The organism is Streptomyces sp. NPDC019224, assembly GCF_040632605.1.
In the GTDB taxonomy this organism is placed as follows: Bacteria; Actinomycetota; Actinomycetes; order Streptomycetales; family Streptomycetaceae; genus Streptomyces.
The window spans coordinates 1-57,671 of record NZ_JBEYCF010000002.1 but is presented as its reverse complement, the minus strand read 5'-3'; the positions used below and the strand labels follow the sequence as shown (position 1 = coordinate 57,671).

The window sequence follows — 57,671 nt, the reverse complement described above, 5'->3', positions numbered from 1 at the left end:
CTGCCACCCTTCCTACGCTCCGTGCGACGTGTGCTGCCCGCCTACCCGCAGACGCCCGAGATCACCCCGGCCGATACCGATTGGCAAAGCACCCCCCTGCTTGCGCTAATGTATGTGTCGCAGCGAACGCGCGCCGCCCGGCATCCGCCAGGCAGGTGCGTTCGACGCAACGCAGCAATCCCCTGTAGCTCAATTGGCAGAGCAGCCGGCTGTTAACCGGCAGGTTACTGGTTCGAGTCCAGTCGGGGGAGCGCGATCCCCTGTAGCTCAATTGGCAGAGCATTCGGCTGTTAACCGGAGGGTTACTGGTTCGAGTCCAGTCGGGGGAGCGATCGGAAGAGGGCCCCGTTGGGGTCCTTTTTCGTATGCCCGGAACCGGTCGGCGACCAGCGCCGTCTTCATGGTCATCAACAGCCGGGCATCCGCAGCGGGAGATCGTATGACCGGCTATGCTGCGGCAGACGGTGCGCACACATGTACGCGCCACGCCGAGACGGGGCGGTAGCTCAGCCGGTTAGAGCAGCGGACTCATAATCCGTCGGCCGTGGGTTCGAGTCCCACCCGCCCCACCCAGCATCCCCAGGCAGAATCGTTCTGACCTGGGGAAACGCGTATTGCGGGGGCGTTTTGTGTGTGGCGTTCGCCTCATGAGGGTGTGGCGAACGCGAGTCGCCGCACATCAAAGATGAGCTCTGAACGGCCTTGACTCGGGGCTTTGCGGCGGCGCCTTCGTGGGAGCGTCGTGAGCGGACCCATGGCCGGTGCCCTCCATCCAACTCGCTACGTCGACGCGGCATCTTCCCCTCCCTTGCTGCGCCGTGGTCCGACGCCCCCGAATGTTGCCGATGTATCATGGCTATGTACATCGTGGACTTGTGGCAGTGAGGGGTGGTCGGCGTGTCTGTGACCCAGGTCGATCTTGATGACGAGGCGCTGGCCGAGGCGATGCGGCTCATGGGCGCGTCGACGAAGAAGGAGACGGTCAACGGGGCTCTGCGGGACTACGTGGCGCGCATCAAGCGACTGGAGGCTGCCGAGAAGCTTGCCGCGCGGGGCGAACGGGGCGAGTTCGAGGCTGCGGCTGCCGCCCATGCAGCGGCCAAGGATGCCCGGCGGGCGGCCTTCGAGTGATCACGTACCTCGTCGACACGTCCGCCCTGTGGCATCTCTTCCGTACGTCCGGGGCCTTGCGGTCCTGGGAAGGGCATATCGCCGCCGGTGTGCTCCATGTATGCGAACCCACGAGGGCGGAGTTCCTCTACTCGGCCACAAGCCCGGCCCACCGAGACGAGTTGGCTGAGGAATTGGATGATCTCTGTCATCTCTCGCCGGTCCCCAAGAGCGCATGGCGCTGGGTCGACACCGCGCAGTACAAGCTCACCCAGCGAGCGCAGCACCGCGCTGCTGGAGCCATCGACCTCCTGGTATGTGCGACAGCGGTTCATCACGGTCACACGGTGCTCCACGTGGACAACGACTTCGCCACGGTGGCGGCGGTCCTCAAGGAAGTGCAGCAGCGAGACGTACGTGCCTGATGTCGTCACATCCAGCCCGCCGGAACCGGCTACGTCGCGGCCGACCCAGCTCGTTCCTGCGATTGTCCCCCTCGACGGAGCCGACGCGGAACTGGTGGCGATCGGGGAGCGGTATTGGGCGCTCGCCGGTTTCGCGCCCGAGCTCGGCACTCCGGTCTGGTGCGAGAAGGCCAAGGGCATCGACACCGCAGGCTGGGGTCACCAGATCTATGCCGTTGCCGCAGCCGGTGTCCGAGCCGTGGTGGCCGGACGAGTGTGCCCGCAGTGCGGAGGTTCGCTGAGCCTGACCTCCCGAGCTGCCTTTCAGTAAGTCTGTGGCGGCTCCACGCACGCTGGAAGCGGCTCCAGCGGGACGTCATCGCTGAGGAGTACGCCGCCGTCTTCCCTTCGACCGGGGAAGTGCCGGTCTCGGGGGTACGGGAGATGTGGGGTTTGCCCAAGGCCGGGTAGTTAGCGTTTCTGCAGGTCACGCAAGGGGTTCTTCGTCGGCGTGATGGCCGCGTAGCGGCCTGTGCGAACTCTCTTGATCATTCCTCTCTCGGTCCAGCGGGCGAGTTGTCGGTAGGTGGCCACGAGGGTGACGTCGCCCAGGAGCTCGGCGATTTCCCTTGAGCGCCACAGCCGTTCCGGTTCGGTCTGCAAGATGCCCAGGACACGTGTCATGCGGTCGCTGCTCCGGCCGGGACCGACGTACTGGGGGACGGTGGCGGTGGGCAGTGCGGCGTGCGGAGCGGGGGGCTCGAGGATGGTGATGTCGAGGTCGGTGACGGTGCGGCTGGTATCGGGGCGGCCGTCCATCTGCCGTTCGCTGTAGCGGGACATCGGGGATTTGACCTTGCGGGTGCTCACGCGTGGCCGCCTGGGAGGGGGCAGGTCGGCCAGGACATCCCGTTCGTGCTGGTTCTCGATCGTCTTGCCTTGCCCGCCACCTCGGCCCACTTGTCGGCAGCGCCGGTGAGATTGGACAGGTCGCCACTCATCACTTCGCGATAGGCCGGCACGCATCCCCCGGGGCGGTCGGTCGGCTGGTCAGTAGTCGTCGCAGCAGGTCGAGGGCGCGGTGGGTTCGAGGAGGCGCGGCAGGATCCCCGCGGCACCGTACTCGGCGATGAGTCCTCTGCGGGCGAAGGCGCTGGTGAACTTGGCGTCGGGTGTGGAGAAGCCCATGTTGTCTCAACCGAACCCGAAACTGTTCGCCATGTCATTCCTTCGGGTGGAGTAATCCCCGAGGCTACCGGGGCATGCGCCGGTAGCTGGCACGATGACTTACGGCAAAGGATTTGATCATGCAGGTGCTCACCCCTGCTCGATTGCACGCGTTACTACTCCGCCACCAAGCGGTCTGCGGACGCTTTCTCTTCGCCGTGAGTATGTAAGAGATGGGTACTCAGCGGTCGTGATCAGGGGTTCCCGGCCCCCTTGCAGGAGGTTCCTCGTTGTCTCATCGTCAGTCAGCAGCTCGGCACGGTGGTGGCCATGTGCTGCACCTCGACGGAGCGGCGGATTCGCCGGTCGAGGTCCTGCCGGTCACCGCAGCGCAGCGTGAGATCTGGCTCGCAGAGCAGCGCTCCCCGGACACGCGTCAGGCGCTGCGTCTGGGGGAGTACCTGGAAATCTGCGGACCGGTCGATCCGGCGACTTTCGAGGCAGCACTGCGCCAAGTGGTGGCTGAAACCGATGCGTTGCGGGTGCGCCTGGTGCCCGGTGAGGACGGTCCTGTTCAGGTCCTGGAGCGTGAGCTGCCCTGGACCCTTTCGTTCGTCGACGTCAGCGACGAACCCGACCCGGAGGTCGCCGCACGCGCGTGGGTCTCAGCCGATATGGCCAGGCCCATGGACCTGGCCTCCGGTCCGTTGTTCAGCTACGCCCTTCTACAGCTGGCGCCGGACCAATTCTGGTGGTACCACACCTACCACCATGGGGCCGTGGACGCTTTCGGCTACGCCCTCGTGGCGCGGCGGGTAGCGGACGTCTACACGGCGCTGACGGAGGGGCGGCAGACCGGCCCCAGTCCCTTCGGCCCGTTGTCGGCACTGGTCCGGGCCGACCAGGACTACCGTGTGTCCGAGGATCATGCAGCCGACCGTGCGTACTGGATGCGGCAACTGTCCGGATGGACGGGGACCGCCGCGCCTTCGCCCGGCCCCAAGGGCACGGCAGCCGTTCCCGGCCCGGCGGGGCAGGAGCGGTCTTCAGGAAGCCGGGCCCTTGTGCCCATCCCGAGAACGGAGTTGCGTCCGCTCCTGCGTCCGCGGGCACTGAAGGCAGCGGCTTCGCGCGCCGAGGTCTCCCGTTTCCGTTTCGTGTTCGCCGCCATGGCGCTGTACACGCATCATCTGACGGGCGGGCGGGACGTGGTGGTCGGGCTGACCGTGGCCGGCCGGATGGACGAGGTTTCCCGCACGACGCCCGGCATGCTCGCCAACAGTGTTCCCGTACGCCTGACGATCCGGCCCGACATGCCGCTGAGAGACCTGCTGACCCAGGTCGACGACCGGATGCGCGAAGCGGTGGAACACCAGCGTTACCGAGGCGAGGACTTGTACCGCGACCTCGGACTGTCTCGAGACTCCGGCGCGACGATCTCGCCGACGGTCAACCTCATCGGGTTCGACTACAACATCGCCTTCGCCGGCCACCGATGCATCGCGCACAACCTCTCCTTCCCACTGGGCAGCGATCTGATGATCATGGTGTGGGACCGCCGGGACGGCACCGGCCCGCACATGAGACTGCATGCGGCGCCCGGAGCGTACGGCGAATCCGACCTCGTGGATTCCCAGCGGCGTCTCCTGCACTTCCTGGCGAACCTGGCGGACTTCGACCCCGGTCTCCCGGTCGGTCTGCTCGACGTGCTGTCGAGCGGCGAGCGAAAGAGCCTGCTGGACCAGGGGGACGCCTCCGCGGCAGGCGTTCCCGCCGTTCCCCTGCCGACGCTGTTCGAGGACCAAGTGCGCCGCACGCCGGGTGCCGATGCGGTGGTGGCCGGCGACACGACGCTGACGTACGGGGAGTTGAACGCACGCGCGAACCGGCTGGCGCATGCCCTGACCGCTCAGGGCATCGGGGCCGAGGACGTCGTCGCCCTCGCTCTGCCGCGTTCGGTCGACCTCGTGGTGGCCGTGCTCGCCGTGCTCAAGGCCGGGGCCGCCTACTTGCCGGTGGATCCGGCGTATCCGGAGGCGCGGAGGGAGTACATGCTCGCCGACGCCCGCCCGGCTCTGGTGATCGACGGTCCGCGGGCCGTGGCCGAGCTATCGGAGGGACAGCCGGTCACCGACCCGGGAATCGCCGTGGATCCGCGGCACCCGGCGTACGTGATCTATACCTCGGGTTCGACCGGGCGGCCCAAGGGGGTGGTGGTGACCCACACGGGCATCGCCTCCCTGGTGATGTGCCAGGCGAAGTGCCTGGAGATCACCTCCGACAGCAGGGTGCTGCAGTTCGCCTCGCCCAGCTTCGACGCCTCCACGTGGGATCTGTGCGCCGCCCTGATGAACGGGGCCGCGCTGGTTCTCGCCCCTGTGGTCGACCCCGTGTCGGCACTCACCGACCCCGGTACGCGCCTCACGCATGCGGTCGTGCCGCCGTCGGCACTGGCCGTGGTGTCCGAGATGGACGTGCGTGTTCCGACGTTGGTGGTGGCTGGAGAGTCATGCCCGCCGGGGTTGGTGGCGCGGTGGGCGCCGCATCGGCGCATGCTGAACGCCTACGGGCCGACGGAAACCACGATCATGGCCTCCCTGAGCAAGCCGCTGGTCCCGTCGGACTCGGCACCACCGATCGGACAGTCCGTCCCCGGCAGCCGCGTCTACGTGCTGAACGGCATGCTGCACCCGGTGCCTTCGGGGACTGCCGGGGAACTGTATGTCGCCGGCGCCTCTCTGGCGCGCGGCTATCTGCGCCGCCCGGCCCTGACGGCCGAGCGGTTCGTGGCCGACCCGTACGGTCCTCCGGGAACACGGATGTACCGGACGGGCGACGTGGTGCGATGGTCGGCGGACGGCGAGTTGGAGTACCTCGGGCGCACTGACCACCAGGTCAAGGTCCGCGGGTTCCGCATCGAGCTCGGAGAGGTGGAGGGCGCGCTGACCGCGTGCCCCGGTGTGGAGCAGGCCGCAGTGCTCGCCCGCCCGGACCGGCAACGGGATGAAGTCCGGCTCGTCGCCTACGTCGTGGCCGGTGAGGACGGGACACAGCCGAGGCTGCTGCGCGAGCAGCTGCGCGAGCGACTGCCCGGTCACATGGTCCCCTCGGCGTTCGTGCTGCTCGATGAGCTGCCGCTGACCCCGAACGGAAAACTGGACCGAGACGCCCTGCCGGAGCCCGGCGACGAGCCCGGCGCGTCCGTAGTAAGGCCGCCGCGCACCCCTCGTGAACAGCTGCTGTGCGAGCTGTTCGCCGAGGTGCTCGGTCTGCGGCAGGTCGGCATGGACTCGGACTTCTTCGAAGCGGGCGGGCACTCGCTGCTGGCGATCCGCCTGGCGTCCAGGATCCGTGCCGTGCTGGACGTGGACCTGAGCCTGAGCGTGTTGTTCGAAGCGCCCACGGTGGCCCGCTTGGCGGCTCGGCTGGACCGTGCGGACCGGCAGGAACGCCCGGCACTGACCGTCCGGGAACGACCGGTCCCCGCCCCGCTGTCGTTCGCCCAGCAGCGGCTGTGGTTCCTGGACCGTGCGCTGGGTCCGAGTGCCACCTACAACATCTCTCTGGTGCACCGTCTGACCGGCGAGCTCGACCGGGGGGCGCTGGAGCGGGCGATGAGCGATGTGGTGGGCCGGCACGAGAGCCTGCGCACGGTCTTCCCGAACGTCGGTGGTGAGCCCTTCCAACGGATCATCGACGCGTCCGCAGCGCGCCCGCTGCTGCCCGTCACCGAGGTGGACGACGAGGAGTCGCTGCAGTCGCGGCTGCGGGAAGCCGCCCGTTACCTGTTCGACCTGTCGGCCGAGTCACCGCTGCGCGCGGACCTGTTCGTACGGGGCCCCGCCGAACACGTACTGGCCATCGTGATCCACCACATCGCCGCCGACGGCTGGTCCATGGCTCCTCTGACTCAAGACCTGGCGACCGCCTACGCGGCCCGGTGCCAGGGCCGGGAGCCGGCCTGGGAGCCACTGCCTGTGCGGTACACCGACTACACCTTGTGGCAGCGCCGCCTGCAAGGTGACCCCGACGACCCGGACGGGCTTCTGAACCGCCAGCTCGCTCACTGGTCATCCGCGTTGGCGGGTCTGCCCGTCGAACTCGAACTTCCCTACGACAGGCAACGCCCCGCCGTCGCGTCATACAGCGGTGCCCGAGTCCACCTGCGCATCGACGCGGAACTGCACGCGGCGCTGACAGAGCTGGCGCGCCGGTCCGGAGCGAGCCTCTTCATGGTGCTCCACGCGGGTTTGGCAACCCTCCTGACCAAGCTGGGGGCGGGCACTGACATTCCTGTCGGCAGTGTGATCGCCGGCCGCACCGACCAGGCCCTGGACGAGCTGGTGGGATTCTTCGTCAATACCTTGGTGCTGCGTACCGACACCTCCGGCGACCCCGCCTTCACCGAGCTGCTGGCACGTGTCCGCAGCACCGCGCTGGCGGCCTACGCGCACCAGGAAGTGCCTTTCGAGCGGCTCGTGGAGACGCTGAATCCGCCGCGGTCACCGGCCCGCCACCCGCTGTTCCAGATCGCGCTCTCCCTCGACGCAGACGAAGCCACGTCGTTCGCTCTCCCGGGGCTGCGAACGACCAGGATCCCGGTGTCGACCGCGACCGCCAAGTTCGATCTGGACATCGGCGTCCACGAACAACGCTCCGAGAAGGGTGAGTGCCTCGGTCTGCACGGAACCATCGACTACGCCACCGACCTGTTCGACCACAGCACGGTCCAGGACCTGGCCGCGCGTTGGGTACGGCTGCTGGAAGCGGTCGTCCAGCATCCGGACCGTCGGGTCAGCCGCATCGACGTACTGTCCGACAGCGAGCGCCGTCTCCTCCTCGGGGACACCGCCCGGAGCACGACGGCACGCCCGCCTGCGGGCACGATTCACGAGGTGTTCCGCACGCAGGTGCGCGCCGCCCCGGACACGGTCGCCGTTGTGGCGGACGATGCGACCCTGACCTACGCCCAGCTGAACGCCCGGGCGAACCGACTTGCGCACGCGCTGACCGCTCGCGGCGTGGGTGTAGAGGACGTCGTCGCCCTCGCGCTGCCGCGTTCGGGGGACCTCGTCGTGGCTGTGCTCGCCGTACTCAAAGCGGGGGCTGCCTACCTGCCGCTGGACCCGGAGTACCCGGTCCGGCGCATCGCGGCCATGTTCGCGGACGCACGGCCCGCGCTGCTGCTCACGGACACGACCACCGCCGCGGCCGGCGATCTAGGTACGGGCACTCCGCGTCTGCTGCTGGACACACCGGAGACCAAGGCCCTGTTGCAGGGGCTGCCGGACGACGACCCGATGACGGAGGTGGCGCCCGACAATGCGGCGTACGTGATCTACACGTCGGGATCGACCGGCACACCCAAGGGAGTCGTCGCCCGCCACTCGAGCGTGGTCAACGTGGCCGCCCAGTACCGGAACCAGGTGTTCGGACCCGCAGCCGAGCGCGTCGGAGGCCGAAGCCTGCGGGTCGCCCTGACCGCTTCGGTCTCCTTCGACGCCTCCTGGGGTCAGTTGGCGGCACTGCTGGACGGCCACGAGCTCCACGTCCCCGACTCCGCCACCTGGGCCGACGCGGACCGGTGTGAGGCATGGCTGACCCAACACCGGATCGACACGGTCGACGCCACGCCCTCGTACATGCGCATCCTGTCCGACCGCGGCCTGTTCACCAACGAGCGGTGGCGGCCGAGCGTGGCCGTGCTCGGCGGGGAGGACCTGCCGGACCAGCTGTGGGCAGAACTGCGGGCGGTGGACGGGCTGGCGGCCTACAACATGTACGGGCCGACCGAATGCACCGTTGACGCGGTACAGGCGAGGCTGGAGACCACCGTGACCCCGGTGCTCGGACACTCGGTCCCCGGCACCCGCGCCTATGTACTGGACACCGCGTTGCGGCCGGTGCCGATCGGCGTGACCGGCGAGCTGTATGTGGCCGGTGCCGGCCTGGCGCGCGGTTATCTGCGCCGTCCGGGCTTGACGGCGCAGCGATTCGTGGCCGACCCGTACGGCCCGCCGGGAACAAGGATGTACCGCACCGGCGACCTGGCCCGCCGGCGCACCGACGGACAACTCGTCTTCGCCGGTCGGGTGGACGACCAGGTCAAGGTCCGTGGCCACCGCATCGAACCCGGTGAGGTCGAAGCCGTTCTCTCTTCCCACCCCCGCGTCGCCCACGCCGTGGTGACCGCCCGCAGCGACCGCCTCGGAGAGACCCGCCTGGTCGCCTACGCGGTGCCCGTCACCGGGTCCGAGATCCTCCCGGCCGACATGCGCTCCTTCCTCCTGGAACGCTTCCCCGCCTACATGGTGCCGTCCGCGTTCGTGGCCTTGGACGCCCTGCCTCTGACTCCCAACGGCAAGCTCGACCGTGATGCTCTGCCCGCGCCGGAGTACGCCACGACCGCCGGAAGTACCCGTTCCGCGGGCACCCCCGAGGAGCGGGCCCTGTGTGAACTGTTCGCCGAGGTACTGGACGTGCCCGCAGTCGGCGTCGACGATGACTTCTTCGCTCTGGGCGGTCACTCCCTGCTCGCCACCCGACTGGCAAGCCGGATCGGCGAGACCCTGGCCGTCCCCTTCAGACTGTCGGCTCTCCTTGAGGCACCCACCCCGGCGGGACTGGCCAGGCGCCTGACTGCGGACGACCCTCACACCGTCTCCTCATGGGTGCCGGATTCGGAAGCGGAACTGAGCCCTGCCCTGCGTTTCACCTCCGTTGCGCAGCTGGCCGGTGACCCGCGCGAGATTCTGCTGACCGGGGCCACCGGTTTCGTCGGCGCCTTCGTCCTGTCCGAGTTGCTGCACAGGACAGCGGCCCGGGTCCACTGTCTCGTCCGTGCGCGGACCGACGCCCAGGCGCGTGAGCGTCTGGGCGAGACCATGCGGACCTACGGCATTGAGGCAACGCCGGACGATCCGCGGCTGAACATCGTCCGAGGAGACCTGAGTGCCCCCGGTCTCGGCGTCGAACCGACACGCTGGGCACAGCTGCGCGAAACGATCGACACGATCGTTCACAGCGGCGCGCACGTACACCACCTCTTGCCATACGCACGGCTGAAACCTGCCAACGTGGAGGGCACCCGGACCTTGCTGCGCCTGGCGGGCGAAGGGCGGCCGAAGACGTTCCACCACCTCTCGACCCTCGGAGTGTTCCGGCCTGGCCAGGATTCCTCCCGACTGGTCACGGAGGATTGTCCGATCGACGGTGAACTGCATCCGTTCGGGAGAGGGTACGCAGCGAGCAAGTGGGTCGCCGACCGACTGGTGGAGCGTGCGTTCGAGCGGGGAGCGAGCGGTGGCATCTACCGGCTCGGTCGCATCTGGGCCCACACCTCGACCGGCGCCGTCAGTCCGGACGATATGTTCTCCCGGCTGCTCACCAGCTGCGCGGCTCTCGGCTGCTATCCGGCGGAACCTCAGTTCCAGGAAGCCGTTCTTCCCGTCGATGTCCTCGCCGGCGCCCTCGTCGAGCTACTGCGCGAGGGCGACCGAGCCGACCTCGTACACCACCTTCACCACCCATGCAGCGTGGGGCCGGGCGCCTTCATGGCCGGTTACGACCGGATGAACAGGACGTGCTCCGAAGAGGTCCCGCTGACCGTATGGCTGAAGCGCCTGCGCCGGGCGAGCGAGCGAGGGCAGGACTTGCCGATCCTGCCCTACCAGGCGTATTTCGAGGAGCAAGTCAACGCAGCACGAGCCGGTCAGCAGCCGACTCTGAAGTTCGAGAACACCAAGACCGTCCACCGGCTGCGGAGGCTGGGGATCGCGATCCCTGAGATCGACGACGCCGCGGTCTCGAACTTCTGGGGCTTCGTTGAACGGTGAGGCGAGCCGCCGGGAGCCGGTCACGGCATCGCCTCGGCTGCCACCGCGAAATCCATCAGTGCACGACGTCCACGGGCGGCGGCAGAGGCCCGAGTCACTGCCGTGCCGCCGCGCACCCACCGGCGCGTCCGTTGAAGCAACAGCACAGTACTCCGAGGGCGGCATGCCCGCCCAGAACCAATGATTGTGGCGATGGCCTTGCGTGGAAGTCCACCCGCTGACCCCCCGATGACACATCGTGCTGGTACGAGAGTGAGAATGCGGCCGCGCTCGATCGTTCCCGGCCGCCAGCGATGGGAAGTCGAGCACGTCCGCGGCAGACCCGCCGCGGCGCGCCTGGCCCAGACCGCACTCCTCCAGGCCCCGGGCATCGAGGAGGTGCACGTCAACCCCGTCACCGGCCGGGTGCTGGTGCGGCACGACCGCACCCTCGGTGCGCGGGAAGTCGCCCAGTTGCTGCGCCGGGCAGTCGAATGGACACTGGCAGCCCTGCGCAGCACCCCAGCAGACGTGTGGGGCCGCGACTCCGCCCGACAGCCGAAGGGGACCGACGGGGCGGGAACGCGTCACAGGCGCACCGGCCCCCACAGCAGCTCCGAAGCAGGACACCGCGGCGACGGAGGCGGTGCCGGACGCTGGCTTCCGAGGGTGATCGGGGCCGGAGGTGTGGCAGCAGCGGCCGTTGCCGGTGGGCCTCTCCTCCTGGCGCTGCTCAGTCGCCCGCTGATCACTCTCGGACTGGCAGCCGCTGCGACGGCAGCCGTCGTCCGGCGTGCGTGGCGCAGATCGGACAGCGCACACCAGGAGTCGGACGAATCCGCTCCGGACCGTCACGCCTTACGGCGCATCATCGGCCCGCACAAGCGGAAGTTTCGCTGGGCAGCGTTGCTGTCCGGGATCGCGCAGCTGGGGGAGATGGCGCTGTTCGCCCTGAGCCCTTCGATCGTGCTGTTGCTCGCCAAGGGCGGGAGCGCCACCCTGGCCGGGCTGGGCGTAGCCGGCGTCACCGCCCAGTTGTCCGTTCTCGTCGGCGTCGCCGGGGCGGCCTGCCTCGTGATGGCGGCTTCCGGCTACGGCGCAAGCGTCGTCTGGCGCCAGTTGGCGCAGGACATCGAGGACGACTGGCGCATCCGCACGTACGAGCACGTCCAGCGGGTGGCGCCGGCCGACCTGGAGAACGAGCGCGTCAGCCGGGTCAACGCCGTCCTGTCCGAGGACATCGGTCAGATCGGTGCCTTTGTCGGTTCGAGCATGCACGACGTCGTCCAGATGGGTACGAGCATCGCGTTGCTGGTTCCGACCTTCCTGCTGCTCGCTCCGCAGATCGCCTGGATCGCCTTCATGCCCATCCCGCTCATCGCGTGGCTGTCCTTCCGCTTTCACGAGCGTGCGGTCGCCAACCAGGCCACCTCCGACAAGCAGCGAGCACGGTTGAACAGCCGGGTGAGCGAGAACCTCCATGCTCATACCACCATCAAATCCGCGGTCACCGAAGACCACGAGATCGCACGTATCGCCGACCTGAATCGAAAGTGCAGTGAGGCCAATCGCTCGACCGGACGTAGCGCGGCGATTCCGCCTCAGATCCTGCGACTGGCCGGTGGTTCGGCTCTGGTCGGCACGGTGTTCCTGGGCGGCCGGTCCGTTCTCCGGGGCACGCTGTCGACCGCGGCCTTCGGTCCGCTGATCGAAATGCCGGGCATCACCATGCTGCGGCTGTCCCGACTGGGCAGCACGACCGACCAGTATCAGCGCACCGTCACCGCCCTGCGCCGGGTGGAGCGTCTGCACGACCTGCCTGTCGAACCCACCGAGGAGGGCCGTCGGATGCCGGCCCAACAGGTGAAAGGGGAGATCGAAGTCCGGAAGGTGTCCTTCGCCTACCCCGGTCGGCCACCGGCACTCCGCGGCACCTCCTTGGTCATCCCTCCCGGCCGTACCACCGGCATCGTCGGCACCAGCGGCGCAGGCAAGACCACCATCGCCAAGTTGCTTATGCGCTTCCACCATCCCGACCATGGACAGGTACTGCTCGACGGTGCCGACGTACGCACCCTCGCCCTCCCCGATCTGCGTCGCGCGATCGGATATGTCACCCAGGAACCGTTCCTGTTCGACGCGACGATCGCGGAGAACATCCGCTACGGCGCTTTCCACACCACCGACGATCAACTGGTCGCTGCCGCCCGCACCGCTGGGGCCGACGCCTTCATCGACACCCTGCCCGACGGCTACGCCACGCGGGTCGGTGAACGCGGCGCCGCACTGTCCGGTGGGCAGAAACAGCGCATCGCGCTGGCCCGTACCATCCTGAGCGATCCACCGGTCATCATCCTCGACGAGGCCACCTCCGCCGTCGACAACGAGACCGAGGCCGTCATTCAGCAGGCCCTACAGGCATTCGGGGCGGACCGCACGATGATCGTCATCGCCCACCGGCTGTCCACCGTCCAAAGCGCCGACCAGATCTACGTCATGGGGCCTGGCGGAGTCGTGGCCGAAGAAGGTCCGCACGAGGAGCTTGTGACGCGCGGCGGCACCTACACCACCCTGTGGAAGCTGCAGGCCGGCAAACCGGCCCTTGCCTGACGCCGGGGAACGCAGAAGGGACATACCGCAACCGGGTAACTGGCCAAGCATGGACCGCTGTGACAAGCGATCCGGGATGGACACCACGGCGTGAAAGGGGCACCACGGCCACTCGGCACCGGTGATGCGCGGGTGACCGAAGGTCGGGTGGTCAAGTGCCGGCGCTGCTCGACGAGGCGCGGAACCCCCTGAACCGCGAGCCGGGCACGCTCACGCCCGCCCGTCCGATCACGCCGCTGACGCCTGCCAACGCCACGCTCACCGGGGGCCGGTGAGGAGAACCAGGAGAGCTGTTATGACGCACGTAACGAATCCGTTCGAGGACGATGAGGCCCGTTTTCTGGTGCTCGTCAATGGCGCGGGCCAGCACTCGCTGTGGCCGGCCTTCGCCGATGTACCCGACGGCTGGATCGTTGCTCGTCCGGAGGAGACCCGGCAGGTGTGTCTTGAGTACATCGACAAGGTGTGGACCGACATGCGACCGCGCGGCCTTGTCGAGGCCATGGACGGTGGACGGTGATGTGGCCGGCAACAACGGCCGGCAAGTAGCGGTCGACGCACCCCTCGCCGTTCGTCGGCGCGAGGGCGACGAGCTCCCCGGCAGCCCGATACCTGGGCCTGCCCTGCGTGCCAACTACCCACTGCCCGGCTCTCCGGGCCTGCTGAGAACCACGACAAGCTGAAGATCACGGGCGCTTGGCTGCCGGCCACCAACTGTGTGCGTTTCCGTGCCGTGATTGATTGGCGAGCCCTGTGGGGTCTTCGCCTCGGTTGTATCCGCTCATCCTCAAGTTGCCTAGGACACCGCCGTGTTTTTCTCACAATCCTCTGTCGCTCTTTCCCGCCACCCTGGCCTGGAGGACTTCACTTCCCGAGTCACCGACTTTCTCGACACGAACCTGCCTGGCCCCGTCACGGAGGAGACAGCTCGGCCACCGTGGCTCGATCTTCGTCGGCGCGCCGCTCATGCCGGCTTGACGGGGTTCGATCTCGCGCGGCCACCGGCCGAGCCGGACAACGGCCTTGGCCTGGCGGGTGGCCAGGACGCGCATGCGGACGTTCCCCCGGGCCTCGGGCGAGTGGCCCAAGGGCTGGCGATGTTTCTGGCCGGGCGACGGGACTGCGACGCGCGGGAGATCTTCAGCTCGGGACACGGAGCCATGGCCCTGCGGTACGGCACACCCGTCGTCGTCCAGGAGGTCCGCGACCGTGTGGTGCACCGCGGCGAGCTGGCGGGCGTGGCGTCGAGCGAACCACACTCCGGGTCGGACCTGCGCGGCCTACGGACGGTAGCGGTCGACCATGGCGACCATCTGTTGCTCTCCGGTACGAAGGGCCTGGTCAGCCGAGTGGAAGAGGCCAGCGGATTTGTTGTCTTCTGCAAGGTGGTCGGGCCGGGGCAGGCTGCCGCGCATGACACTGACAGTGGGTGGCTGCGCGAGGTGCCCCTGTCGGCGCTCTGGGTGCCGACAGCGTCTGCCGGCATCTTCACCGACACCACCACCCCCTTGGGCCTGCGAGGTTGGAGCATGGGCCATCTGCACTTCAACCACGTACGCATTGGCAAGGATCTCCTGCTCGGATCCCCCGGCGACGGCCGCTGGATCTTCGATGCGCACTTCTCCAACTGGCGTCTGATGATGGCACTGGTTTGCCTGGGCGCGGCGACCGCCGCGATCGAGGAGACGATGGCCCGTGCCTGCCGACGCAGTGTGGGCCGGACGTCCCTGGCGAACGTTCCCTCTGTCGCGTCCCGGCTCGGCACTGCGGCAGCCGAGGTCCAAGCGGCCATCGCCTGGTGCTTCTCCCTGCTGGAGCGGATGGGACAGAACGGAGACGACGTCGACGTGGCGGCCTGCTCCGCCGCCAAGGCTCTCGCCACGGACACCGCCTATCGCGCCGTCGACCTCGCACTCCAGCTGCACGGCAGCGAGGGATACACCAGCTGCACCCCCATGGAGAAGCGCCTTCGGGACATCCGGGGGCTCCGCATCGCCGACGGGCCCAACGACACTCTGTACAGCGTCCTGGCCCAGTCCCTGCTTGCCGACTCCCGACCTGCCGTGTCCCTGGTGGCTCAGCGCCAAGCATGAGCTGCGGCCCGCTGCATCGATCAGAGTTCGCCGATTTGCGCGTTGTGGTGATCTGCGGAATGAGCCGTGCAGGGGCTCGTATCCTGGGGCCTGCTGAGCCCAGACGACGGTCCTTGCTGGGGGCCCAAGCCGGTTGTGCCCGTGCACCCAGCTAAGGGCTGTCCCGTCATCCCTGGTGGGTCAGCGCGCGGCGTCGGATGCGGTGCATCGCAAGGCGGAGGGGCGCCCGCATGCTGGGTGTATGCGGGCGTTCCGACAACGCGGCGAGGCGCCGTAGCTGTCGTCGTGCGCCCGCCAGGGATGACGGGACAGCCCTTAGAAGCCATCTCATTTGGGTGTCTCGGTATTCTGTGCGTCATGGTGGGGATCGTTGAACGGCTGGTGCCGGACGAGTTGTGGGAGTTGTTCCAGCGGGTGGTGCCGGAGGCGCCGTCGCGACCTCAGGGCGGTGGTCGGCGTCGGCACGGGGACCGGGAGGTGCTGGCCGCGATCGTCTTCGTGGCTACGTCGGGTTGTACCTGGCAGCAGCTGCCTCGGCGTCGTTCGGCCCGTCCGGAGCGACTGCCCACCGCCGGTTCTCGGAGTGGTCGAAGGCCCGGGTATGGGCCAAGCTCCACCGCCTGGTCCTGGACGAACTCGGTGCCCGCGGCGAGCTGGACTGGTCGCGGTGCGCGATCGACTCGGTGAACATGCGGGCCTTGAAAAGGGGGACCTGACAGGTCCGAATCCTGTCGACCAGGGCAAGTACGGGTCGAAGATCCACCTGATCACCGAGCGGACCGGTCTGCCTATATCCGTCGCGATCTCGGGCGCCAACGTCCACGACAGCCAAGCCCTGATCCCGCTCGTGACAGGCATACCGCCCATCCGCTCCCGCCGAGGCCCCCGTCGACGCCGGCCCGGAAAGCTCCGCGGCGACAAGGGCTACGACTACCGTCACCTGCGGCAATGGCTACGCCGACGCGGGATCCGGCACCGCATCGCCCGCAAAGGCATCGAGACCTCGCAGCGACTCGGCCGACACCGCTGGACCATCGAACGCAAGGGCGACCACTTCCTGGCCTTCACCAGCATCGCCTGCACCCTCATTTGCTACCGCCGACTCGCCAAATGAGATGACGTCTTAGGACCGGCCGGCTCGCAAACTTCCAGATTTCGCCTCACCGCGCAGCTCCGGCGCCCATGGCGGTACGTCGAAACACTCGAGCAGAAATGCCTTCGCTGCGAACTGATGGTGATCCGCTACGACTTGCGGGCTCTGTCGTAGCGGGTGGTCAGGCCTCGTTACGACACCAGATGGTTGCGGCAACGCTTGATGACGTCGCGGATCCTGCTGATGAGCACGCAGGTATGGAGAGTCAGCTGGGAGCCCGCACCGCTCGGGCACGCCCCGTCAAGCCGGTCCACCCATCCCACACGATGCCGTTGAGTCTGGGGTGGCCGCGTTCCTGCGTCCGGCATTCACGGGTCGCGCTCACCAAGCTGCCGAAACCGGTGCAGGTGCTAGACCATCCATGGAGCGGTTGACCGAGATTGTTTCGAAGATCGAACATCGCACGGTCGAGCAAAAGGGAGAGCGACTTGTTCAGGAAAGTTTATTCTTGAGCATCGCAAGATAAAATGGGAACTTCTTCACAGCCGCCTTCGGTACCACGTACACCTCTTCGCTTCCGCGCAAGTGATCGTTGATAACTAGCGTGCATTTTCCTTTCGTGTGACGCAATTCGGCGGAATACAGAACTTCCTCGATTGTGGTTTCGGTCACCGCGGAGGACTCGCCGGGCGTGGATGCCTTCGTAAACACTTCTGCCCCAATCTGGAGTTTGGTACCTAGCAGCTTGCTCCATGACGCACGCTAGGCCAGCCGGAGATGGAAAAGATCACTTAAGGCAAGGGTGCACCCGAAAGGGTGAAAATCATGGATCATCCTGGTGGGGCGTCTCCTCGTAGCGTTACGGTTGGGCTGTGAGGGCACTGTCGGAAAACCCGACAGGCTATGAGAAGGGCTGCACCGACTATGCTTCCTTTGATTCCTGTCTTCTTGGTTGGAGCGGTATCGGCGCCTCTCATCAAGAAGATCGCGCGGGGGACTGTTAAGTCTTCCGTGAAATTGGTGTTGGATGCCAGGCGAGTCGCTCACGAGATCAACGAAGATCTGAGTGACATTGCCGCTGAGGCGACCGCCGAAGTGTTCGCCGCCGATCTTCAGGAAGGATCGGAGATGCCGCGTCAGACCGTAAAAAAGGCGCGCTCGAGTACCGCGACCACCTAAATTAAATCCTTGCCCCTTTTGGCGAGTCGGGCGAGCCGTTTGTAGCAGCGAAGGGCTGCGGCGAGTCCGACAAGGCCAGGTAGGTGCGTGGGTGGCGTGCGCTGCGGTGGTTGAGTCTGCGGTAGCCGGTCAGTCAGAAGCCGTATCTCAACCGATCATGGAACGTGTGGGTCGAACGCGTTTCCCGGGCGGGTGATCTTCGGTTGGCCGGTGCATGAAGGCGGGGCCCCTGGTAGCTCGGAGGTGCGAACCTCACCGAGCGGCCCAAGGAGACCCCGTTGTCCTAGAGGGCTCCTGGAGCAACCACCCGCGCTCGCCCAGGCGTTTCGCCTTCGAACGCACCCCCTCGACCTTCGCCGGCACCGACGTGTCCAGGCCAAGGGCCGCTGCGATGTCCTTGGCCCGCATCGCCTCGCCACCCGGCCGGTCCTGCAGCACGTTGACGATCCGCTGATTATCGAGCGAGAGCACCGACACCGGCAGCTCCTCCCGCCAGGGCGGCACGATCACACCCGGAACCGGCGCGGACACCGACCCGGGCAGCACGGCGGGCGCCGTCTCCTGCCCGCCCTCGGTTTCCGTCACGGCCGTGCTCTCTGCGGCGGACGCGGCCAGTGCCTCGACGAGCTCCTCGCGAGCGATCACCCGGCGGTCCAGCTCGACCTCGCCGGCCTCCAGCGCCACCGTCGCACGCGCCGCCTCCTCGCGCAGCACCTCCACCCGCTCACGAGCACAAGCCTCCCGCGCTTCCAGCAACCCCAGCATCGACGTCATCGCGCACCCCTCGACGATCAGGCAGAAACAAGACGCGGGATCACTTGGCGGATTCAATCGGTCGTCGCAACACCTTGATCATGGAGGTGCGCGATGGGACGAGACCAGCAGCAGAAGGCGCGGGAGGCGCCTGCTGGTGCGCGACGACAATGGGCGGCGGATCGGGCGATGCGACCGCCGATGCGTTCACCGGGTCGGCCGGAGCCTTCCCGAGCGGTGCAGCGGGACTTCTGGCGGCGGATCGCGTCGGGAGTGACGACGGCAGAGGCCGCGGCGGCCGGCGGCGTTTCATGGCCGGTCGCAACCCGGTGGTTCCGTCACGCTGGCGGGATGCCACCGATCAGCCTGGACGAGCTCACGGGCCGCTATCTGTCGTTCGCCGAGCGCGAGGAGATCGCGCTGCTGCGCGCCCAGGAGATCGGCGTGCGCGAGATCGCCCGCAGGATCGGCCGCGACCCGGGCACGATCTCACGCGAGCTGCGCCGCAACGCGGCGACCCGAAGCGGCAAGTCGGTCTACCGGGCCCTGGTGGCGCAGTGGAAAGCACAGCAGGCCGCGAAGCGCCCGAAGACGGCGAAGCTCGCGGGCAACGACCAGTTGCGGGAGTACGTGCAGGAACGGCTCGCCGGCCATGTCCGCCGCCCTGACGGCACGATCGTCACCGGCCCTGAGACGCCCGCGTGGAAGGGGCTGAACAAGCCGCACCGGCAGGACAGACGAGGGGTGACGGCATGGAGCCCGGAACAGATCTCCCACCGGCTCCATGCCGACTTCCCCGATGATGAGTCCATGCGCATCAGCCACGAAGCGATCTACCAGGCGCTGTTCATCGAGGGCCGTGGCGCGCTCAAGCAGGAGCTGGTCACGTGTCTGCGTACCGGCCGGGCGCTGCGGACTCCCCGCGCACGGTCACAGAACAAGCCGCAGGGGCATGTCACCGTTGAAGTTCCCCCTCTCGGCTGGACAGCCGCAACGAATGCCTCAGACCCTGGTTGTTCACCGTGGTCAGAAATCTCGTCATCGACCACTACCGGGCACGCCGGATCAGGCCGGTGGAGCTCGTGCCCGTGGAGGAGCTGGACACATCCAGCGACAGCACGGCATCCACGATCAACTCCCCTGTGGTGGTGCAGGCCCTGGGGGAGCTGAACGAGCAGCAGCGAACCGTCATCCGCCTCATGTACTTCCTGGAACGCAGCGTGAACCAGGCTGCCGAGTACCTCGGCATACCGCCCGGCACCGTCAAGAGCCGTGCCTTCTACGCCATGCGGGCGTTGCGCAAGGAGCTGGAGAAGCAGGGGATTTTGGGGGTGTAGCCGCCGCGAGGCCACGTGCCCGCCGGGGAACCGCCCACTCGCTGCGGCGGGCCCCGGCGGGTTCTGCCTTACGGCAAGGCGGCCCAGTCGTTGGATCTGCGCGGGCGGCACGGGGCGGTGGGCGGCAGCCGGCGGTCAGCTTTCGAGCCGGGTGCCGCGGCGCCATACGGCCCGGGTGTTGAGGGTGTCGCTGATGGTGGTGGTGGGGTCGCCGTCGACCAGGAGCAGGTCGGCGCGCAGACCTTCGGCGATGCGGCCGCGGTCGGTCAGGGCGAAGCGCCGGGCGGTGGTGGAGGTGGCCGCGCGCAGGGCCTGTACCGGGGTGAGGCCGGCCCGTACGAGGTACTGCAGCTCGTGGTGGGCACTGGCGCCGTGGGCGAGTCCGCCCAGGAACGGCATCGCCATGGACACATCGGTCCCGGCCAGGATGTCGACACCGGCTTCGTGCAGCGCGCGGACGGACCCCAGCACGTCGGTGATGTTCCCCTGAGGGTAGTGGTTGAAGCTGCTGCGCAGCGTCTTCGTCCAGGCCTCGTCCAGGCGGGACGCCACCCGAGGGTCATCGGCCAGCTCGTCACCGCTGATGCCCATCATTGAGGCGTCCAGCACGACGCAGGGCACGACGAAGGCTCCCGAGTCCCGGATCAGCGTGATGATCTCGTCGGTGTGCGGGCCGTCCATGAACAGGTGGACCAGGCCGTCGATGCCGGCCTCGATCGCCATGCGGGTCGCGTCGATCGTCAGTGTGTGGGCGACGGTGAGCATGCCGAGCCGCTTGGCCTCGGCGACGCCTGCGTTCAGGGTGGCCCCATCGAGCATCGGCAGGCCGGGGTGGCCTTCGACCGAGCCGTCGTCGACCATGAACTTGATGTAGTCCGAGCCGCGTTCGATCAGCTGCGGAATGAACCCGACGGCCTGCTCGGGAGTGCTCGAGAACGGCATCAGCGGCGCCGGCCCGGCCGGCCGGGCCGCACCGGGCGGCGGGCCGGGGCGGAAACCCTCGGGGAACAGTTCGCTGGGGTGGCCGCCGGGCGGGGTGATGCCGAATCCGGAGGAGCGCACGTCCGCCAGGGCATCGTTACCGGTGATGTGCGCACGGTTGTCGGCGGTGTTCGTCCCCTGCATCTCCAGCTCGGTCGTCACCCCGAACCGCAGCGCCAGAGCCAGCGACTCCGCATTGGTGTGGACGTGGGCGTCGATCAGGCCGGGCAGCAGCGTTCCGCCCCGCGCATCCACGATCTCGGCTCCCGCGGGCGCCTGCCCGCCGACCGCCAGGATCCCGGTGGCGTCGAGGACGACGGTGCTCGCCTCCAGCGTCCGGTCGCCGTCGAAAACCCGTGCGTTGATGATGGCCGTGGTGCTCATGGCTGTGTCCTGTCGTTGTCCGTCCGAAGCGGTCACCGGTCCTGCCGGCCCCACGCATCTCCTGCGAAAAGCAGATGCGTGCATTGTTGCACGTAATTGTGTGTTGCAGTGATCTGGGGCTACGCTGTCACGTGTGAACAGCGGAAACGAGACTCAGGACGACGCGCTGCTGGACGCGGTCGGTGCGGCGTTCGCCCGACTGCGCCGCCGCACCGCCCTGGTGGACGTCGATCCGCCCGTCACGCGCAAGGACATGGCCCGCAACCAGGTCATCAACATCGTCGACGAGGCCGACGGTGAAATGACCGTCGGTGGCATCGCCTACCAGCTCACCGTCGACTCCTCCGTCGCCAGCCGGATGGTGAGCGACTGCATCACCGCAGGCCTCCTCGTGCGTGCCGCCTCCCAGCGCGACGGCCGCCGCACCGTGCTCCACCTCACACCCGCAGGCGTCGCCCTGCGCGACCGCTTCAGCAGCCAGCACCGACAGGCCTTCGAGCACATCACGCACGACTGGCCCCAGGCCAAACGCCTCGAATTCGCCCGAATGCTCATCGACTACGCCGACGCCGCCGCCGAACTCGGCACCCGCACCAGACCCTGAACGGCCACGGACCCGCCGCGAGAGTCCGCTGATCCACGGCTACCCGCTCGACGGCCACTCCTGGGAGAAGCAGTCCGCCGCACTCCTGTCGGCCGGCTACCGAGTGATCACGTACGACCGGCGCGGTTTCGGCCGCTCCAACCGGCCCACCACCGGCTACGACTACGACACCTTCGCCGCCGACCTGAACGCGGTCCTGGAGACCCTCGACCTCAACGACGTCGTTCTGGTGGGCTTCTCCATGGGCACCGGCGAGGTCGGCCGCTACCTGGGCACCTACGGCTCCGCCCGGATCGCCAAGGCCGCCTTCCTCGCCTCCCTCGAACCCTTCCTCCCTCAGGACCGACGGCAACCCCGGCGGCGTCGACGGCACCCTCTTCAAGGACATCGAAGGCGCCGTCACCGTCGACCGCTACGCCTACTTCACCGAGTTCTACGAGAACTTCTGCAACCTCGACGAGAACCTCGGCACCCGCATCAGCGAGGAGGCCGTCCGCAACAGCTGGACCGTCGCCGCAGGGTCCTCCTCGTACGCCTCCCTGGCCTGCGTGGCCACCTGGTCCACCGACTTCCGTGCCGACCTGCCCAAGATCGACGTACCGACGCTCATCCCGCACGGCACCGCCGACCGCATCCTGCCCATCGAGGCCACCGGAGAACGTTTCCACCAGGCCCTCCCGGAGGCCGACTACGTCGTCGTCGACGGCGCGCCCCGCGGCCTGCTGTGGCCCCACGCCCGGGAAGTCACCGACGCCCTCCTCGCGTTCCTCGCCAAGTGACCGGCGGCCGACACCCCACCTGCCGCGAGGCATCGAATTCCGGGGATTCGACTCCGCGCTGAACGTTTGTGCCGGCTTCTCCGTCGAATCGGAAAGGAGGGGCGATGGTCAGACGGGGTGCACCGAGAGCCGCCGGCGTCCAGGGGCGGAATCTGGCGGCCGAGGCTGATGTGGGACTGATCCGTACCGTGCTCGTCCTGGGCGGCGTGCCGTGGGCCGATCTTGAGGATGGGGTGCAGCAAGTGCGGCTGAAACTACTGGAGTCCGGTGCGAGGTCCGCTTCGGGTGCCATCCGCAGCCCCGAGGCCTGGGTGTCGGTGGTGGCTTCCCGAGTGGCCCTCGACTGGCATCGGGACCGGTCGAAGGACACCGGTCTCACTGAGCGACTGACTCGGCGCTGGGAGCAGCGCCCGCCCGTGGGGCACCCCGAGGACGACCGGCTGCTCGCCCTGGCCGTTGCCGCGGGTCTGGACGAGCTCACTGCGCAGCAGCGCCAGGTATTGACGCTGCGCTACTACGCCGATCTCACGGTGCGGGATATCGCGGCAGAGGTCGGGATACCGGAGGGCACGGTCAAAAGCCGCCTCCATCACGCTCTCGCGGCTCTGGAAGACCGGCTGCGCGACCGGGAGGTCATCTGACATGTCTCATGAGACCGAAGGTTCCGAAGCGCGGCTGCGCAAGGCCCTGACCTTGATCGGCGACGAGGTCGCACTTCCCGAACCGCCCGACGAGGGGCATGCGCGCCGGGCCCGGCTCCGCAGGCAGGCGCCCGCGGCCGCGGGCGCTCTCGCAGCAGCTGCCGCGTTGGCCGTCGGTGTTCTCGTGTTCCACCCGGACCGGCAAGGCCCGTCAACGAGTCCGTCCACTCAGCCCTCACAGCCGGCTGCAGGGGAGGGCCAGAGCCGCACGGAGTGGATCGCCTGCGCGACGACCATCGCGATCGGCGACGTGGTGGCGGTCGAACCAGGCACCGAACAGGGCCGGTTGACCATCACCTTCAACGTCCGGGAGTGGCTCAAACCCGCACAAGGCGCCGAACAGATCGCGATCGATGCCGTGGACCCGCGCATCGACGGAGTCCAGGACCCCTGGGAAGTGGGCGGGCACCTGCTCGTTGTGGTGCCGCAGCGTCGCGATATGGCCGTCGATACATTCAGCGGGGAAAGGCTGGGGAGATTCCGTGCTCAGGTGACGCAGGGGCTCCCGGACGCGAAAGGCGCACCCTGCCCGTCACCCTGGCGGGCAGGGGACAGCCCTTAGGGCGCAGCAGTGGGGATTCCGCGCGATATCTCAACAACCCGGCTTGACCATAGGTCATGGGGCGGCGCGTCGGATCGACCCGCGGACCGCCGGGAAACCGAAGGGGCGGCGCGTATCGGTGCCGCCCCTTCGGGCCGCCGGCCGTGGCCGGCCCGGAATCAGCCGAGAGAGACCGTGACGCGGTGGGTGGCGCCCATCGTCCCCTTGAGGCCCGTCAGCTTCAGGCGCATCTCGGCACCCGTGGTCACCTCCGCGACCCGGTCCGTGCGGGACACCACCGCCCGCACCCGGTGATGCCAGACGACGGTGAGCTCCTCCGCCAGGTGGGTCGGGTCGCTGACGCAGAGCGTCGCCGTGCCGTCCCTGTTCAGGCGCACCAGCACGGAGGCAGGCGCGTCCGCGGTGAGCGCGCCGACCGTGCCGGGCCGCCAGAAGTTCACCGCGGTGACGCCCAGCCGCGCCACCCGCACGCCCTGCTGATCCGCCGTGTTGGCCAGCGTCCGCAGCCAGCCCCGGTCGGCGGCGCGCCGGGCGGTCGCGCGCGCGTCGGCCCCCGGCATGAGGATGTGCGCGTACGAGGCGTCGACGGGGTCGAGTCCGTGGTCGTGCCAGAGCGTGGCGTACCCGCGGGTGAGCAGGGGGGCCGGCGCGCTCATGGCGTTGATGTCGGCCCAGGAACCCGTACGTTCGTCGCGCAGCGTGCACAGATCCGCGCCCTGGGGGAAGACGTATCCGGCGTGGCCCGCCAGGTGCGCCCACCCGGCGCCGGGGAAACGGTCCTGCCGGCGCCGGTCGGAGGGCAGGATGCGTCCGTCCACCGTGAGGGCGGCCGTGCCGGACGCGCCGAGGTTGCGGTTGTCGACGACGGTCTCCGCGGCGTACCCGTCCGCGGCGGTGATCCCCGCCCCGAGGCAGACGATCGCGTCGTCCAGGAAGAACCAGGACTTACGGGCGGTGAGGGTGCTGCCCACGCCCTTGAGGTCCTGGCCGACGGCCGCGTACTCGCCGTCCGTGGTGCCGCCCACCCAGGACCGGTCCGAGCGGCCGTTGCCCCAGCCGCCGCCCGCCCCGTCGGCCAACGGCTTGGCGGTGACGGTCGTGCCGGGGAGCCGGTACGGATCGACGGTGGGCCAGAAGGCGTCGGAGTACTGGTCGTTGCCGAAGTCGGCGCCGTACCACTGCAGCATCCCCGAGCCGCTGTGCCAGCCGTGCAGGTGCTCGCGGTTGAGGCATTCGTACGGCTGGATCCGGCTGGAGTACATGCTCAGCGCGGCCGCCCAGCCCGCGCGCCGGTGCACGGCACGGTCCATGGCCGGGAAGAGGCGGTGCTCCACCGGCTCGGGGCGGGCGCGTACGGAGGGGTCCCGGGCGAGTGCGGAGAGCCGGGCGATCGTCTGCAGGTTCGCCTGGGGATCGGTCAGGACCGGCCGGACCGTCTCGCGCTCCAGCCAGCCCTTGACCATGCCGCGCCACCGTTCGCGCTCATCGGCCGGGGCGCTCTCGGCGAGCAGCGCGATGCCGCCGAGGAACCCCTGGCCGCGGGAGTGGTCGTCCTGGGCGACCGTGGCGGTCTGCTGCAGCCCGCGGCTGATGGAGCGCCCGCACACGGCGTCCATGACCAGACCGTTGTACAGCCAGGGTGCGAAGGCGTTGTCGACGGCGTCGAAGACGTGACGGCGCTGCGGGTCGGTCACCTCCCAGCTGGAGCCGGCCAGCAGCGTGAAGAGCTTGCCGTAACCGTCGAGCATCACCGCTCCGTACGAGCCGGTGTACGCCACCCACAGGTGCTGGACGAACGAGCCGTCGGCGTAGAGCCCGTCGCCGCTGGTGACGTAGGGGAAGCCCTGGGAGAGGCCGTCGCGGGCGCGGGCGATCCAGGAGGGGTCCTTGCCGACGACGCCCCGCACGGCCATGGTGCGGGCGCCGTCGGTGAGATTGCCTCCGGTCCAGCCGTCGAGGGTGGGGTGCCAGTGGTCCAGCGAGGCGCAGGAGGCGGCGATCTCCTCGGCCGGGAGGTGCTCGTACATCAGGGCCAGGACGTCGGTGAGGGCGAGCGGAGTGCCGATGTCCCAGTCCCAGCTGTTGCCGAAGCGGGTGGTGGACGGGTTGTAGACGGTCTCCCGGATGTGTGCGAGGCCGGTGGCGACGAGCGGCGGGACGGAGGCGTGGCCGGTGAGGCCGGTTCCGGGCTGGTGGTAGGCCTGTGCCAGGGCGTTCAGCCGCTGGTAGCTGCCGGTGATCGCGGCCGAGTCGGTGAGGAGCGGCAGATCCGGCCAGAGCGATCCGGCGGCCGGGGCCATCGTGTCCCGGTGGCCGGCCGCGGTGTTCGCGAGTGCGGTGAGCCGGGTGCGGAACGGTTCGACGGCGGGGTCGATGCCCCGGCCGAGGATGATGTCGCGCCAGACGCCGCGCAGCCGGTCGAACTCGTCCGCGTCCGCTGCGGCCGCGGGGTGCGCGGCCGTGAACAGCGTGCCTGCGGCGAGTGCGGCTCCGGACGCGTGGAGGAAGGCGCGACGGGACCAGAGGGTGGTCATGGCTCTCTCCTGGGATGGGTCCCGGCCCTACGCGCGGTGGAGACGGGAGGGTGGCGTTCCACGGGGCGCTCCGTCCCGTGGCGGGTCACTGGTGCGGTCTCGCGGGTGCCGTTCCTCGACGGACGGCACCCCGGTGTCCCGGCCGGACGCCGCGGGCGCCCGGCCGGCCGTGGTTACGCGGGGGGAGCGGGGTGGGCCACGAACGCCCCGTTGCCGCAGGAGACCGCGTGGATGCGGCCGGCGGGGTCGATGGCCACCCCCTTCCAGCGCACGGCCCCGTACTCGGTGGGGTGGATGTCCTGCCAGCTGCCCCCGTCGTCCTCACTGACCAGGACCCGGGCCGGGGTGTCCGTCCACCACATCGGCTCGCACACGACGGCCAGCCGCCCACCGCGAACGGCCACCGAGGTCGCGTTGACCGGGCCGGGATCCGGCGCCAGCACGCAGCTCCAGCTCTCCCCGGAGTCCTCGCTGCGCCACAGCCCGTGGCCGACGAACCCGGCGTACAGCCGGCCGGGCCGTTCGGGGTCGGCCAGTACGTGGGACAGGACGGCGAGCCGGTCGCGGCCGAACGGCAGTCCGGCGTCCGCCCGCCGCCAGCTCGCGCCGGCGTCGTCGGAACGGAAGACGCCGAGCGACCACTCCCCGGCGTAGAGCCGGCCGGGCACCGAGGGGTCGCAGGCCAGCAGCTGGTTGGCCCCCGCCGCGTTGCGCTTCTGGTAGACGACGCACGGCAGCAGCTCGCTCTCGATCCAGTCCTCCTCGACCGGCAGCCGGTGCACGGTGTCCGGGAAGGGCCCGGGCAGCCGGTGCCAGGTGAGACCGCCGTCGTCGCTGCGCTGCAGGCCGGCGCTGTCGGGGCTGTCGTCCAGGTCGCCGTCCACGTACGCGTAGAACCGGCCCTCCTCCGTGGGCGAGGCGGCGAGGGCCTGGACGAAGCGCTTGCCGTGGAAGGTGCGGACCACCTCGTTGGTCAGGCCGCCGTCGGTCGAGCGCAGGATGCGCGCGTCGCGGACGTTCCGGCGTTTGGCGCCCGCGCCGAACAGGATCAGGCCGGGGTCGTGCGGGCCGACCGCGAGAGCGGCGCTCGGGGCGTACCCCTTCCCGAACGGCCGGTAGCCGCGCCCGTCGTCCTCGCTCACGGCCGGGACGTGGTCGGCCGGCGTGACGTAGAGCCGTCCGGAACGGGGGTCGGCCACCACCGCCTCCAGGCAGGTGGTCTCGGTCCCGGAGAATCCCTGACCGGTGAAGGTGCTCCCGTTGTCGTCGGTCCGGGAGACCCCGTAGTAGCCGGTGATGAAGAACGTCTCCGGCTTGTCCGGGTGGAAGACGAGCTCGCTGATGGCGTCGCCGAGCACGGCGGGGGCGTCGACATAGGCGGGGTAGTCGGTGATGTCCGCTTCGGTGTACGTCTCCTTGAGCGGTCGCCAGGTGACACCGGAGTCGAGCGTCTCGTGGACGGGGATGTCCGGGGCGCCGAAGTGCGGGGCCGTCAGGTAGCGGCCGGGCCGGTGCGGGTCGCGGCGTACGAAGTCGTACTGGAGGTCCGTCTCCAGACCGTCCGCGCAGCGGGTGAACGTGAGCCCGCCGTCCGTGGAGCGGTACACGCCGTCGCGGGCGGCGGCCAGGACCAGGTCCGGGTCGTCGGGGTCGAGGGCGAGACCGTTCACCGACCAGTCCGGCAGCCGGTGCCGCAGGGTCCAGGTCCGGCCGGCGTCGGCGGAGACGTACAGCGAGCCGTGGGTGCCGCGCGGCACGTCGCCGTGTTCCAGGATCACATCGGCGAGCGGGGCGTCGCCCATGGCCCAGAGTCCGGAGATCCCGTTGTCGCCGATCGTCCCCGCGTACACCAGCCCCGGCACGCCCGGGTGGTGCACCACGCAGCCGATCCGCTCGCCGCCGAGGCCCTGCGGGCGCCAGTTCAGCCCGGCGTCGTCGCTGGCCCACAGTCCGGCACGGTAGCCGCCGACCAGGACCCGGGACGGTTCGAAGGGGTCGAAGGAGCAGACCTCGCCGAAACAGCGGGTCGGACCGTTGCCGTAGAAGTCGACGTCGGTACAGACCTCGGTCCAGGTCGCGCCGTGGTCGACGCTGCGATGGATCGATCCGTACGTACGTCCGCCGCGGGCGTCGCCGGAGCAGCGGAGCACCAGCCCCGGTTCGAACGGGGACGGGACGAGGGCGGCGACCATGTGCTCGTGGGCGCGGGTCAGACCGGCGTTACGGGTCTGCCAGTGCGCACCGCCGTCCTCGGACACGAAACAGCCCGCCACATCGCAGCGCGCGTACAGCCGCTGCGGGTCGAAGGGGTCGAGGGCCAGGCCGGTGATGTAGCCGCCCCCGCCGAAACGGCTCTGCTCCCAGCGCCAGGCGCTCATGCGATCCGCTCCAGGTCATCGGCGTGGACCTGACCGGCCAGGGGCTCTCCGGCCGCCCAGCGTTCGGCTTCCCGCACGGCGAACTCGCCCAGCAGCCGCAGTTCGCTGCCCAGGGCTCCGGCGATGTGGGGGGTGACGAAGACGTTCGGCAGCGCGAACAGGGGGTGGTCGCCGGGCAGCGGCTCGGGCTCCACCACGTCCAGAACGGCGTCGATACGCCCGTCCGTGCAGGCCGCCACCAGGGCGTCGGTGTCCACGAGGGCGCCACGGGCGGTGTTGATCAGTACCGCGCCGTTCTTCATCAGGCCCAGCCGGCGGGCGTCGATCATGCGGCGGGTCCCGGGCAGCAGGGGTGCGTGCAGGGTGACCGTGTCGGCGGTCGCCATCAGTTCGTCGAGCGGCATCAGTTCGGCGCCCAGCTCGCGGGCCTGCGCCGGGTCCAGGTACGGGTCGGTGACCAGCAGCCGGAATCCGTGCGGCCGCAGCATGTCCAGCACCAGGCGGCCGATGCGGGAAGCGCCCACGACGCCGACGGTGCGGCCGTGATTACCGGTGTCCGCGCTGGTGGGGTAGGCGCGGAAGCCCTGCTGGGGATAGGCGGCGGCGAGCGGGAAGGCCCGCTTTCCGGCCAGCAGCACGGTGGCGAGCGTGAACTGCGCCACCGGGCGGGCGTTCGCCGCGGCTGCCGACGACACGACGATGCCGCGTTCCCATACCCGGGAGGAGGCCACGGCGTCCTTGACGCTGCCCGCGGCGTGGACGACGGCCTTGAGCCGCGGAGCCGCCGCGAGCACCGACGCGTCGATGGGCGGGCAACCCCAGCAGGTGATCAGCAGTTCGGTCCGGGCCAGGGCCTCGGGCGCCGCGGCGAAGTCGGTGACCGCCGGGCCCGGCGCCAACTCGGTCACGGCCCCCAGCCGTTCCAGGAGGTCGAGTGGCAGCACATCGGCGGTGAGCGCGGGGTCCATGGCCAGCAGGGCGGCTGGTCGGGGGTGGACGGGCTGGGCGGGCAAGGTGGTCACTCCAAGCTGTGGAAGCGCTTTAATTTTCTGGACCGTAGGACGGAACCGGGATCCGGTCAAGAGAGGGGAAGTTCCCCAGCGGTACACGCTGTGGCCATGCATGGGGCGCCCGAAGAGGGCGAGTGGAAGGTATTGACGTTCCTATGGAAGCGCTCTAACGTCCGAATCTGTCCGGCGCTTCCCTCTCGGTGTGACTTTCAAGGAGTCCCATGTCCAGCACGAACGGTCCGGTCGGGAAGCGCTCCCGGCGACATCTCCTCCGGGCAGCCGGCGGATCGGTTCTGGCGCTCGCGCTGCTGACCGCCTGCGGTGAGGGCGGCACCTCCACGACCCAGGGGGACGCCGCGGGCGGCAAGCCGGTGACCCTTCAGGTGTGGGGCGGAGGCAGGAACGCGCAGGCGGTGGTGGACAAGTTCAACGCCACCCACCCGCGGATCACGCTGGAGTACACGGACCTCGCCGGCGGCCCCGAGGGCTACACCAAGCTGGTCAACGCGATCAAGTCCGGCAACGGACCCGACCTGTTCGCCCCCGAATACCAGAACCTGCCGGACCTGGTGTCCCAGGGCTATGTCCAGGACCTGAGCGCGAAGTTCACCCCTGAGCTCAAGGCGAAGTTCAACGCGCAGGCCATGGAACTGGCCACGCTGGGCGGCAAGAACTGGGCCGTCCCGATGGACATCGCCCCGATGGTCTACTTCTACCGCCAGGACGTCTTCAAGAAGTACGGCCTCACGGTGCCCAGGACGTGGAGCGAGTTCCGCGCCGCCGCGGCGAAGCTGAAGAAGGCCGACCCCGAAGCCCGGCTCGCGACCTTCCCCATCGACGACCCGTCGGTGGTCGCCGGACTGTCCTGGCAGAGCGGCGGCACCTGGTTCGGCACCGAGGGCGACACCTGGAAGGTCGGATTCGCCGACGCCGGGACGACCAGGACGGTCGACTTCTGGCAGGACATGCTCGACGACGACCTGGTCGCGGGCAAGCCCTACTGGGCGCCCACGCAGGCCAAGGACGAAGCCGCCGGCAAGGTCGTCAGCGAGATCGGCGCGACCTGGAACGCCGCCGGTCTGTCCACCAAGCTGCCCGACCAGAAGGGCAAGTGGGCGGTCGCCCCGCTGCCCACCTTCGACGGGAAGCCCGCCTCCGGCATGAACGGCGGCAGCACCTTCGCCGTGGCCAAGGGCAGCGACCACCTGGACCAGGGCTTCGAGGCCGCCGTCTGGCTCACCACCCACAAGGACGCCTGGACCACCCGGCTCGCCGAGGGCACCGCGAGCAGCTATCCCGCCGCGACGGACATGGTGGCCGTCGCCGAGAAGAGCTACGACGCCTCGTACTACGCCTCCGACGTCTACCCGGTGTTCCGCGAGGCCGCCGACAGCCTGACGCCCGGCTGGGCCTTCGGCCCGTCCATGACCGCCACCTGGAAGGCCCTGTCCGACCCGCTCGGGCAGATCGACCGCAAGGGCGACATCGCCGGTGCGCTGCGTGAGGGGCAGGACGCCACGGTCAGGAACCTCAAGGACCGCGGTCTGAACGTTTCGGCCGGCTGAGGAAGCCACCGATGACCACCACCATCGACCGTCCCGCCGCCCCCCGCCCCGCGAGCACCGCGGGGCGGGGCGGCAGGGCCCGGGCCGCGTCCCTGTTCCTCACCCCCTTCTTCGTGCTCTTCACCGCGGTCACGCTGATTCCGATCGGCTACGCGATATGGCTCAGCCTGTTCACCGAACGCAACTCCGGCCTCGGCTTCGGCGGTACCGAGACCGTCTTCACCGGGCTGGGCAACTACCGCCGGGCACTCGGCGACCCGCAGTTCCGCAGCGGATTCGTCCACGTCGCGCTGTACACCGCCTTCCTGGTCCCGCTGATGCTCGCCGTCTCCCTGACGGTGGCCCTGCTGCTCGACTCGGCGGTGGCCCGCGCCAAGAGGTTCTTCCAGCTGACGCTGTACCTGCCGCATGTCGTGCCGGGCATCCTCGCCGCACTCGTCTGGGGCTACCTCTACACCCCGGGCGTGAGCCCCGTGGTCTCCGCGATGCGTTCGGGCGGAATCGGGTTCGACTTCCTCTCGCCCACCGGGGTGCTGCCGGCCATCGTCAACATCGGCATCTGGATGTCGCTGGGCTACAACGTCGTCGTCTTCTACGCGGCGCTCCAGGCCATCCCGCGCGAGCTGCTGGAGTCGGCGTCCCTGGACGGGGCCGGTGCGGCGCGGGTCGCGTGGAGCGTCAAACTCCCGCTGATCCGCAGCTCGATCGGCCTGATCGGCCTCTTCGCGGGTGTCGGCACCCTCCAGCTGTTCGCCGAGCCGATGCTGCTCAACAAGGTGTCGCACGGCGCGATCAGCAACACCTGGACGCCCAACATGTACGTCTGGGCGGCGGCGTTCCTGCGTAACGACGCCGGGCTGGCGGCAGCCGGATCGATCCTGCTGGCCCTGCTCGCCGGGCTGTTGTCCTATGCCGTCACCCGTATCGGCAAACCGTGGAGAAACCTGTGACCCTGACCGAGCCGGAGGCTCCCCCGAGCGCCCGCCCCGTCGTACGGCCCGCCCGGTCGCGGCCGTCACCGAAGAGGCCCGGCCGGTCGCGCGTCATGTCGAGGACGACGGTCAACACCCTGCTCGTCCTGACGACGGTCTACACCTTCTTCCCGCTGGTGTGGATGGTGCTGGCCGCGATCAGCAGCGCCGACGGGGTCCTGCGCGGCGACGTGTTCTCGCCGGGCGGCTTCGACCTGCACCACAACCTCTCGAGTCTGTGGCACACCGACACCTCGGGCGCGGACACCCGGCTGACCCACGGACCGGGCGCCGGAATCTACGGCCGCTGGTATCTGAACTCGATCCTGTACGCGGGCGTGGGCGCCCTCGGCAGCGCGGTCGTCTCCGTCGCGGCGGGCTACGCCTTCGACAAGTACCGCTTCCGCGGGAAGGAACACCTCTTCGGCCTGGTGCTGGTCGGCGTGCTGGTGCCCGGCACCGCCACCGTCATCCCGCTGTACCTGCTCGCGGCGAAGGCCGGCGTGGTGAACACCGTCTGGGCCGTGCTGATCCCGTCGCTGGTCAATCCGTTCGGCGTGTACCTGGCCCGCATCTTCAGCGCCGGTTACATACCCGACGAGGTCGTCGAGGCGGCCCGGATGGACGGGGCGGGCGAGGTGCGGCTGTTCCGCTCGATCGGCTTCCCGATGATCCGCTCCGGGTTCACCACGATCTTCCTGTTCCAGTTCTCGGCGATCTGGAACAGTTTCTTCCTGGCGATGGTGATGCTGACCGACGACAAGCTCTTCCCCGTCAGCCTGGGGCTGTTCTTCTGGAACAACTACGTGGTCCAGACGCCCGCCCTGCTGCCGGTGGTGCTGATGGGCTCGCTGCTCGCGATCCTTCCGATGCTGATCGTCTTCGTCAGCCTGCAGCGCTTCTGGCGCTCCGGACTGACGGCGGGGTCGGTCAAGTAGCGCTTTGGGAAGAGCTGTTCACCGTGGTGCCCGAGGCCGGACCGGCCCGGGCACCGACGCGTCAGGCGCGGGGCGCGAAGCGCGGACGCACCGAGTGCCGGACCACCACGTGCGTGCCGAGCATCACGTGCTGTCCGGCGGCCGCGTCCTCGGTGCGGCGCAGGGCCAGCTGCACCGCGGCCCGGCCGAGCTGGGCCAGCGGGACGTTCACGGTCGTGAGCGGCGGTACCAGGTCGACGGACTGGGGGAGATCGTCGTACCCGGCGACCGAGATGTCGCCCGGCACGTCCAGCCCCCGCTCGCGCAGCGCCGTCATCGCCCCGGCCGCCACCAGGTCGTCACAGGCGAAGACCGCGGTGAAGTCGGGCCGTCCGGCGTCGAGAAGCCGGGTGATGGTCTCGTACCCGAAGTTCCGCGTGGAACGGCCGTGGACGACGAGTTCGGGATCCGTCTCGATCCCGAAGCCGGCGAGCGCCTTGCGGTATCCCTCGACGCGGGCACTGGTCGTGGTGCTGCCCGGCGTGCCGCCGAGGAACAGCACCCGTTGGTGCCCCATGGACAGCAGATGGCTGGTGATCGCCAGCGCTCCGCCCACGGCGTCGTACTCGACGACGGTGACCGGGGCGTCGGGGGAGGGTGAGGGGCGGCCGATGAGGACGAGCCGGGAACCGGCCGCGTCCAGCGTCCTGGCCAGTTCGGCCATCCGGTTCCGGTACGCCTCGTTCTCCGCGTCCACGCCGCCGACCAGGACGACCACCTCGGCGTTCTGCTCGCGCAGCAGGGACAGCATGGCGCTCTCCCTGCCGGGGTCGTTCTGCGTGGTGACGAGGATGCACATGCGGCCCGCCGCGACCGCCTCCTGCTCGATCCCCTCCACGATCCGTCCGTAGAAGGCGGAGGTGACGTCGGAGGTCAGTACGGCGACGATCCGGGACAGCGCGCCGGCCAGGACGCGGGCGTGCATGTTCGCCACGTACCCCAGCTTCCGTACGGACCTCTCCACCCGGGCCCGGGTCGCGTCGGGTACCGAGTACCGTCCACTGAGCACCCGGGACGCGGTGGCCGGGGACACCCCGGCGTCCCGCGCCACGTCACTGAGGGTCACGGCTCGCTGTCTCACGCCGTCGGCCGCGGTGGAATGCCGGTCAGGGCGGTTGCTCGTCACCCCGCCAGAGTACCAGCGGAAGCGCTTCCATCACGTTCCGTCGCTGGTGGCGGGCGCAGGGGACGAGCCACCTCTTCCGGGCCGGTCGCTACCATGCTCCGTGACCGAAACGACCGAATCCGATGTATCCCGCACCCGAATATTCGCCGACCTGACCCCGCTGCGGACCTCCCCCGACTACCGGCGGCTCTGGTTCGGGAACACCGTGTCGTGGGTGGGCCAGGGCATGACCGCCCTCGCCGTCTCGCTCCAGGTGTACGACCTCACCGGGTCGGCGTTCTCCGTGGGGCTCATCGGGGCCTGTTCGCTGGTGCCGCTCGTGGTGTTCGGGCTGTACGGCGGGGCCGTCGCGGACACCGTGGACCGGCGGAAGCTGGGGCTGGCCAGTGCGCTGGGGTCGTTCCTGCTCTCGGTGGCACTGGTGGCGGTCACCGTCGCCGGGGTCGAGCAGGTGGGCGTGCTGTACGGGGTGGTCGCGCTCCAGGCCGTCTGCTTCGCGCTCAACGCGCCCGCCCGCAGCTCGATGATCGCCCGGTTGCTGCCGGCCGAGCAGCTGCCCGCCGCCAACGCGCTGAACTCGATGACCGGCACGACCGGCACGCTCGTCGGGCCCATGCTCGGCGGGCTCATCGTCGGATGGTGGGGGTACCGCGCGGCCTACGGGGTCGACGCCGTCACCTTCACCGCGTCCCTCTACGCCATGTGGCGGCTGCCCTCGATGCTGCCCGAGCGGGAGGAGACGGCGGACCGGAAGCGGGCCTCCGTCCTCGACGGGCTGCGGTTCCTCGGCACCCGGCCCAACCTGCGGATGACGTTCCTCAGCGACCTGTGCGCCATGGTGCTCGCCCAGCCCCGCGCGCTCTTCCCCGTCGTCGCCGTCCTCTGGTACGGGGGCGACGCGAAGACCACCGGGCTGCTCGTCGCCGCACCGGCGCTCGGGGCGCTGCTGGGCGGGGTGTTCTCCGGGTGGCTGGGGAGCGTCCGCCGGCACGGGCTGGCGGTGCTGGCCGCCGTCGGGTGCTGGGGCGCGGCCGTCGCCGTCTTCGGGCTCACCCGGCAGCTCTGGCTCGGGATCCTGTTCCTGGCGCTCGCCGGGGCCGCCGACACCACGTCCATGGTCTTCCGCAACACCATGCTCCAGGCCGCCGTCCCGGACGAGCTGCGCGGACGGCTCCAGGGGGTCTTCATCGTGGTGGTGGCCGGCGGGCCCCGGCTGGGGGACTTCCTCGCCGGCTCCGCCGCCGATCTGGCCTCCCCCGGTCTCGCCGTGACCGGGGGAGGGATCGCCTGCGTCCTCGCCGTGGCGCTGCTCGCGCTGTGGTCGCCCGGGTTCAGCCGGTACGACGCGCGCAGCCCCGAGGCGTGAGGGCGGCCCCTTCCTCACGCCGGCCCCTTCCTCACGCCGGCCGTCCTTCACGCCCGCTGACCGGCGGCGCCCGGCCCGGCCACCGAGCGGGCCACGCCCAGTTCCACCAGGTCCTGCGGGCGCAGCCGAAGCTGGCCGGCCGTGGCCCGGACCTCGTCCGGGGAGCGCTTCAGGATCGCGGCGGCCAGTTCCGGGGCGATGACCGAGAAGTAGCTGTCCGGGGTGACGTGCGTGTTGTCCGGCGCGGCCAGGGCCAGCGCCCCGCCCGAACCGCCCTCGCCGATCACCAGGGTCGTGACCGGGACCCGGGCCGCCGCGATCGCCGCGAAGGCGTCCGCGATGGCCGCGCCCGCACCGGACCGTTCCGCCTCCGCGTCGTTGGCCGCGCCCGGGGTGTCCACCAGCGTGAGGACCGGGACGCCCAGCCGGTCGGCGAGCCGGATCACCCGGGCCGCCGTGCGGTAGCCGGCCGGGCGGGTCGCGGTGCCGCACTGCGCCACGTACGCCACCGGACGCCCCTCGCGCAGCCCGAATCCACAGAGCAGCCCCGGGTCCGTGCCGCCGCAGCGGTCGCCGCTCAGCGGGAGGCGCGCCTCGAAGTAGGCGTCCAGGTAGGCCCCGGCGCGCGGCCGGTCCGCCGCCCTGGCCCGGAGCACCGCGTCCCAGCCCGTCTCCGGCGGGTCCGTCGCCGCCAGGGCCGCCGGCACCGGGGCGGGGGCGGGCGGGGTGCCGTGGTGGGTGAGCAGGCGGAGCCAGCGCCCGACCGTGGCCGGGAGGTCCCCGGGCGCCACGACCGCGTCGACGGAACCGGCCGCGAGCTGGCCCTCGGCGCCGTACGCGGCGGGGTCGGCGCCGGCCGGGCGCACCCGGGACCCGGCGAACCCGATCTGTGCCCCGGGCAGCGCCAGGATCACATCGGCGCCCGCGCCCAGCGTGGCCCAGCCGCCCCCGGTCGTCGGGTCGCGCAGGACCGCGAGCTGCGCCGGTCCCGCCGCCCGCAGCCGGGCCGAGGCGCGGGCGACCCGGTGCAGCTGGGTCAGCGCGATCATGCCCTCCTGCATCCGGCTGCCGCCCGTCGCGATCAGTGAGACGAGCGGCAGCCGCCGGGTGACCGCCTCCGCGTACGCCGCCTCCAGCCGGTCCCCGGTGCGCTGCCCCAGCGAGCCGCCCAGGAAGCCGAACTCGAAGGAGATCAGGACGCAGGAACGCCCGCCGACCGTGGCGGTGCCGTGGACGACGGACTCCTGTTCGCCGGTACGGGCGGTAGCCCGGGCCCTTGAGTCCGCGTAGCCCGTCCAGCCGAGCGGGCCGTCGCCTGCGGTGTCCCCGGCGGGGGCGGGGGACTCCTCGAAGTCGGCGGTGAGCGCGGCGATCGCCTCCCGTGCCGTCAGCCGCTCAGCCATGGAGCGCCCGCTTCATGATCTTGCCCAGGTCGTTGCGCGGCAGCGCGTCCAGGTAGCGGACGGTGCGCGGGCGCTTGTGCGGGGCCAGCTGGGCCGCGACGTGGTCGGCCAGTTCCTCCGGGGCGGGCGGGGCGGCGGGGTCGGCGGCCACCACCCAGGCCACGATCCGCTCGCCGAGGTCCGCGTCGGGTTCCCCGGTGACCGCCGCCTCCCGCACGCCGGGGTGGTCGAGCAGGGCGTTCTCGATCTCGCCGGCGCCGATCTTGTAGCCGCCGCTCTTGATCAGGTCCGTCGCCCTGCGGCCGACGATGCGCACATAGCCGTCCGGGTCGAGCGTGGCCATGTCGCCCGTGCGGAACCAGCCGTCGGCGGTGAACGCGGCGGCCGTCGCGTCGGGCCGGTTGAGATAGCCGGTGAACAGGTTCGGGCCGCGGACCTGGATCTCGCCGATGGACCCGGGGCCGGTGAGCGGGGTGCCGTCCTCCTCGACCAGGCGCAGCTCCACGCCGCGCAGGGGCGGGCCGACCGTGCCGGGGCGCGAGGGGCCGTCGGCCCGCACACCCGTGTTCATCAGGGTCTCCGTCATGCCGTACCGCTCGATGACCCGGCGGCCGGTCGCCGCCGCGATGCGCTCGTGGTCGTGGACCGGCAGCGCGGCCGATCCGGAGACCAGCAGCCGGGCGCCCGCCAGGGCCTTCGCGAGCCCGGTGGAGGCGCCCGGGGCCGTCAGCGCCTCCGCGAGCCGGTGGTACATGGTCGGTACGCCGAACAGCATCGTGCCGCCCGCGCTCAGCTCCCGGGCCACGCCCTCGGGCGAGAACCGGCCCAGGTGGCGCACCGAACCGCCCCGGCGCAGCGGTCCCAGCACGCCGAGGATCAGCCCGTGCACGTGGAACAGCGGCAGCGCGTGGACGAGGACGTCGTCGGCGGTCCACTGCCAGGCGTCCTCCAGCGCGTCCAGCGACGCGGCGAGCGCCCGGCGCGGCAGGACGGCCCCCTTCGGCGGCCCGGTCGTGCCGGAGGTGTACACGACCAGGGCGGGGGACTCCGGGTCCGGTTCGGGGAGCGTGGCGGGCGCGGGGCCCGAGGGTGTGGTGGTGACGTCGAGGCGCTCCAGGCCGGCCAGCGCGGGCGGGAGCACGTCGTCGGCCGAGGCCAGCACCATCGAGGGCGCGCTGTCCGCGACGATGTGCGCGAGCTCCCGTTCCCCCGTCCTCGGGTTCAGCGGGACGGCCGGTACCCCGGCCCGTAGCGCGGCGACCACCGCGACGACGGTCGGCGCGGTCGGGGTGGCCCAGACGGCGACCCGGACCGCGCCGGTGAGCCGGGCCGCGAGGGCGGCCGTGACCTCGGTCAGCTCGGAGTAGGTGAGGGTGACGTCATCGAACCGGACGGCCTCGCGGGCCGCCGGACCGGACGCGTCCCGGAGTTCGGGCAGAAGTGGCATCACCCTGCGCACCCTAGTGCCGCGGCAGCCAAGGTTCGCCCCGTCGCGACGCCATGCACGCACTCTCGCCGCACCGGCCGAAAACCCGAGTACGTCCAGTACGAGGGCTTCCGTCCGGCACGCCGAGAGGTGGGGTCTCCCCTGTTCGAGCGGAGCCGAGAACTTGGGGATGCGCCTGACGCCGCTCCTTCCGGGCAAACCCTGGCTGCCGCGGCACTAGATCGATACGGTGCCCCCGGCCCCAGGAACCGGCTCGAATGAGGCCCACGCCTCACGCACCCGCGTGCGGTGCCCCGGGGTACGAGGCCGGCCGGGTTCGCCGGCCCCGCGCCTCACGGCCCGCGTGCGGTGCTCCCCTCACCCGTCCCGCTGTACGTTCCGCATGCGGCCGTACGCGTACACACAGCCCGCCAGGGCCAGGTCGGACAGCAGCATGAAACCGATCGAGTACGACTCCTTCGCGCTGTAGATCGCGCCCATCACCAGCGGCGGCACGAACCCGCCGAGTCCGCCCATCGCGCCGACGATGCCGGTCACGCTGCCCACCTTCGCCTGCGGGGTGACCTGCGAGACCAGCGCGAAGACACTGCCGCTCGCCGTGCCCAGGCCCGCGGCCATGACCAGCAGCGCGATCGTGCCCGTCGGGTCCAGCTTCGGGTCGAAGGCCTGGACGATCGCCATCAGGGCCGCCACACCGAGGGCCACCGAGGTGACGAGCGCCGGGTGGACGCGGTCCGAGAGCCAGCCGCCGATCGGCCGGAAGATGACGGTGACCAGGGCGAACCCGGCCGCCTTCGTGCCGGCGTCGGTCGGCGTCAGCTCGTACCAGGTCTTCAGGTACGTCGGCAGGTACACGCCGAACGCGACGATCCCGCCGAAGCCGATGGCGTACAGCGCGGACAGCTCCCAGGTGACCCGCAGCCTGCCCGCCGAGCCCAGCCGGTGGGCCAGCGAGTCGGTCGGCACCTGGCGGCCGGGGTGGTCGTTGATGAACAGCGCCGAGAGCGCCGCATACACCACCAGGGCCCCGGCGACCACGAGGAACGGCAGGTTGTCGCCGTGCTTGGCGATGCGGGGGGTGAAGTAGCCGGACAGGGCGACCCCGCCCATGCCCATGCCGAAGACGCCGAGCGCGAGGCCGCGTTTGGCGGGCGGGAACCAGGAGTTGACCAGCGGGATGCCGATCGCGAACGTCGTGCCGCCGATACCCAGCAGGAACCCCACGGCCAGCATCGCGCCGTACGAGTTCTTCGCCGGGATCAGCAGCAGCACCGGCAGGATCGTCAGCGCCGAGGTGAGGGGGAACATCAGCCGCGCCCCGTACTTGTCGGTCAGCGCGCCCACCGGGATCCGGCCCAGCGAGCCCACCAGCACGGGTACGGCGACCAGCAGGGACTGCTGGAAGGAGTTCAGGTCGAGGCGGTCCTTGTAGTCCCCCGACATGGGCGCGATCAGGTTCCAGGCCCAGAAGGTGAGCGTGAAGCCGACCGTGGCCACGATCAGGTTGCGATAGGCGGCGGAGCCCGGGGCGTCCGCGGGTGCGGGTGACTGCTTCACGGCTGTGTTCACACAGCCAGTCAAGGACGGGCACGGGCCGTGAGCCCGTCGGCCTGCGCCGTACGGGGGACGTCGCCCCATTCCTCGCATACGGGTCGAAGCTGCGACAATGAGGGGCATGGATCGTCTGGACAGGGAAATCCTCGGTGTCCTCCAGGAGGACGCCCGGATCTCGTACCGCGACCTGGGCGCACGGGTCGGGCTCAGCGCCAACGCAGCGGCCGACCGGGTCAGACGGCTGCGCAAGGACGGCGTCATCCGCGGCTTCACCGTGATCATCGACCCCGCCGCCGACACCCGCACCGGGCTCGTCGCCTTCATCGACGTGACCCTGCGGATGGACACCACCAACGAGACGTTCGAACGGGCGGTGCTGACCCTGCCCGGTATCACCGAGGTGGTGCACGTGACGGGCGGACACGACTACCTGGTACGCGCCACCGCCGCCGACACCGCCGCGCTCGACACCCTCCTGCGCCGCCTCAAGCGCGAGGCGGGCGTCGCCCACTCGAACACCCGCATCGCCCTCAGGGCCGCACCCGGGCCGTGACCAGGGCCCATGCCCGCGCCCGGCCCCTGACGCGGGCGCTCAGAGCGGCGCCTGCCAGGTCGCCGTCGGCGCCCGCGAACCGTCCGGCTCGCGCCCGTCGTCCGCGACCGTGAGACGGACCGCGCCCCGCCCGTCCGGCAGGGTGGCCGTCGCGTCCACCTCCACCTCGATCGCCGACACCCCCGTCCGCCGGTGAGCCGCCGCCAGCGCGCCCCGCAGCGCCGCGAGCAGCCGCCCGCCGACCGGTCCCCGGACCAGCGCGTCCACCGCCCCGGTGAAGTGGACGGACGGCTGGAAGCCGAGTACCGCCGCCGCGCCCCCGGTCTCCCGCAGCACCTGGCCCCGGAAGGTGGCGGGCGCCTCGGCGGGCGGCTGCTGGAGCGCGAAGATGGCCGTCCGCACCTCCTGGATCGTCGAGTCCAGCTCGTCGACCGCCGTACCGAGCAGCTCGCCCGTCTCCCCGGCACCGGCCCTGCGGCGCGTCGACTCCAGCATCATCTCGGTGGCGAACAGCCGCTGGACGACCAGGTCGTGCAGGTCCCGCGCGATCCGGTCGCGGTCCTCGTACACCGCCAGCTGCTCCCGGTCGTGCTGCGAGTCCGCGAGCACCAGGGCCAGCGCCGCCTGCGAGGCGAACTGGGCGGCCAGCAGCCGGTCCAGGCCGGTGTACGGGCGGGCGCCGCGCCGCCGGGGCAGGGCGAGCGTGCCGATGAGCCGGCCCCCGCTCTGCAACGGCAGCATCATGCTCGGCCCGAACCGCGACCGTACCGGGGTGGTCATCCGGGGATCGGTCGCCGAGTCGTCGATGAAGACGGCCTCGCCGCCCAGCAGTTGCACCAGGACGGGTGAGCCGGGCGCGATCGCCGTGCCGACCAGGCCGGCCGGGTCCTCCCGCGTGGAGGCGGCCACGATCTCCATCCCGCCCGCCTCGGTGGGCTGGAGGATCACCCCGGCAGAAGCGTCGCTGAGGATACGGGCCCGCTCCGCGACCGTGGCCAGCGCGTCGGACAGGTTCTCGCCGGTGAGCAGAATGTTGGTGACGGCGGCCGCGCCCTCGATCCAGCGTTCCCGCTGGCGTGCGCTCTCGTACAGGCGGGCGTTGCCGATGGCGATGCCGGCCTGCGCGGAGAGCGCCTTCAGCAGCCCCGCGTCGGTCTCGGTGAAGCGCCCGGTGCGCTTCTCGGCGAGGTAGACGCTGCCGAAGACCTCGTGGTGGATCCGGATCGGCGCGCCGAGGAACGAGCGCATCGGGGGATGGCCGGGAGGGACGCCGCCGGCGCGCGGATCGGTGGTCAGGTCGTCGGAGCGCAGCGGGCCCGGCGCGTCGACGAGCGCGCCGAGCAGGCCCGTGCGCCCGTCGGGGAAGCCGGCGACGGCCGCCTGCTCGGCCTCGCTCATCCCGCAGACGTACAGCTCGCGGATCGTGCCGCGGCCGGGGTCGAATACGCCCAGCGCCCCGTACCCGGCGTCGGTCAGGGCGGTCGCGGTGTCGATGATCTGCTGGAGCGTCGCCCGCAGTTCGAGGTCCGAGCCGACGCTCAGCACCGCCTCCAGAAGCCGCGGCAGCAGCGGCGACCGGGGCAGGCCGCCGTCCGGCAGCCCCCCGGGCGGCCCGCCCGTCACCGGTTGGCCCCGCCGACCGGCTCAGCCTGCCAGCGGGTCGAGGACGATGGGGCTGATCTGGCCGTCCAGCATGGCGCCCAGGCCCAGGATCGAGCAGGTGTCGGGCCGTTCCGCGATGTGCACCGGCATGCCGGTCGCGTCCCGCAGCATCTGGTCGAGGCCGGGCAGCAGGGCGCTCCCGCCGACCATCATGATGCCGCAGTCCACGAGGTCGGCCACCAGATCGGGCGGGCAGTCCCGCAGCACCTTGCCCACGCCGTCCAGGACCGCGGTGAGCGGGCGGTGGATCGCCTGCCGGATCGCGGCGGTGTCGACCTCGACGGACCGGGCGAGCCCGGTGGCCACGTCCCGGCCGTGGATCTCGGTGACCGAAGGGCCCTGCGCGGTCAGCCCGTTGCCGCTGAGCGCGAGCTGGAGGGGGCGCACGGAGTGGCTCGGCAGCATCAGCTCGTGGTACTGGCGCAGGTGCTGGACGACCGCGTGGTCGATCGCGTCGCCGCCGATCGGAAGGCGTACCGCCGTCACGATCGAGCCGAGCGAGAGCACCGCGATCTGCGTCGTCGCGGCCCCGCACACCATGATCATGGTCGCGGTCGGCTGCTCGACCGGCAGTCCGCAGCCCACGGCCGCCGCGATCAGGGTGTCGACGAGCTCCACCCGCCGGGCGCCGAGGCCGACCAGGGTCTCCACCGAGGCCCGCCGGGCGAGCGGGTCGCTGTCGTGCGGGGTGCAGGCGGCGGCGCGCAGCCAGGGCTTGCGGCGCAGCTGGCGGCGGAGCTTCTCGCCGAGGAGGTGGCGCAGCATGCGCTGGGCCATCTCGATGTCCACGACGGTCCCGCCGGAGACGGGCCGGGCCACCCGGATGTAGTCGGGGGTGCGGCCCGTCATCTGTTCGGCGAGGGCGCCCACGGCGATCAGCGAACCGGTACGGGTGTTGACGGCGGCGACGCTCGGCTCGTCCACGACGAGGCCGGGCCCCTTGACGTACACCCGGGTGCGCGCGGCCCCGAGGTCGACGGCGACATGGCAACGGCGCAACTGCTCAAGGCTGACGGTCACGGCGGGTTCCTCCCGAGAGCGTTGAGGGGGACCGACGGGCAGCCGGCTCTCCTGAAAGCGTGCGCCGTTCGGGGGCCCCGCGCCCGCTGGGCTGAGCCGTAGGAGGGACCACCTGACGGCGTGTCGGGCGCGCCGCGCGCCCGGACCGGCCCGGGCGTACTCGGCCCGCCCCGGTCCCGTGAGCCGGCCCGCGGCCCACGGGCCGCCCCGGCCGTATCCAGCCGGTCCGGTGATCGAGGACACCCCGGCAGCACCCGCTGCGGCGGCCCCACGTGAACGCCGGGGCATGCGCCTCCGCCCCGTCCCCGGCGCCGCGGCGCGCCCCCTCAGGCCCCCGGTTCGACGCCCAGCATCCGCCGCAGCAGATCCCGCAGCACCGTCCGGTCCGCGGCCGGCAGCCCCGCCAGCGGCTCCCGCGCGAAGTCCAGCGCGTCGCGCAGTCGCAGGGCCGTCGCCGCTCCCCGCTCGGTGGGCGCGGCCAGCTTCACCCGGCGGTCGGCGGGGTCCGGGCGCCGCTCCACCAGGCCGCGCGCCTCCAGCCGGTCGACGATCCCGGTCACGTTGGACGGCTCGCACTTCAGCTTCTGGGCGATCCGGCGCATGGGAAGCGGCTCGACGGACAGGAGTCCGAGGACCCGGGCCTGTGCGCCGGTGAGGCTGTGCGCGGCGGCGGCCTGCTCGTACTCCTCGTAGTAACGCGCCACGACGCTGCCGATGAGCTCGATGACTTCGAGGGTCAGGGGATCTGTGCGCGAGGTGGCCATGACACACAGGATACCCAGTTGCTTGACAAGATGAAATATCCAGGAGCATGGTTGTTTCAGGTGGTGAAGCTTTTCGGGCTTCCCGTGAACCGAGACCCCCACACCGAGGAGATCCCGAGCCCATGTCTGCAGCTCTTCCCGCGTCCGGCCGTGAATGGCACCTCGTGGCCCGTCCGCACGGCTGGCCGAAGACCGAGGACTTCGCGCTGCGTGAGGCGCCGGTCACCGCCCCCGCCGAAGGCCGGGTCCTCGTGCGCAACCTGCACTTCTCGGTCGACCCGTACATGCGCGGCCGGATGAACGACGTGAAGTCCTACACCCCGCCCTTCAAGCTCGACCACCCCATGGACGGCGGCGCCGTCGGTGAGGTCGTCGCGTCGAACGCCGAGGGCTTCGAGGTCGGCGACCACGTCCTGCACGGCCTCGGCTGGCGCGAGTACGCGAGCGTCCCCGCCGAGCGCGCGGTGAAGGTCGACGCCTCGCTCGCCCCGCTCTCCGCCTACCTCGGCGTGCTCGGCATGACCGGGCTCACCGCCTACGCCGGCCTGTTCGACGTGGCGTCCTTCAAGGAGGGCGACGCGGTCTTCGTCTCCGGCGCCGCCGGTGCCGTCGGCAGTCAGGTCGGCCAGATGGCGAAGATCAAGGGCGCCTCCCGGGTCATCGGCTCCGCCGGCTCGGACGAGAAGGTCAAGCTCCTCGTCGAGGAGTACGGCTTCGACGCCGCGTTCAACTACAAGAACGGGCCGGTCGCCGAGCAGCTGCGCGAGGCCGCCCCGGACGGCATCGACGTCTACTTCGACAACGTCGGCGGTGAGCACCTGGAGGCCGCGATCTCCTCGTTCAACGTGCACGGCCGCGCCACCATCTGCGGCATGATCGCCCAGTACAACGCCACCGAGCCCACCCCCGCCCCGCGCAACCTCGCGCTCGTCATCGGCAAGCGGCTGCGCCTGCAGGGCATGCTCGTCGCGGACCACCAGGACCTTCAGCAGCAGTTCGTCCAGGAGGTGGCCGGCTGGCTGGCCTCGGGCGAGCTGAAGTACCGCGAGACGGTCGTCGAGGGCATGGAGAACGGCGTCGACGCCTTCCTCGGCCTGCTGCGCGGCGAGAACACCGGGAAGATGATCGTCTCCCTCGGCTGAACCGCTCTTCCCCGCACCGGTTAGGCTCATTCCGACCGTCGCGATCGTGGGCGCGAGTCGCGGCGCACCAGCAGGAGGAATCCTCAGCATGACCATTCAGGACATATCCGTCGCTTACACCGCCGTCGCCACCGCCGAGAACGGCCGTGACGGCCGCGTCGCCTCGGACGACGGCAAGCTCGACGTCGTCGTCAACCCGCCGAAGGAGATGGGGGGCAGCGGCGCCGGCACCAACCCGGAGCAGCTCTTCGCCGCCGGTTACAGCGCCTGCTTCCAGGGCGCGCTGGGCGTCGTCGCCCGCCAGGAGAAGGCCGACATCTCCGGCTCCACGGTGACCGCGGCGGTCTCCATCGGCAAGACCGAGGCCGGCGGCTTCGGCCTGGAGGTCGCCATCACCGCGACCATCCCGAACGTCGACAGGGCGACCGCGCAGGCGCTCGTCGAGAAGGCCCACCAGGTCTGCCCGTACTCGAACGCCACGCGCGGCAACATCAAGGTGGAGCTCGCGGTCGCCTGACCTGCCTTCCCCGCCGAACAGACCCCACCCCGTCCCGTTAGGCTGACGCCATGCGTGATCTCGGGGTGGGGTTCGGCTTTCTGATCAAGGGTCAGCGGTGGGTGTTCGGCCGGGGCCGGTGGTTCGGCATCGGCCTGCTGCCCGGCCTGATCACCCTCGTGCTGTACGCTGGTGCCCTCGTCGGCCTCGGCTACGGCGCCGATGCCCTGGTGGCGTGGGCGACGCAGTTCGCCGACGACTGGTCCTCGCCCTGGCTCGGCCTGCTGCGCAACACGCTGACCGTGCTGGTCTTCGTTTTCGGCCTCTTCCTGGCCGTGATCACCTTCACCGCCGTGACCCTGCTGGTCGGGCAGCCCTTCTACGAGTCGCTGTCCGAGGAAGTCGAGCGCACCGAGGGCGGCACGGTCCCCGAGTCCGGGCTGCCGCTGTGGCGGGAGCTGTGGATCTCCGCCCGCGACAGCGTGTACGTCCTGCTGCGGGTCGGGCTGTACGCGATCCTGCTCTTCGCCTTCGGCTTCGTCCCCGTCGCCGGGCAGACCGTCGTCCCCGCGATCGGCTTCTGCGTCACCGGGTACTTCCTCGCCGAGGAGCTGACCGCCGTCGCCCTCCAGCGCCGGGGCATGGTGCTGAAGGACCGGCTCGCCCTGCTGCGCGGCAACCGCATGCGGACCCTCGGCTTCGGCGTACCGCTGGGGCTGGCCTTCATGCTGCCGTTCGTCGCCGTGTTCCTCATGCCGGGCGCCGTCGCCGGGGCCACCCTGCTGGCGCGCGACCTGATCGGCGAGGAGGCGGCGGATGACGATGACGACGACGGCGATGAGGAAGAGGAAGAGGCGGACGACGCCGAGCCGTCCGGGGTGCCCGAGGGCTGAGCGTCGGCCCGGCTCAGCGCACCGAGAACCCGTACACCGTCGTCGACACGTACTCCTCGCCCGGCCGCAGCACCGTGCTCGGGAACTCCGGCCGGTTCGGCGAGTCCGGGAAGTGCTGGGTCTCCAGGGCGATCCCGGCGCACGGGCCGAACGGCCGGCCGTCGAAGTGGTCCGCGGTGTACAGCTGGAGCCCGGGCTCCGTCGTCGTCACCGTCAGGACGCGCCCCGACACCTCGTCGTACAGCTCGGCCGCCGGAACCGTCCCGTCCGCGTCGAGCACGAAGTTGTGGTCGTACTCCTTGGTCACCGGCCGGGGCTCGCGGAAGTCGAACCGGGTGCCCTCGACCGGCAGGAACTCGCCCGTCGGCAGCGACTCCGCGTCCACCGGCGTGACCGCCCCCGCCGCGATCCGCAGCCGCTGGCCGAGCGCGCTGCCGCTGTCGGCGCCCGCGAGGTTCCAGTAGGTGTGGTTCGTCGGGTTCAGCACGGTCGGCGCGTCCGTCACCGCGCGGTAAGCGATGCGCAGCGCCCCTCCCTCGTCCAGGGTGTACGCCGCCGTCAGTTCCACGCGCCCCGGGAAGCCCTCCTCGCCGTCCGCCGAGACGAGGGACAGCTCCACACCGTCCGCGATCTCGCGCGCGTCCCACACCCGCTTGGCGAAACCGCGCTCCCCGCCGTGCACATGGTTGCGGCCCTCGTTGCGCGTGAGGTGGTGCGTCCGGCCGTCCAGTTCGAAGGACGCCCCGCCGATCCGGTTCGCGTACCGGCCGACCAGCGCCCCGAAGCAGGGACCCGCGTACTCCTGGTACGAGGCCAGGTCCGGCAGCCCGAGCGCGATCCCGGCCCGCACCCCGTCCCGGTCCGGCACCTCGACCGACTGCACGATGCCGCCGTACGTCAGGACGCGCACCCGGGTGCCGTCCCGCTCCAGCGTCCAGCGGTGCACGGCGGTGCCGTCCGCGAGGGCGCCGAAGTGTTCCGTACTCATCACCGTGTTCGAACCCGTCTGCATGATCAGCGACTTTACGCGGGCGGGCGGACCGCCGTGACGTTGCGGTAGGCGATCTCGGCGAGCCTGGCCTGGCCGTTGCGGCCGGGGTGGAACCAGTCCCACTGGCTGAGCTGCTTGCCGGTGAACCGGTAGTCGAACACCGCCCCGCCGTCGTACCGGCAGCGGCTGTCCTTCGCGCACACCTCGCGCAGCGCCTCGTTGTACGCCACGACGCGCTCCTGCACCGCCGTGCGCCGGGCCACCGCCGCCGCGCCCATGTCGTCCGCGTCGCCCAGCATCGACTTGCAGATGCCCAGTTTCCAGATCTGCTTGCCCAGCTGGTTGACCCGTCCCTGCGACCACAGCCGCTTCAGGTCCGGCACGCTCGACACGTACACCTGCGCCTTCGGCGCCCCGTCGCGCAGCCGGCGCATCGACGCCTCGAACGACGCCCGGAAGTCCGCCACCGGGGTCATCGCCCGCACCGAGTCCCGGCAGGCGTCGTTGGCGCCGATCATCACGGTCACCAGGTCCGGGTCCTCCTTTGCCGCCAGCGCCATCTGCTCCGGCAGCTGGGCCATCCGAGCGCCTGTCACGGCGTGGTTCCAGCTGTGGTCCGCCGCCCGGGAGGCGCCGAGGAGGCGTACCGCCAGACTGCGTACGGAGCTGTCCGTGCCGGTCGACCAGGAGACCTCCGGACAGTCGGCCAGCACCGAGCACGCGTCGAAGCCGCGCGTGATCGAGTCCCCGACCGCCGCGATCGAGGCGGGGCTCGGGTCCCAGACCGGGCCCGGCGCCGGGGCCGGCCGGTGCCCGGCCGACGCCGAGCCCTTCGTCGTCCCGTCGGACCCCGAGCCGCAGCCGGCCAGCGCCGCCGTGCCGAGGCAGGCCAGCGAGGCCAGCCCGGCCAGGGCGGTGCGTGAGCGGTGCCGTACGGACCGATCCGGCATTGCCTGGTCTCCTCCTGTTCATGCCCCGCCGCTCCGCCGAGTGAAGACTGAGCGAAGAAGGGCCCCGGGACCGACGGTACGTCACACCTCGAACCCCTGGGCGCGGTAGCTTTTCCCCGTCGAACCAGTGGCTCCTGCGGTGCCCGGCTCCACTCGGGTGGCATCCGAACATCACACCGCGTCACATACTGTCGCTTTTCCGGAGAATAACTCCCGATGATGTTTACTGATGACAGGCCGCTGGGGAAGGCGAACCTCGTCCCACACTGGAGGTCCCGGTGACGACACGTGGAGTCCTGTACGTTCACTCCGCACCGCGCGCGCTCTGCCCACACGTCGAATGGGCGGTGGCGGGAGTCCTGGGCGGGCGGGTGCAGCTCGACTGGATCAGACAGCCGGCCGCGCCGGGCACCTGGCGCTCCGAATTCTCCTGGCAGGCCCGGCCCGGCACGGCGTCCAAGCTGGCCTCCGCGCTCCGCGGCTGGGACCTGCTCCGCTTCGAGGTGACGGCGGAGCCCTCTCCCGCGGCGGAGGGCGAGCGCTACAGCTCGACGCCCGAGCTGGGCATCTTCCACGCCGTCACCGGCATGCACGGCGACATCCTGGTCCCGGAGGACCGCCTCCGCGCCGCGCTGGCCCGCTCGGCGGGCGGCGAGACGGACCTGGAGGCGGAGATCGCCAAGCTCCTGGGCAAGCCGTGGGACGACGAACTGGAATCCTTCCGCCATGCGGGCGAGGGCGCCCCGGTCCGTTGGCTCCACCAGGTGGTGTGACGAAGCCCAGCCCCTCCGGCGGTACACCCGAGTTCCGGGCGTACACCCGAGCCCTTCCAGCGGTACACCCGAGCCCCGGGCGTACACCCGAGCCCCTCCGGCGATACAACCAAGCCCCTCCGGCGATTGAGGAGCGGGGGTTCGGGGGCGGAGCCCCCACACAACGCGGAAGCCCGCACCCCCCGCAGGGGGCACGGGCTCCACGAAAACCCGACGCGCAAGCGCGTCACACGCTACGGAACGCCAGCACCACGTTGTGGCCGCCGAAACCGAACGAGTTGTTGATCGCCGCGATCGGCCCCTCCGGCAGCGCCCGCGGAGCATCCCGCACGATGTCCGCCTCGATCGACTCGTCCAGGTTCTCGACGTTGATCGTGGGCGGAGCCATCCGGTGGTGCAGCGCCATGACCGTCGCCACGGTCTCGATGCCGCCCGCGCCACCGAGCAGGTGACCCGTCATCGACTTCGTCGCGGAGACCGCGACATGGTCCAGGTCCTCGCCCAGCACCGCGCGCAGCGCCTTGACCTCCGCGATGTCGCCCTGCGGGGTGGACGTGGCGTGGGCGTTCAGGTGGACGATCTCCGACGGCTTGAGGTCCGTCTGGTCCAGCAGGTTCTGCATCGCCGCGGCGATACCGCGGCCCGTGGGCTCCGGCTGCGCGATGTGGTGGGCGTCGGCGGAAAGGCCCTGGCCCAGCACCTCGCAGTAGACCCGGGCGCCACGCGCCGCCGCGTGCTCCGCGGACTCCAGGACGACGACGCCGGCGCCCTCGCCGAGGACGAAGCCGTCGCGGCCCACGTCGTACGGACGGGAGGCCTTCTCCGGCTCGTCGTTGTTCTTGGACATCGCCATCATGTTGGCGAACGCGGCGATCGGCAGCGGGTGGATCGCCGCCTCGGTGCCGCCGGCGAGAACCACGTCGGCGCGGCCGGTGCGGATCATCTCGACGGCGTACCCGATCGCCTCGGCACCCGAGGCGCAGGCGGAGACCGGGGTGTGGACGCCCGCCTGGGCGTTCACCTCGATGCCCACGTTCGCGGCCGGGCCGTTGGGCATGAGCATGGGAACGGTGTGCGGGGAGACGCGGCGTACGCCCTTCTCCTTCAGCACGTCGTACTGGTCGAGCAGGGTGATCACGCCGCCGATGCCGGAGGCGATGACCGAACCCAGCCGCTCGGGCTGGATCGTTTCGTCCTCACCGGCCTTGCCGGTGAAACCCGCGTCCGCCCACGCCTCACGGGCGGCGATCAGCGCGAACTGCGCCGAGCGGTCCAGACGGCGGGCGAGCGGACGGGGCAGGACGTCGGCGGGGTCGACGGCCGCCAGGGCCGCGATGCGGACAGGCAGTTCGGCGAAACGTTCGCCCTCGAGGGGCTTGACGCCGGAACGGCCTGCCATCAGGCCTTCCCAGGTCGATGCGGAATCGCCACCCAGCGGAGTGGTTGCGCCGATACCGGTGACGACCACGGTGCGATTGGTCGAGTTCACTGGAAAATCTTCTCCACGTGTAGGGGGTCGTGAATCAGCGGCGCCACCGCCGGGTGGCGACACACGAACCGGCTGGATCAGTCCTGGTGCTTGAGGATGTAGTCCGCGGCGTCGCCGACGGTCTTGAGGTTCTTGACGTCCTCGTCGGGGATCTTCACGTCGAAGCGCTCCTCGGCGGCGACGACGACCTCGACCATGGACAGCGAGTCGACGTCCAGGTCGTCCGTGAAGGACTTGTCCCGCTGGACGTCCTCGGCCGGAATGCCGGCGATCTCGTTGACGATGTCGGCGAGACCCTTGACGATCTCTTCCTGCGTGGCGGCCATCTCGGCGCTCCTTCGGTGTATTTCTGCTGGGTTCGGACGTCCGGGCCGAAAAGGCCCGGTGTGCCTAGGGGAGAGTAACGACCGTCGCGGCGTAGACGAGACCCGCCCCGAAGCCGATGACGAGAGCGGTGTCGCCGCTCTTGGCCTGACCGGTCGCCAGGAGCCGCTCCATGGCGAGCGGGATCGAGGCGGCGGAGGTGTTGCCGGTGGTCTCCACGTCACGGGCGACCGTGACGCTCTCCGGCAGCTTCAGCGTCTTCACCATCGAGTCGATGATCCGCATGTTGGCCTGGTGCGGGATGAAGACGTCCAGGTCTTCCGGGGAGATCCCGGCCGCGTCCAGCGCCTGCTGGGCGACCTTCGCCATCTCGAAGACGGCCCAGCGGAACACCGCCTGGCCCTCCTGCGTGATGGCGGGGAACTTGATCTCGCCGCGGTCGTTGAGGGGCAGCTTCGAGACGTCGCCGACCTGGTAGTCGTTCCACGCCACGGTCTGCTTGATCGTCTCGGACTTGTCGCCCTCGGAACCCCAGACCGTCGGGCCTATGGCGGGCACCTCGGAGGGGCCGACGACGACCGCTCCGGCGCCGTCGCCGAACAGGAACGCCGTCGCCCGGTCCGTCAGGTCGGTGAGGTCGCTCAGCCGTTCCACGCCGATGACGAGTACGTACTCGGCCGAGCCCTCGACGATCATGCCCTTGGCCAGGGTCAGCCCGTAGCCGAAGCCCGCACAGCCGGCCGAGATGTCGAAGGCGGCGGGCTTCCCCGCGCCGACCTTGTGGGCGATCTCGGTCGCGATGGCCGGAGTCTGCTTGAAGTGCGAGACGGTGGAGACGATGACCGCGCCGATCTGCTCCGGGGTGATCCCGGCGTCCGCGATCGCCTTGCCGGACGCCTCGACGGACATCGCGGCCACGGTCTCCTCCTCGGAGGCCCAGTGGCGGGTGGCGATCCCGGAACGGGAGCGGATCCACTCGTCGGACGAGTCGATCGTCTCCAGGATGACCTCGTTGGGCACCACCCGGGTGGGGCGGTAGCCGCCGACACCCATGATCCGCGCGTACGGCGCGCCCTGGCTGGGCTTGATCTTCGACATGCTCTCGGGCTCCTTAGGCACCCGCGTGCTCAGCGATGAGCGCGCGGGCCGCGTCGAGGTCGTCGGGGGTCTTGAGCGCGAGGGTCTGGACGCCGGGCAGTGCCCGCTTGGCCAGGCCGGTGAGCGTGCCGCCGGGGCAGGCCTCGATGAGCGCGGTGACGCCGAGCTCCTTGAAGGTCTCCATGCACAGGTCCCAGCGGACCGGGTTGGCGACCTGGCCGACGAGCCGGGTGATGACCTCGTGGCCGGTGGCGACGGTCCTGCCGTCGGCGTTCGAGACATAGGTCACGGTCGGGTCGGAGACGTCCAGGTCCCCGGCCGCCGCGCGGAGCCGCTCGACGGCGGGAGCCATGTGGTGCGTGTGGAACGCGCCGGCCACCTTCAGGGGCACCACGCGGCGCACGCCCTCCGGCTTGTCCTCGGTGAGCGCGGCGATCTGCCCGGCGGTGCCGGCGGCGACGATCTGGCCGCCCCCGTTGACGTTCGCCGGGGTCAGCCCGAGCTTCTCCAGGTGCGGCACGGTGACCTCGGGGTCGCCGCCGAGCAGCGCCGCCATACCGGTCTCGGTGACCGCCGCGGCGTCGGCCATGGCGAGCCCACGGGTGCGCACGAAGCGGAGCGCGGCCTCGTCGCCGATGACCCCGGCGAGGGCGGCGGCGGTGATCTCACCGACGCTGTGGCCCGCGACGACACCCGGCGAGGCGTCGAGCGCGGCGGCCGACAGCAGGCCGGCGGCGACCAGCAGCGGCTGGGCGACCGCGGTGTCGCGGATCTCCTCCGCGTCGGCCTTGGTGCCGTAGTGGACGAGGTCGAGCCCGATGGCGTCGGACCAGGCCGCGATGCGGTCGGTGGCACCGGGGAGGTCGAGCCAGGGAGTCAGGAAGCCGGGCGTCTGAGCGCCTTGGCCGGGAGCGACGAGTACGAGCACCCTCACACTCTCTCTTGTGAACGGTCCGGAACACCCGTGGGGACAGGGACGAAGAACCGTAGGGGGAATTGTTGATGTCCGACAAAAGTCTAGGACTGCGTATCCCGGTCGGCCAGGCGCCCCAGGATCAGGGCGATTCGCAGAGTGAACGCCGAACGGACGTCGGAAGGTGACCAGCCGGTGACGTCTGTCACACGTCGGAGCCGGTAGCGCACGGTGTTGGGATGCACGAACAGCATCCTGGCCGCGCCCTCCAGGCTGCTCGCCTGCTCCAGGTACACGCTCAGCGTCTCCAGGAGCGCGGAGCCCGCTTCTTCGAGCGGTCTGTAGATCTCCTCCACCAACTGCTCGCGCGCGGCCGGGTCGCCCGCCATCGCGCGCTCCGGCAGAAGATCGTCCGCGAGCACCGGCCTCGGTGCGTCCTGCCACGCCCCGCACGCCTTCAGCCCGGCCGCCGCGGCCTGCGCGGACCGGGTCGCGCCCAGCAGGTCCGCCACCACGGGGCCGGCCACCACGGGGCCCGCCGCGTACGGTCCGATCAGGGCCTTCGCGACCTGGAGCGGGTTGTCGCTGCCGCCCGCGATGACGACCAGGCGGTTGCCGAGGACGCCCGTCAGGACCTGGAGTTTGGCCTGCCGGGCGGCCCGCCGGATCGCCTCCACGGTGAGCTCGCTGTCCCCGTCCGGGGCGGTGCCGAGGAGCACGCAGACGTGCTCGGGCGAGTTCCAGCCGAGCGCGGCGGCCCGGGAGACGGCGCCCTCGTCGGCCTCCCCGGACAGCACCGCGTTCACCACGAGCGACTCCAGCCGGGCGTCCCAGGCGCCCCGGGCCTCGGCCGCCTGCGCGTACACCTGGGCGGTCGCGAACGCGATCTCACGGGCGTAGACGAGCAGCGCCTCCCGCAGCACCGACTCGTCGCCCGGCGCGGCGACCTCGTCGATCGCGGCCTCCATGACCTCGATCGTCGTCCGCACCATCTCGACGGTCTGCCGCAGCGTGATCGCCCGGGTCAGCTCGCGCGGAGCCGTCCCGAAGACGTCGGTCGAGATCGCCTGCGGGGTCTCCGGATGCCGGAACCACTCGGTGAACGCGGCGATACCGGCCTGGGCGACCAGGCCGATCCAGGAACGGTTCTCCGGGGGCATCGCCCGGTACCACGGCAGCGACTCGTCCATGCGGGCGATCGCGTTCGCGGCCAGTCGGCCGGAGGACTGCTCCAGCCGCTTCAGGGTCGCGGTATGGAGATGGGCGTCGTTCGCAGCGGGCTGCTCAGGATCGGGTCGGGGCACGGACACAAGACTGCCTTATCCGGACGGACGCACGGAGGGCCGGGGCCGGTGGCGGGCCGGTTCGCCGTCCGGCGGGGGCCTTTGGGGGCTGTCGCGGGCCGGTTCCGCCGGCGACGGGGGCTTGGTGAGGGGCGGCGGGCTACCGTGGGCGGGTGATATCCGTACACCGCGCGGGCGACCGGTTCGAGGGCGGGGACGGGGCGGCCGGCATCGAGTCCCGGCACTCGTTCTCCTTCGGCTCCTTCTACGACCCCGACAACCTCCGCTTCGGCCCGGTCCTCGCCTGCAACGAGGAGCGCCTCGCACCCGGCGCGGCCTTCGAGGAACACCCGCACAGCCACACGGAGATCGTCACCTGGGTCGTCGAGGGCGAGCTGACCCACCGCGACTCGGCCGGTCACGCCACGGTCGTCCGCGCCGGCGACCTCCAGCACCTCAGCGCGGCGTCCGGCGTCCGCCACGTCGAACGCAACGACGGCGAAAGCCCGCTGACGTTCCTTCAGATGTGGCTCGCGCCCCTGGAGCCCGGCGGTGAGCCCTCGTACACGACCGTTCCCGGCATCGCCGACTCCACTCCGTACGCCCTCCCCGAGGCCGGGGCCATGCTCCATGTGCGGCGCCTCGCGCAGGGCGAGCGCGCGGCGGTGCCCGACGCGCCGCGGGCGTACGTCCACGTGGTGCGCGGCGCGGTACGCGTGGGCGAGGAGGAGCTGGCGGCGGGCGACGCGGCGCGGATCACCGGCGAGTCCGGGCTCGAACTCGCCGCGGTGGACGCGGCCGAGGCGCTGGTCTGGGAACTGCCGGCCTGACGCGCTCCGCCGCCGCATCGACCACATCGGCGGCCCCGCCCGGAACGTCGTCCCCCTCCGGATACACCTCGAAGCCGTGCCCCGCGCGTCGGCGTGGGCGCCCAGGCGCTTCCACGTACCCGTGCGCCGGGCGGCCAATCGCATCGCCGTACGCGGAAGCCGACCCGGTCCGCCCGCAGGGGCGGCGGTCCGTGACCGGCCTCCGGCGGCTCGGCAAGACCGCCCGACCGGCCAACGGGGCGCGATTTCCGGCTGTCACCGTGCGGGATCTCGACCGGACCGCGAGGTCGTGGAAACCTTCCGGTGCCTCAGGAATACGTCCACGGTTCGCCCGCCGTTCGCACCGGCGGCCTAGTTTTCGCAGGCGCGCAGACATTTTTTTCCCTATGAACCACTCTCCCCAGAGGTGCCCCCCATGACTCTTCAGATCAGCGAGCCCCTGTGCTCGGACGCCGACGGCCTCGACGACACCGGCGAGCACACCAACGAGTTCCGCATCAGCCGCCGCCGGATGCTGCAGACGGCCGCCGTCTCCCTCGGGGCGATCGCCGCGGGTCCGGTGGCCGAGGCGATCGGCGGAGCGCGGGCCGAGGCGGCCGAATACCGCCTGCCCAAGGGCTTCAAGGGCGACATGTCCGACCTGAAGCACGTGGTGATCCTCATGCAGGAGAACCGTTCCTTCGACCACTACCTCGGCCAGCTGAAGGGGGTGCGCGGGCACGACGACAAGCAGGTCCTGACGTTCCAGGACGGCACCACCGTCTTCCAGCAGCGCGACGCCACCGGGGCCATCGTGACCCCCGCCGTATCGACCGCCACCTGGAGCGACAAGCACAACTTCTACGGTGCCAACGACGGGCGCTGGGACACCTGGGTGAAGGACAAGGGCGACCACTGCATGTGGTACTACACGCCCGACTACATGCCGTGGATGTACTCGCTCGCCTCCCAGTACACCGTCTGCGACATGAACTTCTGCTCGCTGCACGGGCCCACCATCCCCAACCGCTACTACCTGATGAGCGGCACGGGAGGCGGCGAGACCACCAACGCCGGCCAGAACAACTACACCCGCCGCTGGACCACGGTCCCCGAGCAGCTCCAGCAGGCCGGCATCGACTGGCGGGTCTACTCCGACAACAGCGGCAACGGCGTCGGCGGCAGCCTCCAGAGCGGATACGTCGGCGAGTACGGCTGCAACGTCACCAACAGCTTCGCCGCCTTCGACCCGCGCACCGCGGCCGAGGCCGACCTCGAACCCGGGACCGGCAAGATCTGGAAGGCCAACTCCTTCGTCTACGCGGGCGCCACGACGCCCAACGACGACTCGGAGGCCAACCTCGACGCCGTGCTGCGCGACCTCATCGCCGCCTGCGAGCCGGGCGCCGAGCACCCGCTGCCCGAGGTCTCCTGGGTGGTCATGCCCGCCGCGTGGAGCGAGCACCCGGGCTTCGACACGGTGCACGGCGAGCGGTACATGAACAAGGTCCTCAAGACGCTCCAGAGCAACGAGGACATCTGGAACCACACCCTGGTGATCATCACCTACGACGAGAACGACGGGAAGTTCGACCACGTTCTGCCGCCCCGCCCGGAGGAGGGCACGCCCGGCGAGTTCGCCGGCACCACCCCGTACGGCTTCGGGCCCAGGGTGCCGATGCTCCTGGTCTCGCCGTGGACGCGGGGCGGTTACGTCGCCTCGGAGGTCTTCGACCACACCTCGACGGTGAAGTTCCTGGAGACCTGGGCCGCTCACCTGGGCAAGCCGTTCACCTGCCCGAACATCACCCCGTGGCGCCGCTCCATCGCCGGCGACCTCACCAGCGCGATCGACTTCGCGCACCCGCGGCCGGGCCCGGTCGTCCTCGCCGACCCGGTCACCGGCACTCCGCCGAGGCCGCCGCGCGACCGGATGGAGCCGCGTGGGCTCTCCTTCCACCCGCACGCCACGTTCACCGAGGACCGGTCCGCCGGCACGGTGACCGCCTCCATGACCCTGAGCGGCGGCCCGGCGGGCAAGGCGGTCAGCCTCCAGGTCTTCCCCGACCGGTATCTCCCGTTCACCAACACCCCGTACACGGTGAGCGCGGCGGACCCGCGTTCGTACACCTGGGACACGACGCAGACCGACGGCCGGTACGCCTTCTCGGTGTACGGCCCCGACGGCTTCCTGCGCTCCTTCGCCGGGCAGGTGATCCCGAAGGACGCGAGCACCCGGCACCTCGGCCTGCCGCGCGTCGAGACGCGGCTGGTCCGGGGCAGGCGCGCGGTGGTCCGGCTGGGGCTGCACAACGACGGCCGGCACCCCGTCCGGTACACCCTGAAGGCCAACGACTACGCCGGCGGCACCCGCGAGGTCACCGTGCCCGGCGGCCACTCCACCGTCGTGGACTGGCCCACCGAGCACGGGTACTACGACGTCGTCCTCACCGCCGACACCGGCACCGGCTGGACCCAGCGGTACGCGGGGCGGGTGGCGACGGTGAACGAGCGCACCCGCTGGGCCGTACGGACTACACCGACCCGCACACCGGCACTACCGCCGCGTGGGAGTACGCGACCTGGACCTCATCGGCCCACCTCTCGTC

Annotated in this window: 42 protein-coding genes, 3 tRNA genes and 5 pseudogenes; 29 read left to right on the top strand and 21 right to left on the bottom strand. The window is 70.6% G+C overall.

All coding sequences use genetic code 11. The features are described from left to right. Window positions 1–178 precede the first annotated feature (178 nt). The 5 genes from ABZ564_RS01745 to ABZ564_RS01725 all read left to right on the top strand — a co-directional run bounded on the left by ABZ564_RS01745 (window position 179) and on the right by ABZ564_RS01725 (window position 1,535). Window positions 179–251 (top strand) — tRNA-Asn (locus tag ABZ564_RS01745). Between the two features lie 5 nt (window positions 252–256). Continuing rightward, window positions 257–329: transfer RNA gene (locus ABZ564_RS01740), tRNA-Asn, on the top strand. 166 nt (window positions 330–495) lie between these two features. Next, window positions 496–569: transfer RNA gene (locus ABZ564_RS01735), tRNA-Ile, on the top strand. A gap of 328 nt (window positions 570–897) precedes the next feature. Beyond that, a complete protein-coding gene (locus ABZ564_RS01730; protein ID WP_360847800.1) occupies window positions 898–1,131 on the top strand; it encodes a type II toxin-antitoxin system VapB family antitoxin in 234 nt (77 codons plus the stop codon). Then, on the top strand, window positions 1,128–1,535 hold the full coding sequence (locus ABZ564_RS01725; protein ID WP_360847797.1) for a PIN domain nuclease: 408 nt from the start codon (window positions 1,128–1,130) through the stop codon (window positions 1,533–1,535). Before ABZ564_RS01730 ends, ABZ564_RS01725 begins: the two co-directional genes overlap by 4 nt. A gap of 450 nt (window positions 1,536–1,985) precedes the next feature. On the opposite strand, the gene ABZ564_RS01720 is transcribed toward ABZ564_RS01725, so the two are convergent. Together ABZ564_RS01720 and ABZ564_RS01715 are read right to left on the bottom strand one after the other, a co-directional pair. Continuing rightward, a complete protein-coding gene (locus tag ABZ564_RS01720; protein ID WP_181009201.1) occupies window positions 1,986–2,384 on the bottom strand; it encodes a hypothetical protein in 399 nt (132 codons plus the stop codon). Between the two features lie 180 nt (window positions 2,385–2,564). Next, window positions 2,565–2,702: a hypothetical protein gene (locus ABZ564_RS01715; protein ID WP_360847793.1), complete on the bottom strand. Its 138-nt coding sequence runs from the start codon at window positions 2,700–2,702 to the stop codon at window positions 2,565–2,567. 311 nt (window positions 2,703–3,013) lie between these two features. Between ABZ564_RS01715 and ABZ564_RS01710 the strand changes: the two genes are divergently transcribed. From ABZ564_RS01710 to ABZ564_RS01685, 6 genes and pseudogenes are all read left to right on the top strand, one after another. Next, window positions 3,014–10,516, top strand: a complete 7,503-nt coding sequence (locus ABZ564_RS01710; protein ID WP_360847790.1) for an amino acid adenylation domain-containing protein — start codon at window positions 3,014–3,016, stop codon at window positions 10,514–10,516. A 258-nt stretch (window positions 10,517–10,774) separates the two neighbouring features. Then, window positions 10,775–13,105, top strand: a complete 2,331-nt coding sequence (locus tag ABZ564_RS01705; protein ID WP_360847787.1) for an ATP-binding cassette domain-containing protein — start codon at window positions 10,775–10,777, stop codon at window positions 13,103–13,105. 295 nt (window positions 13,106–13,400) lie between these two features. Then, on the top strand, window positions 13,401–13,625 hold the full coding sequence (locus ABZ564_RS01700; protein ID WP_360847784.1) for an MbtH family protein: 225 nt from the start codon (window positions 13,401–13,403) through the stop codon (window positions 13,623–13,625). A gap of 289 nt (window positions 13,626–13,914) precedes the next feature. After that, window positions 13,915–15,198, top strand: coding sequence for an acyl-CoA dehydrogenase (locus ABZ564_RS01695; protein WP_360847781.1), 1,284 nt, complete (start codon window positions 13,915–13,917; stop codon window positions 15,196–15,198). 300 nt (window positions 15,199–15,498) lie between these two features. Beyond that, window positions 15,499–16,312: pseudogene (locus ABZ564_RS01690) on the top strand (IS5 family transposase). A 903-nt stretch (window positions 16,313–17,215) separates the two neighbouring features. After that, on the top strand, window positions 17,216–17,470 hold the full coding sequence (locus ABZ564_RS01685) for a DUF5132 domain-containing protein (protein ID WP_360847778.1): 255 nt from the start codon (window positions 17,216–17,218) through the stop codon (window positions 17,468–17,470). Between the two features lie 252 nt (window positions 17,471–17,722). Here ABZ564_RS01685 and ABZ564_RS01680 read toward each other — a convergent pair whose 3' ends face one another. Continuing rightward, window positions 17,723–18,244, bottom strand: coding sequence for a hypothetical protein (locus ABZ564_RS01680; protein ID WP_360847775.1), 522 nt, complete (start codon window positions 18,242–18,244; stop codon window positions 17,723–17,725). A 330-nt stretch (window positions 18,245–18,574) separates the two neighbouring features. Here ABZ564_RS01680 and ABZ564_RS01675 point away from each other — a divergent pair. Together ABZ564_RS01675 and ABZ564_RS01670 are read left to right on the top strand one after the other, a co-directional pair. After that, window positions 18,575–19,192 (top strand): annotated as a pseudogene (locus ABZ564_RS01675) (helix-turn-helix domain-containing protein); the annotation flags it as partial. A gap of 53 nt (window positions 19,193–19,245) precedes the next feature. Then, window positions 19,246–19,560, top strand: a complete 315-nt coding sequence (locus tag ABZ564_RS01670; RefSeq protein WP_360847772.1) for a sigma-70 family RNA polymerase sigma factor — start codon at window positions 19,246–19,248, stop codon at window positions 19,558–19,560. Between the two features lie 135 nt (window positions 19,561–19,695). On the opposite strand, the gene ABZ564_RS01665 is transcribed toward ABZ564_RS01670, so the two are convergent. After that, window positions 19,696–20,925 carry an amidohydrolase family protein gene (locus ABZ564_RS01665; protein ID WP_360847769.1) on the bottom strand — a complete coding sequence of 410 codons (1,230 nt, stop codon included), beginning with the start codon at window positions 20,923–20,925 and terminating at the stop codon, window positions 19,696–19,698. 133 nt (window positions 20,926–21,058) lie between these two features. Here ABZ564_RS01665 and ABZ564_RS01660 point away from each other — a divergent pair, with 133 nt between their 5' ends. The 5 genes and pseudogenes from ABZ564_RS01660 (at window position 21,059) to ABZ564_RS01640 (ending at window position 23,571) form a co-directional block, all read left to right on the top strand. Continuing rightward, window positions 21,059–21,529 (top strand): MarR family winged helix-turn-helix transcriptional regulator, encoded by a 471-nt coding sequence (locus tag ABZ564_RS01660; protein WP_360847766.1) that lies wholly within the window; start codon window positions 21,059–21,061, stop codon window positions 21,527–21,529. 28 nt (window positions 21,530–21,557) lie between these two features. Continuing rightward, window positions 21,558–22,067, top strand: a pseudogene (locus ABZ564_RS01655) (alpha/beta hydrolase); the annotation flags it as partial. After that, window positions 21,988–22,308: pseudogene (locus ABZ564_RS01650) on the top strand (alpha/beta hydrolase); the annotation flags it as partial. The pseudogenes ABZ564_RS01655 and ABZ564_RS01650, both read left to right, overlap by 80 nt. Window positions 22,309–22,412: 104 nt before the next feature. Next, the gene (locus ABZ564_RS01645; protein WP_360847763.1) at window positions 22,413–22,949 is read left to right on the top strand and encodes a sigma-70 family RNA polymerase sigma factor; all 537 of its coding nucleotides are present in this window, start codon (window positions 22,413–22,415) and stop codon (window positions 22,947–22,949) included. Window position 22,950: 1 nt separating this feature from the next. Further along, the gene (locus ABZ564_RS01640; protein WP_360847760.1) at window positions 22,951–23,571 is read left to right on the top strand and encodes a hypothetical protein; all 621 of its coding nucleotides are present in this window, start codon (window positions 22,951–22,953) and stop codon (window positions 23,569–23,571) included. A gap of 158 nt (window positions 23,572–23,729) precedes the next feature. Here ABZ564_RS01640 and ABZ564_RS01635 read toward each other — a convergent pair whose 3' ends face one another. The 3 genes from ABZ564_RS01635 to ABZ564_RS01625 form a co-directional block, all read right to left on the bottom strand. Next, window positions 23,730–26,105, bottom strand: coding sequence for a polysaccharide lyase 8 family protein (locus ABZ564_RS01635; protein ID WP_360847757.1), 2,376 nt, complete (start codon window positions 26,103–26,105; stop codon window positions 23,730–23,732). A gap of 173 nt (window positions 26,106–26,278) precedes the next feature. Continuing rightward, window positions 26,279–28,483, bottom strand: coding sequence for a hypothetical protein (locus ABZ564_RS01630; RefSeq protein WP_360847754.1), 2,205 nt, complete (start codon window positions 28,481–28,483; stop codon window positions 26,279–26,281). Next, complete coding sequence (locus tag ABZ564_RS01625; protein ID WP_360847751.1) at window positions 28,480–29,505, bottom strand: hydroxyacid dehydrogenase; 1,026 nt, start codon at window positions 29,503–29,505, stop codon at window positions 28,480–28,482. Before ABZ564_RS01625 ends, ABZ564_RS01630 begins: the two co-directional genes overlap by 4 nt. Window positions 29,506–29,714: 209 nt before the next feature. Between ABZ564_RS01625 and ABZ564_RS01620 the strand changes: the two genes are divergently transcribed. From ABZ564_RS01620 to ABZ564_RS01610, 3 genes are all read left to right on the top strand, one after another. Beyond that, window positions 29,715–31,058 (top strand): extracellular solute-binding protein, encoded by a 1,344-nt coding sequence (locus ABZ564_RS01620; protein WP_360847748.1) that lies wholly within the window; start codon window positions 29,715–29,717, stop codon window positions 31,056–31,058. 11 nt (window positions 31,059–31,069) lie between these two features. Beyond that, window positions 31,070–32,008 carry a sugar ABC transporter permease gene (locus tag ABZ564_RS01615; protein ID WP_360847745.1) on the top strand — a complete coding sequence of 313 codons (939 nt, stop codon included), beginning with the start codon at window positions 31,070–31,072 and terminating at the stop codon, window positions 32,006–32,008. Window positions 32,009–32,103: 95 nt separating this feature from the next. Further along, window positions 32,104–32,967 (top strand): carbohydrate ABC transporter permease, encoded by an 864-nt coding sequence (locus tag ABZ564_RS01610; RefSeq protein WP_360847742.1) that lies wholly within the window; start codon window positions 32,104–32,106, stop codon window positions 32,965–32,967. A 61-nt stretch (window positions 32,968–33,028) separates the two neighbouring features. On the opposite strand, the gene ABZ564_RS01605 is transcribed toward ABZ564_RS01610, so the two are convergent. Beyond that, complete coding sequence (locus tag ABZ564_RS01605) at window positions 33,029–34,072, bottom strand: LacI family DNA-binding transcriptional regulator (protein WP_360847739.1); 1,044 nt, start codon at window positions 34,070–34,072, stop codon at window positions 33,029–33,031. A gap of 160 nt (window positions 34,073–34,232) precedes the next feature. Here ABZ564_RS01605 and ABZ564_RS01600 point away from each other — a divergent pair, with 160 nt between their 5' ends. Next, window positions 34,233–35,498 carry an MFS transporter gene (locus tag ABZ564_RS01600; protein ID WP_360847736.1) on the top strand — a complete coding sequence of 422 codons (1,266 nt, stop codon included), beginning with the start codon at window positions 34,233–34,235 and terminating at the stop codon, window positions 35,496–35,498. A 47-nt stretch (window positions 35,499–35,545) separates the two neighbouring features. On the opposite strand, the gene ABZ564_RS01595 is transcribed toward ABZ564_RS01600, so the two are convergent. From ABZ564_RS01595 to ABZ564_RS01585, 3 genes are all read right to left on the bottom strand, one after another. Beyond that, a complete protein-coding gene (locus ABZ564_RS01595) occupies window positions 35,546–36,901 on the bottom strand; it encodes a carboxyl transferase domain-containing protein (RefSeq protein ID WP_360847733.1) in 1,356 nt (451 codons plus the stop codon). Then, window positions 36,894–38,348: an acyl-CoA synthetase gene (locus ABZ564_RS01590; RefSeq protein WP_360848277.1), complete on the bottom strand. Its 1,455-nt coding sequence runs from the start codon at window positions 38,346–38,348 to the stop codon at window positions 36,894–36,896. The genes ABZ564_RS01595 and ABZ564_RS01590 overlap by 8 nt, the downstream gene beginning before the upstream one ends. A 357-nt stretch (window positions 38,349–38,705) precedes the next feature. Next, entirely contained in the window at window positions 38,706–39,917 is a 1,212-nt protein-coding gene (locus ABZ564_RS01585; RefSeq protein WP_360847730.1) for an MFS transporter, read from the bottom strand. Window positions 39,918–40,023: 106 nt separating this feature from the next. Between ABZ564_RS01585 and ABZ564_RS01580 the strand changes: the two genes are divergently transcribed. Next, entirely contained in the window at window positions 40,024–40,455 is a 432-nt protein-coding gene (locus ABZ564_RS01580) for an Lrp/AsnC family transcriptional regulator (RefSeq protein ID WP_360847727.1), read from the top strand. Window positions 40,456–40,494: 39 nt separating this feature from the next. On the opposite strand, the gene ABZ564_RS01575 is transcribed toward ABZ564_RS01580, so the two are convergent. The 3 genes from ABZ564_RS01575 to ABZ564_RS01565 form a co-directional block, all read right to left on the bottom strand. Beyond that, window positions 40,495–42,078, bottom strand: a complete 1,584-nt coding sequence (locus tag ABZ564_RS01575) for a GAF domain-containing protein (RefSeq protein ID WP_360847724.1) — start codon at window positions 42,076–42,078, stop codon at window positions 40,495–40,497. Window positions 42,079–42,099: 21 nt separating this feature from the next. Next, window positions 42,100–43,137: a rod shape-determining protein gene (locus ABZ564_RS01570; RefSeq protein ID WP_360847721.1), complete on the bottom strand. Its 1,038-nt coding sequence runs from the start codon at window positions 43,135–43,137 to the stop codon at window positions 42,100–42,102. A gap of 326 nt (window positions 43,138–43,463) precedes the next feature. Further along, the gene (locus ABZ564_RS01565) at window positions 43,464–43,901 is read right to left on the bottom strand and encodes a MarR family transcriptional regulator (protein WP_360847718.1); all 438 of its coding nucleotides are present in this window, start codon (window positions 43,899–43,901) and stop codon (window positions 43,464–43,466) included. 122 nt (window positions 43,902–44,023) lie between these two features. Here ABZ564_RS01565 and ABZ564_RS01560 point away from each other — a divergent pair, with 122 nt between their 5' ends. From ABZ564_RS01560 to ABZ564_RS01550, 3 genes are all read left to right on the top strand, one after another. Then, window positions 44,024–45,043, top strand: a complete 1,020-nt coding sequence (locus tag ABZ564_RS01560) for an NADP-dependent oxidoreductase (protein WP_360847715.1) — start codon at window positions 44,024–44,026, stop codon at window positions 45,041–45,043. An 88-nt stretch (window positions 45,044–45,131) separates the two neighbouring features. After that, on the top strand, window positions 45,132–45,560 hold the full coding sequence (locus ABZ564_RS01555; RefSeq protein ID WP_360847712.1) for an organic hydroperoxide resistance protein: 429 nt from the start codon (window positions 45,132–45,134) through the stop codon (window positions 45,558–45,560). 50 nt (window positions 45,561–45,610) lie between these two features. Then, window positions 45,611–46,432, top strand: a complete 822-nt coding sequence (locus ABZ564_RS01550) for an EI24 domain-containing protein (RefSeq protein ID WP_360847708.1) — start codon at window positions 45,611–45,613, stop codon at window positions 46,430–46,432. A 13-nt stretch (window positions 46,433–46,445) separates the two neighbouring features. Here the strand turns inward: ABZ564_RS01550 and ABZ564_RS01545 are convergent, their stop codons facing one another. Continuing rightward, window positions 46,446–47,444, bottom strand: a complete 999-nt coding sequence (locus ABZ564_RS01545; protein ID WP_360847705.1) for an aldose epimerase family protein — start codon at window positions 47,442–47,444, stop codon at window positions 46,446–46,448. An 11-nt stretch (window positions 47,445–47,455) separates the two neighbouring features. Then, window positions 47,456–48,373: an SGNH/GDSL hydrolase family protein gene (locus ABZ564_RS01540; RefSeq protein WP_360847702.1), complete on the bottom strand. Its 918-nt coding sequence runs from the start codon at window positions 48,371–48,373 to the stop codon at window positions 47,456–47,458. Between the two features lie 278 nt (window positions 48,374–48,651). On the opposite strand from ABZ564_RS01540, the gene ABZ564_RS01535 reads away from it, so the two are divergent. Continuing rightward, entirely contained in the window at window positions 48,652–49,146 is a 495-nt protein-coding gene (locus ABZ564_RS01535) for a DUF3145 domain-containing protein (RefSeq protein ID WP_360847700.1), read from the top strand. Between the two features lie 226 nt (window positions 49,147–49,372). Here ABZ564_RS01535 and fabF read toward each other — a convergent pair whose 3' ends face one another. From fabF to ABZ564_RS01510, 5 genes are all read right to left on the bottom strand, one after another. Further along, window positions 49,373–50,635: a beta-ketoacyl-ACP synthase II gene (fabF, locus tag ABZ564_RS01530; RefSeq protein ID WP_360847697.1), complete on the bottom strand. Its 1,263-nt coding sequence runs from the start codon at window positions 50,633–50,635 to the stop codon at window positions 49,373–49,375. A 77-nt stretch (window positions 50,636–50,712) separates the two neighbouring features. Then, complete coding sequence (locus tag ABZ564_RS01525) at window positions 50,713–50,961, bottom strand: acyl carrier protein (RefSeq protein WP_360847694.1); 249 nt, start codon at window positions 50,959–50,961, stop codon at window positions 50,713–50,715. 64 nt (window positions 50,962–51,025) lie between these two features. Next, window positions 51,026–52,057, bottom strand: coding sequence for a ketoacyl-ACP synthase III (locus tag ABZ564_RS01520; protein ID WP_360847691.1), 1,032 nt, complete (start codon window positions 52,055–52,057; stop codon window positions 51,026–51,028). Window positions 52,058–52,070: 13 nt separating this feature from the next. Then, entirely contained in the window at window positions 52,071–52,985 is a 915-nt protein-coding gene (locus ABZ564_RS01515) for an ACP S-malonyltransferase (RefSeq protein WP_360847688.1), read from the bottom strand. An 89-nt stretch (window positions 52,986–53,074) separates the two neighbouring features. Then, entirely contained in the window at window positions 53,075–54,274 is a 1,200-nt protein-coding gene (locus ABZ564_RS01510) for a helix-turn-helix domain-containing protein (protein WP_360847685.1), read from the bottom strand. Window positions 54,275–54,426: 152 nt separating this feature from the next. On the opposite strand from ABZ564_RS01510, the gene ABZ564_RS01505 reads away from it, so the two are divergent. Further along, window positions 54,427–55,083, top strand: coding sequence for a pirin family protein (locus tag ABZ564_RS01505; protein WP_360847682.1), 657 nt, complete (start codon window positions 54,427–54,429; stop codon window positions 55,081–55,083). A gap of 415 nt (window positions 55,084–55,498) precedes the next feature. Further along, window positions 55,499–57,496 (top strand): annotated as a pseudogene (locus tag ABZ564_RS01500) (alkaline phosphatase family protein); the annotation flags it as partial. Window positions 57,497–57,671: the final 175 nt, after the last annotated feature.

What these genes read in the sequence shown, in the direction of transcription:
- ABZ564_RS01715 (WP_360847793.1), bottom strand. Translation starts at nt 2,702, where the DNA reads ATGGGCTTCTCCACACCCGACGCCAAGTTCACCAGCGCCTTCGCCCGC.
- ABZ564_RS01705 (WP_360847787.1), top strand. Translation starts at nt 10,775, where the DNA reads ATGCGGCCGCGCTCGATCGTTCCCGGCCGCCAGCGATGGGAAGTCGAG.
- ABZ564_RS01700 (WP_360847784.1), top strand. Translation starts at nt 13,401, where the DNA reads ATGACGCACGTAACGAATCCGTTCGAGGACGATGAGGCCCGTTTTCTG.
- ABZ564_RS01685 (WP_360847778.1), top strand. Translation starts at nt 17,216, where the DNA reads ATGCTTCCTTTGATTCCTGTCTTCTTGGTTGGAGCGGTATCGGCGCCT.
- ABZ564_RS01680 (WP_360847775.1), bottom strand. Translation starts at nt 18,244, where the DNA reads ATGACGTCGATGCTGGGGTTGCTGGAAGCGCGGGAGGCTTGTGCTCGT.
- ABZ564_RS01665 (WP_360847769.1), bottom strand. Translation starts at nt 20,925, where the DNA reads ATGAGCACCACGGCCATCATCAACGCACGGGTTTTCGACGGCGACCGG.
- ABZ564_RS01645 (WP_360847763.1), top strand. Translation starts at nt 22,413, where the DNA reads ATGGTCAGACGGGGTGCACCGAGAGCCGCCGGCGTCCAGGGGCGGAAT.
- ABZ564_RS01640 (WP_360847760.1), top strand. Translation starts at nt 22,951, where the DNA reads ATGTCTCATGAGACCGAAGGTTCCGAAGCGCGGCTGCGCAAGGCCCTG.
- ABZ564_RS01635 (WP_360847757.1), bottom strand. Translation starts at nt 26,105, where the DNA reads ATGACCACCCTCTGGTCCCGTCGCGCCTTCCTCCACGCGTCCGGAGCC.
- ABZ564_RS01630 (WP_360847754.1), bottom strand. Translation starts at nt 28,483, where the DNA reads ATGAGCGCCTGGCGCTGGGAGCAGAGCCGTTTCGGCGGGGGCGGCTAC.
- ABZ564_RS01620 (WP_360847748.1), top strand. Translation starts at nt 29,715, where the DNA reads ATGTCCAGCACGAACGGTCCGGTCGGGAAGCGCTCCCGGCGACATCTC.
- ABZ564_RS01615 (WP_360847745.1), top strand. Translation starts at nt 31,070, where the DNA reads ATGACCACCACCATCGACCGTCCCGCCGCCCCCCGCCCCGCGAGCACC.
- ABZ564_RS01610 (WP_360847742.1), top strand. Translation starts at nt 32,104, where the DNA reads ATGTCGAGGACGACGGTCAACACCCTGCTCGTCCTGACGACGGTCTAC.
- ABZ564_RS01595 (WP_360847733.1), bottom strand. Translation starts at nt 36,901, where the DNA reads ATGGCTGAGCGGCTGACGGCACGGGAGGCGATCGCCGCGCTCACCGCC.
- ABZ564_RS01590 (WP_360848277.1), bottom strand. Translation starts at nt 38,348, where the DNA reads ATGCCACTTCTGCCCGAACTCCGGGACGCGTCCGGTCCGGCGGCCCGC.
- ABZ564_RS01580 (WP_360847727.1), top strand. Translation starts at nt 40,024, where the DNA reads ATGGATCGTCTGGACAGGGAAATCCTCGGTGTCCTCCAGGAGGACGCC.
- ABZ564_RS01565 (WP_360847718.1), bottom strand. Translation starts at nt 43,901, where the DNA reads ATGGCCACCTCGCGCACAGATCCCCTGACCCTCGAAGTCATCGAGCTC.
- ABZ564_RS01560 (WP_360847715.1), top strand. Translation starts at nt 44,024, where the DNA reads ATGTCTGCAGCTCTTCCCGCGTCCGGCCGTGAATGGCACCTCGTGGCC.
- ABZ564_RS01555 (WP_360847712.1), top strand. Translation starts at nt 45,132, where the DNA reads ATGACCATTCAGGACATATCCGTCGCTTACACCGCCGTCGCCACCGCC.
- ABZ564_RS01550 (WP_360847708.1), top strand. Translation starts at nt 45,611, where the DNA reads ATGCGTGATCTCGGGGTGGGGTTCGGCTTTCTGATCAAGGGTCAGCGG.
- ABZ564_RS01545 (WP_360847705.1), bottom strand. Translation starts at nt 47,444, where the DNA reads ATGCAGACGGGTTCGAACACGGTGATGAGTACGGAACACTTCGGCGCC.
- ABZ564_RS01540 (WP_360847702.1), bottom strand. Translation starts at nt 48,373, where the DNA reads ATGCCGGATCGGTCCGTACGGCACCGCTCACGCACCGCCCTGGCCGGG.
- ABZ564_RS01525 (WP_360847694.1), bottom strand. Translation starts at nt 50,961, where the DNA reads ATGGCCGCCACGCAGGAAGAGATCGTCAAGGGTCTCGCCGACATCGTC.
- ABZ564_RS01520 (WP_360847691.1), bottom strand. Translation starts at nt 52,057, where the DNA reads ATGTCGAAGATCAAGCCCAGCCAGGGCGCGCCGTACGCGCGGATCATG.